Genomic DNA, 57069 nt, shown 5'->3' with positions numbered 1-57069 from the left:
TTCGGGCACGGCGCCCAGGTCGAGCTGGCCGCCGCCGACGGCCCGCCGCTCGGCGTCTTCGGCTGCTTCCACGTCAGCCAGCGCAACACCTTCACCGGCAAGCTCACCCCCGAGATGCTCCGGGACGTCCTGCGCACGGCGGCCGGGGCGGCCGGGCTGAACCCGCACGAAGAACCGGGCCCCGCGAAAAGGGGATGAGCATGACCGCCCGGCGGCGCTACGGTGCCCGGATGGGCAGGTATCCGGAGATCGAACCGTACGACCACGGCATGCTCGACGTCGGGGACGGCAACCGCCTCTACTGGGAGACCAGCGGCAACCCGGACGGCAAGCCCGCGGTGGTGCTGCACGGCGGACCCGGCTCCGGCGCCGGCGCCGGACTGCGGCGCTACTTCGACCCCGACGCCTACCGCATCGTCCTGTTCCACCAGCGCGGCGCGGGACGCTCGCTGCCATCGGCCGCCGACCCCGCCACCGACATGAGCGTCAACACGGCGCCGCACCTCATGGCGGACCTGGAGCGGCTCCGCGCACATCTGGGCATCGGGCGCTGGCTGGTGTGGGGCGTGTCCTTCGGTTCGGCGCTGGGCCTGCGGTACGCGCAGACCCATCCCGGCGTGGTGTCCGAGCTGGTGCTCACCGGCGTGGCCACCGGCTCGCCCGCCGAGGTCGACCTGCTGACGCGGGGCCTCGGCCGGATCTTCCCGGAGGCGTACGAGCGGTTCCTCGCCGAGCTGCCCGAGGACGAGCGCGACGGCAACCTGGCCGCCGCATACAACCGGCTGCTGGAGTCGCCCGACCCCGAGGTCAGGGCGCGGGCCGCGCAGGCGTGGACGGACTGGGAGACGGCGATCATCCCCGCCCCGCCCGGCTCCGTCGAACGGTTCCGCGACCCGGCGTACCGCCTGGGCTTCGCCCGCACCGTCACCCACTACTGGGGCAACGACCACTTCTTCGGCGACTTCCCCGGCGACGGGGGAGAGGAGGGCGTCGTGCTGCGCGACGCCCACCTCCTCAAGGACATCCCCGGCACGCTCGTCCAGGGCAGCCTCGACCTCGGCAATCTGCTCGGCATCGTCTGGCGGCTGCACCACGCCTGGCCCGGCAGCGAGCTGGTGATCGTCGACGACGCCGGGCACGACGCGGGCGCCGTCGGGGACGACGCCCTGATCGCGGCGACGGACCGGTACGCCCGCCGCCCGCACTGACGAGCGGACCCTGCCGGGGCCGGCGGCGGGGACGGGAACGGGAACGGGGACTCAGGGGTGCAGCACCACCTTGGTGTAGCCCTCGATCCGCTTGTCGAACTTGTCGTACGCCGACGGCGCCTGGTCCAGCGGCAGCTCGTGCGAGACCACGAAGCTGGGCTTCGCCCGGCCCTCGATGATCATGTCGCGGAGCTGCCGGTTGTAGCGCTTGACGTTGCACTGGCCGGTGCCGAGCTTCAGGCCCTTCTCGAAGAGCTTGCCGACCGCGACCATCAGCATGCCCTGCTTGGCCGCCTCGTCCGGGCCGCCCGGGTCGGACGGCACGTACAGCCCGGGGATGCCGAGCATGCCGGTGGCCCGGACCGTGCGGATCAGCGCGTTCAGCACGGTCGCCGGCTCCTCGCGGTCCGTGCCGCCGCCCGCCGAGGCCTGGTAGCCGACGGCGTCGATGCCCTTGTCGGTGCCCATGCCCTCGGTCTGCTCCTGGATCTGCTCGACCGGGTCGCCCTCCGCGAAGTTGACGGGGACGGCGCCGATCTCCTCGGCCTTCTGGAGCCGCTCGGCGACGCGGTCGACCACGAACACCTTCCGCGCGCCGCGCAGCAGCGCCGAGTAGGCGGCCATCAGGCCGACCGGTCCGGCGCCGTACACCGTGACGCTGTCGCCCGGGCGCACCTGGGCGAGTTCGCAGCCGTGGTAGCCGGTGGGGAAGATGTCCGCGAGGAGCACGAAGTCCTTCTCGTGCTCGGTGCCCGGCGGCAGCTTCAGGCAGTTGAAGTCGGCGTAGGGGACGCGCAGGTACTCCGCCTGTCCGCCCTTCCAGGGGCCCATGGCCACATAGCCGTAGGCGCCGCCCGGGAAACCGGGGTTGACGGTGAGACAGTACCCGGTGAAGCCCTCGACGCAGTTGGTGCAGAAGCCGCAGGCGACGTTGAAGGGCATGACCACGCGGTCGCCCTCCTTGACCGAGGTGACGCCCGGGCCGACCTCGGCGACGACGCCCATGTTCTCGTGGCCGAAGGTGATACCCGGCTCGGCGGCCGTACGGCCCTCGTACATGTGCAGGTCGGAACCGCAGATCGCGGTCGAGGTGACCCGTACGATCACGTCGTTCGGATGCTGGATCGACGGGTTGTCGACGTCCTCGACGGCGACCTCGAACGGTCCCTTGTACACGACGGCCTTCATGGTGCGATCTCCGTTCGGTTGGTGTTCTGCGTGGTGCGCAGCGACGCCCCTCCCGATGGCCCGCGTGACCCGTATCTCATGATTCTCCGGTCTTGTGGCCGGAGCAAGCCGGTAATATCCGACGAATATCGTGCGACGCCCACCCCGCTCCCGAGGGCGCCGCACCCGGCGATCGGATCGCCGCCCGATGCGACACCGACGAGAGGGGAAGGGCGGAAGAATGGCAGCTCAGAGGCTGGGAACACTGCTCGTGGCCGTGCCCGGGCTGTCCGGCACCACATACCCCCCGGGCACGACCGTGACCGTCCGCGGCCGCGGCGCGACCGTCGACGCGTTCGTCAACGGTGACTGGCTCCCGCTGTCCTGGTGGGAGTTCTCCGACGGTCTGCGCGAGGACATCGCCGACCGCTGACCGGCCGTTGCCGGGCTCAGTCGACCTTCACCCAGTCCAGGGTGCGCTCGACGGCCCGCTTCCAGTCCTCGTATCCCTGGCGGCGCCGGTCCTCGTCCCAGCCCGGCTCCCACCGCTTGGACTCCTGCCAGTGCGAGCGCAGCTCGTCCTGGTCGCTCCAGAAGCCCGTGGCGAGGCCCGCGGCGTACGCGGCGCCCAGCGCGGTGGTCTCCGCGACCACGGGCCGGCTGACCGGCACCCCGAGCACGTCGGCCTGGATCTGCATGCACAGGTCGTTCGCGGTGACACCGCCGTCCACCTTGAGCACGTCCAGGTGCACCCCGGAGTCCTGCTCCATCGCCTCGACCACGTCACGGCTCTGGTAGCAGATCGCCTCCAGCGCGGCCCGCGCGATGTGGCCGCCCGTGTTGTACCGGGACAGGCCGACGATGGCGCCCCGGGCGTCGGAACGCCAGTAGGGGGCGAACAGGCCCGAGAAGGCCGGCACGAAGTACATGCCGCCGTTGTCCTCCACCGACCGTGCCAGCTGCTCGCTGTCCGGGGCGCTGCCGATGATCTTCAGCTGGTCGCGCAGCCACTGCACCGCCGCGCCGGTCACGGCGATGGAGCCCTCCAGCGCGTACACCGCGGGGCTGCCGGCGAACTGGTACGCCACCGTCGTCAGCAGACCGTGCTGCGAGCGCACCAGCTCGGTGCCGGTGTTCAGCACCAGGAAGTTGCCGGTGCCGTAGGTGTTCTTCGCCTCGCCGGGGGAGAAGCAGACCTGGCCCACGGTGGCCGCGTGCTGGTCGCCGAGGACGCCGGTGATCGGCACGGCGGCGCCCAGCGGCCGGGACGTGCGGGCCTGGCCGAACGCCTCGGGGTCCGAGGAGGCGTGGATGGCCGGGAGCATCGAGCGCGGGATGCCGAAGATGCCGAGCAGCTCGTCGTCCCAGTCGAGGGTCTCCAGGTTCATCAGCATGGTGCGGCTGGCGTTGGTCACGTCCGTGGCGTGGATGCCGCCGTTGGGCCCGCCGGTGAGGTTCCACAGCACCCAGGCGTCGGTGTTGCCGAACAGGGCGTTGCCCGACTCGGCGGCTTCGCGCAGCCCGTCCACGTTGTCCAGCAGCCACTTGATCTTGCCGCCGGAGAAGTACGTGGCCGGTGGCAGCCCCGCCTTGTGGCGGATCACGTCGCCGTGGCCCTCGCGTTCGAGGGCGGCGGCGATGCTGTCCGTGCGCGTGTCCTGCCAGACGATCGCGTTGTAGTACGGACGGCCGGTGCGCGGATCCCACACGACGGTCGTCTCACGCTGGTTGGTGATGCCGATGGCCCGCAGGTCGGAGGCCGTCAGACCGCCGTCACGGAGGGCGTTCTGGATCACCGTGTTGGTGCGCTCCCAGATCTCCACCGGGTCGTGCTCGACCCAGCCGGAACGGGGCAGGATCTGCTGGTGCTCCAGCTGGTGCTTCGCCACCTCGTTACCGGCATGATCGAAGATCATGAATCGGGTGCTGGTGGTCCCCTGATCCACCGCGCCGACGAATTCGGGCATCGCTGAAACCTTTCTGAGTGACGACGGGTCCCGGGGCGTCTACGGCTCCTCGGTGGCCGGGCCTTCCTCCTGGGCCTCCATCGCCCGCGCCCTGGCGGTGATCAGCGGCTTGATCAGCAAGTCGTAGACCAGTACGCCGGCGACACCGCCGATCAGCGGACCGACGATGGGAATCCACCAGTAGCTGCTGAACCAGCCGAACGTGCCCGGGAGGGCGATGTCGCCCCAGCCCTCGAAGTACGTGAACAGCCGGGGGCCGAAATCGCGCGCGGGATTGATCGCGTATCCGGCGTTCGTCCCGAAGGTCAGACCGATGGCGACGACCACCAGACCGATGAGGAACGGGTGGAGATTCGACAGCGGCGCGACATTCTTGAGGTCGATGAGCGCGCAGATCAGGAGCAGCAGAATTCCGGTGCCCACGATCTGGTCGAGCAGCGGCCCCCACCAGGAATCCCCGAAGTATTCCGCGGGGAAGGTGGCGAAGATGGAATACGTGCCCAGTGATTCGTCGCGGGGCAGCCCCGCCTTCGCGTTCGACGCGTCGATCGCCCAGTGGTAGCAGGCGTAGACGAGCGCGGCGGCGACGAAGGCGCCACAGAGCTGGGCCAGCCAGTAGGCGGGCACCTTCTTCAGGGGGAAGTCCCTGCGCACCGTGAAGGCCAGGGTCACCGCCGGGTTGAGGTGGGCGCCGCTGATGCCGCCGGCCACGTACACGCCGAACACGACGGCGAGGCCCCAGCCCCAGGCGATGATGAGCCAGTTCGCCGGCCCGAACTCCACGAACTGCCGCCCGGAACCGGGCAGGCCGACGACGGCGACGGCGACGGATCCGACACCCAACAGAATGAGGACGAAAGTCCCCAGGAATTCGGCGATCATCTCGCCGCCGATGCCTTCGCGATAGCCGCGTCGGCGCGGAGCTGTAATGCGGTCAGCCATCAGCTCTCCTCGTACAGAAATGGCGCGGACTGTGCCTCCCCATGTGGGCAGCGTAGGTCCGCCGCCCATTCCGGGCGCGCGGAGAACGGTCTTTCCCACCAACGGCCCAATTCGGTGGGCGAAAGGGGAGGAGGCGGCTGATACTGCGGGGCTTTTCCCGGGGCCGGGAGCGGTGCGCCGGAGGCGGAAGGCGCCGTGTCCGCCCGGCCGTCACGCCGCCGAAACACGCCCGTTCCGTGCCGTCCGCGAAGTACGCCTACCGTGGGGGCATGAGTTCCGCCCCGGTCAGCGTTGCCCGAAGGAGCAGGCCCACCGACCGGACGACAGGAGCCCTGTGACCCGCACCGCCCCCGCCGTACCTCCGTGGCTCGCGCATGCCCTGCGGTCCCAGCGCGGACCGGTCTCCTGGAGCGCGGTGCTGCGCGGCGCCCTGGGCGGCGGGCCCCTGCTGCTCGCGGCCGTGGCCGCCGGGCGGCCCACCCTCGGGGTGGTCGCCGCGATCGGCGCCATGTTCGCCGGGATCAACGACCGGCCCGGCAGCCGGCGCGCCTCCGTGGCCCGGATCGGCACGCCCGCCCTCGCGGGCGCGGCCGGGCTGCTGACGGGCACCGTCGCCGGGGACCACGCGCCGGCCCTGCCGCTCACCCTGCTGCTGACCGCGCTGGGTCTGGCCGCCGGAGGGATCAGCGCGCTGGGGCCTGTGGGGTCCGCCGCCGGGACGCAGCTGCTGGTCGGCGCCGCCGTCGGGGCCGGCATGCCCCTGCCCGAGCCGGCCTGGCTGCGGGCGGTGGCGTTCGTGGCGGGCGCCGCCTGGCTGCTCCTGCTGCGGCTCGCGCTGCCCACCTCCCACTCCCTCGCCGGGGACCGCCGGTTCGAGCTGCGCTTCGACGGGGAACGGGCCGCCGTCGCCGGGGTCTACGACGCCGTCGCCGCGCTGCTCGACGCCGCCGGCTCGGACGGCGCCACCGCACGGCGGGCCGCGCTCACCGCCGCCCTCGACCAGGCGCAGGACGCGCTCGCCGGACCCCGGCTGCGCCGCCGCCCCTCTTCCGCGGCCGAACGCCGGCTGCACGTCCAGTACGCCGCGGCCCTCCCGCTCGCCGAGGCCGCGACCGCGCTGGCCTGGGCGGGGGAGCCGGTGCCGCCCCGCGCCTGTGAGGCGCCCCGCCGCCTCGCCGCCGCCGTGCGCGACGGCGCCCCCGCGGGCCCGCTCCCCGCCCCCACCCGTTCCGCGCCCGGCCTGCGCGCCCTGGACGACGCCCTGCTGCACGCCGCCGAGGCGTTCGACCGGGCCGACGGCAGGCGGCTGCACGGCCGCAGGCGCACCCGGACCGCCGCCCTGCGGACCGTCCTCGGCGCACGCGGCCGCGAGTACGGGATGCGCGTCGCCCTCTGCTTCGGCGCGAGCGCCGCCGTCGCCCAGGTCCTCCACCAGGCCCACTGGAACGGCCGGCACGAACACTGGTACTGGCTTCCCGCCACCGCCGTCTTCCTCGTCAAGCCCGACCTCGGGCCGCTGGCCTCCCGCGTGCTGTCCCGCGCCGCCGGGACCGTCCTGGGCGCCCTGCTGTTCGCCGGGCTCGCCGCCGTGCTGCCCCGGCCGGAGGGACTCGTCCTCCTCGTCACCGTCTGCGGGGCGCTGATCCCGCTCGCCACCCGGCACTTCGCCGCCCAGACCGCCGTCGTCACCGTGCTCGTGCTGGCCCTGGTGATGGCCGGGGGCGAACCTCAGGCGTCCCTCGCCCGGATCGGCGAGACCTTGCTGGCCTGCGCCATCGTGCTGGTCGTCGGACACCTGCCCACGCCCGGCCGGCGCGGCGACGCCATCCGGGCCCGGCTCGCCGAGGCGAGCGGCGCCGCCCGGGAGTACCTCGCGCATGTGCTCGAGGGATCGGCGGACCGCGAGGCCCGCTGGGCGCTGCGCCGCGAGGCCTACCGCACCCTCGCCGAGGCCCGCGCCGCCATCGCCCTCGCCGCCGCGGAACTCCCGCCCCTCGCCCGGCACGCGGACGGCGCCGACGAGATCGCCGCGGCCCTCGAACGGCTCGTCGACACCACCACCGCCTGCGCCGTCCACCTCGACGACACCGGCGGCCTCGACCCCCACCACCTCCGCCGTCTCACCGCCCTCCGCGACGAACTCGCCCGCCACGGCGCGCGCATGCGCCTGGACCTGCCGACGGCGGGCGGGGACGTACACGTGGGGGCGCGGCACAGGTAGTCGCGCGCGGGCCCGCCCGACCAGGCGCGGCCCCTCAGCCCACCCGTACCCACACCGGCGCGTGGTCCGACCCCGCGGCCCCGCGCCGTTCCCCGGGGTCGGGCCCGACGGACGGGAGCCGGGGCGGTCCGTCGGCCGGCAGGCCCGTGCCCGCCGACGTCACCCGCCGCACCAGCCGGTGGCTGAGCAGCACATGGTCGATCAGCTCCCGGCGGCCGGAGTTCACCCGCGAATAGCGTTCGGACGCCGGGATGAGCGGGGCCACGTCCCACAGCCGGAACGCGTCGCCCCGGTCCGGGCGGTCGTACCCCGGCGTGCCGATCTCGGAGCCGGGCGGCCCGAGCAGCAGCTGTGTGGTCGCCGCCTGCACCTCGTCGTTGAGGTCGCCGAGCACCGCCACGTCCCGCTCCCGCCCGTCGCCCTCCAGCAGCCGGTCCGCCAGCGCGCGCAGCGCCGCCGCCTCGGCCGCCCGCCGGTACAGCGCGTAGGCGCCGTACCGGGCCCGTTCGCCCTCGTCGCGCGGCTGGAAGCGGCCGTCCGGGTACGACAGCAGCTTCGACTTCAGATGGCAGACCGCCACCCGCAACGGCCCCCGCTCGCCGGTGACCTCCACCGCGAGGAAGCCGCGCCCGGCCTGAGAGACGGTCAGACCCGTGTCGTCCGCCTGCACCGGCAGCATCCTCGGCGGGAACGCCGCCGTGTCGGCGACCACCGTCAGCTCCGTACGGCTGAGGAAGCCCACCCGGGTGCCCCGGCTGTCGGTGTGCGAGGACAGCGCGACGTGCCAGTCGTCGTCCAGCATCCCCGCCAGATCCTCCAGCGCGCCGGGGTCGCCCACCTCCTGCACGCCGAGCAGCCCCGGATCCAGTTCCGTGATCACCGCGGCGAGCGCGGCCAGTTTCGACGCGTACGCGGCCTCGTCGCCGGGCCCGTAAGGACCGCCGGGCCGGTACAGGTTCTCCAGGTTCCAGGTGCCGAGGAGCAAGGCGGGCCCCTTTCAGCCGTGGGCGGGCTCGTGGTGAGGCCAGGGTGCGCGCCCGGCCCGCCGTGCGACAGAGCCGCGACGGGATGTCGCGGTTCGGCTCCCCCGGGGTCGGAGTCCCGTCGTACGTTGACGTGATGACGCCTTCTGCCGTGGAGAGTCCCGCCGGCCTCATCATCACCGGATGCACGGTCCTCACGCACGACGATCAAGAAGAGGCCGGCTTCCTCGAAAATGCCGCCGTCGTCGTCCGCGACGGGGTGGTCGAGGAGGTGACCGACGCCGGGGCCGTCGCCGGACGCGCGGCCGACGAGTGGATCGACGCCCGCGGGCAGGTCGCGCTGCCCGGCCTGATCAACTGTCACACCCACGCCCCGATGGCCGTCCTGCGCGGACTCGCCGAGGACCTGCCGACCGAGGCGTGGTTCAACGACGTCGTCTGGCCGGTGGAGTCCAACCTCACCGAGCGGGACGTCACCCTCGGCGCGCGGCTCGCGTGCGCGGAGATGATCCGGGCCGGCGTCACCTGCTTCGCCGACCACTATTTCCACATGGACGCGGTCGCCGAGGTGGTCGCCGCGTGCGGCATGCGCGCCCTGCTGGGGGAGGCGTACTTCTCCTCCCAGGGGCCTCAGGGCCGGGAGCGGTCCCTGGAGTTCGCTCTCCGCCACCGGGGCGCGGCCGGCGGGCGCGTCACCACCGCGCTCGCCCCGCACGCCCCCTACACCGTGAACGACGCCGACCTCGCCGCCACCGCCGAGCTGGCCCGCGCGCACGGCCTGCCCGTCCATCTGCACGCCGCCGAGAACCGCGACCAGACCGAGGCGTCCCTCGCCCGGCACGGCGTCACCCCCGTCGAGGTGCTGCACCGCACCGGCATCCTGGACACCGACGTGCTCATCGCGCACGGCACCGGCATCGTCGAGAGCGACCTGCCGCTCCTCGCACACGCGCGGGGACGTACGGCGGTGGCGACCGCGCCCCGCGGCTACCTCAAGTTCGCCTGGCCCACCACCACACCCGTACGGGCGCTGCGGGACATCGGCGTGCCGGTCGGGCTGGCCACGGACGGCGCCGCGTCCAACAACTCCCTCGACGTGTGGGAGTCGATGGCGCTCACCTCGCTGATCCAGAAGTCCACGGAGGGCGACCCGCGGTGGCTGACCTCACGTCAGGCCCTGCACCACGCCACCCTGCAGAGCGCCCGCGCGGTCGGTCTGGAGGGGAGCGTCGGCCGCATCGCGCCCGGCCACCGTGCCGACCTCGTGCTCGTCGACCTCACAGGACCGCACACGCAGCCCGTGCACGACCTCGCCGCGACCCTGGTGCACAGCGCCCGCGCCGCCGACGTCCGCACGACCGTCGTGGACGGCCGGATCCTCATGCGCGACCGGCGCCTGCTCACCATCGACGTCCCGGAGGTCGTGCGCGAACTGAACGAGCGGCTGCCCGCCCTCGTCGACCGGGGCCACGGGCGCCGCATCCAGGAGTACGACACCTGAGGAGGCGCCGGCGCACGGTGCGTGATCTGCACATACGGAAGCGGCGGCGAGAAGTGCGGCGTCGACCCATGCGTTCCGTGCGGCACGTCGGTCACCCTTCGCGACGGGACCGTCGCACGGGAGGAGCCAGTGTCGCTTCCGGAGATCGTCTCGCGCGCCGAGTGGCGCGCGGCGCGCGCCGTCGGAGGAGAGCGAAGAGCGACGGAGGGACCCAGGGGATTGCGCTACCACGACGAGTGCGACGACTGACACGGACGGTGACGGATTACTCCGAAAAGCTGAGAGCGCGCTCACACTTGGCAGTGAACGGGTGTCAACTACGTCTCAGTACCGTCACCGGACGAGGCGTTCGCCCCATGGTTGGCGTTTAACTCTACGAGTACAGCGCTACATGGAGGTGGCAGGGTGAACGGGCGAACCGTGCTCGAACGCTTTCCCGCAGGTGGACCCCGGGGCTCATGGCCCGCGGAGGAGTTCGCGCATGCGCGCCGCCTGGAGGGCCTGCCCGCCGAGGTCGTCATGGACCTCGCCACCGACATGTTCCTGGTGATCGTCCGGGGCGAGGGCGCCGGCGGTGAGGCGGTGGCGTGAGCCCGGCCGTAAGCCGCCGTGCCCGGTCGTCAGGCGGTGACGGGGCGTGACCAGACGGGGGTCGTCCCGGTGAGCCGGCACAGGGCCAGATACAGCGGTATCGGCGGCGTGTAGGGGAGCGTGCCGTCGGGGCGGTGGATCAGGCCGGGAAGGCCGGCGGCCGCGCCCGTGTCGGCGGGGGAGTCGGGGAGGACCGCGCCGGCGGCGTAGTGCGCGGGGGCGGGCCACTCCAGGGCGTAGTCCGAGTCGGACGGGACCAGCCACCACCAGTGCGCGTCATCGGCGTACACGCACCCCACGCGGGGCAGCCGGGGCAGAACCAGCGGTCCGAACCGCGCCGGCACGGCCACCGCGTCGCAGCCCATCGGGGCGGTCATGCCGTCGGGCACGGGAAGTCTGCGCGGCGCGTCCGGGGTCTGCCGCCCGCGCCGGATCCGGACCAGCGAGTCCAGACTCAGCACCCGTGTGCCGCCCGGGCCCGTCACGCGCGTCCTCCGTCCCGCTCGGCGGGTATCTTCAGGCGCTGCTCGGCGGGGTGGGCCGCGCCGCCGTCGCGGGTCTCGTCGTCGCCGTCCTCGGAGCCGTCGGCCGGACCGGGCTTGGGGCGGGCGCCCCAGCCGAGATCGTCGCGGGGCTCACCGGGGCCGGAGGCGGGGGTGGTGCGCGGGGAGCCGACGGGGCGGGAGGAGGCGGCGGTGCGGGAGGAGTCGGCGGTGCGCGGGGAGCCGGTCGCGCCGACGGGGGAGTCGGTCACGCTCGAGGTGTCGGCGGTGCGGGCGAGTTCCGCCCAGACCAGCAGACCGGGACCGTGCTCCTGGGCGCCCCACGCGCGGCACAGGGCGTCGACGAGCAGCAGTCCCCTCCCGTGCTCCTCCTCCGGCCGCTGCCGGGTGTTCGCACGCGGCCGGCCCGGCGCGCAGCCCTCGTCGCGGACGGCTATGCGCAGCAGGTCGTCGCCGTCGTGCAGCTCGCAGACGACATGGCTGCTCGCCGTGTGCACGATGGCGTTGGTGACCAGCTCGGACACGACCAGGGCCGCCGTGTCACAGGTGTCCTCGCAGACCGACCAGCCGGTCAGCCGGGCCCGTGTCAGCCGTCTCGCCTGCGCGGGGGAGCCAGGGTGAGCGGCCAGCTCGAAGCGGAACCGGCGCTCGGCGACGGCCCGGGAGGGGGCGGCGGCCGGAGCGGCGCCGAGGCCGACGGGAGCTGCTGCGGCGTCTGTTCCTAAGGGCGCGGACGGAATCACGCTTGCCACTATCGCCCCGCCGTGAACACTTGGCAAGTGTCACTCTGAAAATTGCAGAGTGCTGTGTGGCGGTCTGGACGGGCGTGGCACACTGCTCGCAACAGCACCTCGCGCGGCGCCAGTTGGGATCGCCGGAGATCGATTCGAATATGTGTTCGTGTCACCCGATCTCCGTGCCTGATCACCGGACGGCGCCGCCCGGCTGTCAGGATTTGTTCGAGGGAGGTGAAGCGTGAGCGAACCCCGGTCCGCACCGACGGTCGGGCAGGTCGTCCTCGGCCGCCGCCTGCTGGATCTGCGCGAGCGCGCGGGTCTCAAGCGGGAGGAGGCCGCCCGGATCCTGCGGGTCGCCCCCGCCACCGTGCGCCGTATGGAGATGGCGGAGGTGGCGCTGAAGATCCCCTACCTCCAGCTGCTGCTGAAGGCCTACAACGTCTCCGACGAGGAGGCCGAGGCCTTCGTCCAGCTCGCGGAGGACGCCAACAAGCCCGGCTGGTGGCAGCGCTTCCACGACATCCTGCCCGGCTGGTTCTCCATGTACGTCAGCCTGGAGGGCGCGGCCTCCCTCATCCGCAGCTACGAACCCCACTTCGTCCCCGGACTGCTCCAGACGGAGGACTACGCGCGTGGCGTACTGCGCTCCGGCGCCATAGGGCAGACCCGGCCCGAGGACATGGAGCGCCACGTCGACCTGCGCATGCGGCGCCAGGAGCTGCTCACCCGCGAGGACGCGCCCCGGCTGTGGGTCGTCATGGACGAGACCGCGCTGCGCCGCCGGGTCGGCGGCCCGGAGGTGATGCGCGCGCAGATCGACAAGCTGCTCGAGGCGTCGGCGATGCCCAACGTGACGCTGCAGATCGCGACCTTCGACAGCGGGCCCCACCCCGGCACGTACGGGCCGTTCGTGCTGTTCCGATTCGCCGTGCCCGAACTTCCGGACATGGTCTACAGCGAGTACCTGACCGGCGCCGTCTACCTGGACGCGCGCACCGAGGTGGCGACCCACCTCGAGGTCATGGACCGCATGGCGGCGCAGGCCGCCACGGCACATCGCACGAAGGAGATCCTCCGGGATCTCCGCAAGGAGCTGTGAATGGAACTCATCAGGCCACCGAAGACCCAGTCGCGTGCGCGGGCGCACGCCGGCCGGATCTACAACGGCATGCCCGCGCGGGAACTGGGCAGCGAGGGCTGGCACAAGCCCTGGAGCGGCGGCAACGGCGGCAACTGCCTCGAGGCGATGAAACTGGACGACGGCCGCATCGCCGTCCGCCAGTCCACCGACCCGGACGGTCCCGCGCTCATCTACACCTCCGCCGAGATGACGGCCTTCATCGAGGGGGCCAAGGCCGGAGAGGCGGATTTCCTGCTGTCCTGACCTCCGATTGCCGCACTACCTTTGCTTTCTTCCTTGGCACTGAATTGATCACTAACACTTGCAGACAGTTACGGAGCCCGTCATGACCGGGGAGCACCCCGTGGAGATCGACACCACCAGACCGCATCCCGCGCGGATGTACGACTGGTATCTCGGAGGCAAGGACAACTACCCGGTCGACGAGGCGATGGGCCGGCAGATGCTCGCCCTCGAGCCCAGGGTGCCGGTCATGGCGCGCGTCAACCGCGCGTTCATGCAGCGCGCCACGCGCTGGCTCGCCGGGCAGGGCGTGCGCCAGTTCCTCGACATCGGCACCGGCATCCCCACCGAGCCGAACCTGCACCAGATCGCCCAGCGCGTCGCACCGGACGCCCGCGTCGTGTACTGCGACAACGACCCCATCGTGCTGGCACACGCGGCGGCCCTGCTGCGCGGCACGGAGGAGGGCGTCACCGACTACCTCCAGGCCGACGTCCGGGAACCGGACCTGATCCTGGAGGGCGCGCGCAAGATCCTCGACTTCGACCGGCCGATCGCGCTGTCGCTCATCGCCCTGCTGCACTTCGTCCCCGACGAGGACGGCGCGCACGAGCTGGTGTCGCGGCTGGTGGACGCCCTGCCCTCGGGCAGCCACCTGGTGATCAGCCACGCCACGGCCGACTTCACCCCCGAGGAGTCGGAGGAGGCCACGGCGAAGCTCAGGGCTGCGGGCGTCAGCCTGGCGCTGCGCAGCCGCGAGGAGTTCACCCGGTTCTTCGACGGCCTCGAGCTCGTCGACCCCGGCGTCGAGGTGCCGCACCTGTGGCACCCCGAACTGGGCGACCCGGTCCCGGGCCAGGACGACGGGGTCATCCCCGGCTACGGCGCGGTGGCCCGCAAGCCGTAACGCCGTCCACCCGCACCACCCGACGCCCCTGGGCACCCGGCCGACGCCGGGACCCGGGGGCGTCGGCGTGCGGGAGTCCGGCGGGAGTCCGGCGGACGGCCGGCGCCTGCCGGGCAGGGGGGGCGGATTCCGGCCACGGGGTGGCGTGCGGTCCTGCTTGCGGGCGTGCGGGTGTGGGGCCGCCTGCCGGGGTGCGGGCGTACCCGCGCACCCCGGCCTGGGCGTACGGATGTGGGCCCAATAGCACGCGGGAGGGGGCGTCCGGACCTGACCGCGTGCGGGCGTGCGCACATGGGGGCGTCGGAGGCATGCGGCATGCCCGCGTGAGGGCGTGGGAGGGGCGGGCCCGCCCGCGGGGGAGCGTGTCAGACGGTCATGGGCCGGTCGTACGGGCCGATCGGCGCCGGCAGGTGGCTCGTGCCGCCCGTCAGATGGCGGTCGACGGCCGCCGCGACCGCCCGGCCCTCCGCGATGGCCCACACGATCAGCGACTGCCCCCGGGCGGCGTCGCCCGCCGCGAAGACGCCCGGCACGTTCGTCGCGAAGTCCGGCCCGCGCGCGATCGTCCCGCGCGGCTCCAGCTCGAGGCCGAGCTGCGCGACGATCCCGTCGCCCTGGTCCGGCCCCGAGAAGCCGAGCGCGAGCAGCACCATGTCGGCGGGCAGCGTCCGCTCCGTCCCCGGCACGGGCTTCCGCCCCGCGTCCACCTCGACCAGATGCAGCCCGCGCACACGCCCCTCCTCGTCCCCCACGAAGCGCAGCGTCGACGCGGCGAACAGCCGCGCGTCGGCATGCGCCGCGGGCGCGGTCCGCAGCGCGCCCGCCTCCTCGTGCGCCGCCGACAGCCGGTACAGCTTCGGATACGTCGGCCAGGGCTCGTTCTCCTCGTCGCGCCCGGTGCCCGGCCGGCGGTAGATGTCCAGCTGGGTGACCGACGCGGCCCGCTCCCGCACCGCCGTGCCCAGGCAGTCGGCGCCCGTGTCACCGCCGCCGACGATGACCACGTGCCGCCCCTCGGCCGACAGCGGCGACCTCTCCAGGTCGCCCTCGCAGACCCGGTTGGCCAGCGGCAGGTACTCCATCGCCTGGTGGATGCCCGCGAGTTCACGCCCCGGCACCGGCAGCTCCCGCCATGCCGTCGCCCCCGTGGCGATCACCACGGCGTCGTAACGGCTCCGCAGCTCCGCCGCGTCCACGTCCCGGCCGACCGTGGTCGACGTGCGGAACCGCGTCCCCTCGGCCCGCATCTGCTCCACGCGTCGCTCCAGATGGTGCTTCTCCATCTTGAACGCGGGGATGCCGTAGCGCATCAGCCCGCCGATCCGGTCGTCCCGCTCGTACACGGCGACCGTGTGCCCGGCCCGGGTGAGCTGCTGCGCGGCGGCCAGCCCGGTGGGGCCCGAGCCGATGACCGCGACCGTCCGCCCGGACAGCCGGTCCGGCGGGGCCGGCGTGGCGAACCCCTCCTCCCACGCCTTGTCGGCGATGGCGCACTCGACGTTCTTGATGGTGACCGCCGGCTGGTTGATGGCGAGCACACAGCCGGCCTCGCACGGTGCCGGGCACAGCCTCCCCGTGAACTCGGGGAAGTTGTTCGTGGCGTGCAGCCGCTCCGCCGCCGCCCGCCAGTCCTCCCGGGAGACCAGGTCGTTCCACTCCGGGATGAGGTTGCCCAGCGGACAGGCCTCGTGGCAGAAAGGCACCCCGCAGTCCATGCACCGGTCGGCCTGCGTACTGACGATCGGCAGCAGTCCCCCGGGTACGTACACCTCGTCCCAGTCGCGGACCCGCTCCTCCACCGGCCGGCGCGGCCACTCCTCGCGGGGCGTGGTGAGGAAACCCTTGGGATCTGCCATGGCCGTCTTCCTTGCGTGCGCGGGGGACAGGCCGTGCGTCGTCGGGCGGCACTCCTGCGCACACGATACGTCCGCCCACCCCGCCCCGCAGCGCGCCGGACACCCTCCGTACGGAGCCTCCACCGGAGAGTGAGGCCTGGCCGCCTCAGCCGGTGAGCGCGAGGAGGTACGCCAGCGCGGCGCCGGCCGAGGCGAGGGCGCGGACGTGGTTCCACCGCGTCCACCCCCGCACGTACTCCGGCCAGTACGCGGCCGCCTCCGCACCGCCCGCGTCGAGCCGGGCCAGCCGCTCGTTGCGGGGTATGTTCGCCACCACCGTCAGCCCGAACGACCCGCACAGGAACAGCGCGCCGCCCACCACCGACGCGACCGCCCCCTCGTCCGGCCACGTCACGAGCGTCACCACCGTGAGCACCGCGCTCAGCACCGTCGTGCCGAGGAACACCGCCATGAACGGCGGCCGCACCGCCGCCACGTTGACCGCCTGCATCGCGGCCACGCCCCGCGCCGGCGTGAGCGCCGCCAACCCCCTCATCACGAACGTCGAGAACGCGCAGAACACCCCGGCCACCAGCCCGGTCCCCAGGACGCCCAGCGCCGTCAGCACCGCGTACGGTCCGTCGCCCATGTCCTCACCCCCGTCACCCTCGTCCTTTGAGACCGGGACCCTTTCCCGGTCATCCGCACCACCAGTCAACGCGCCGCCGCCGCGCCGGGCCATGGCCGAGCGGCGCGCACCCATGCGCGAGCGTCCACGCTCCCCGGCCGCCCGCGGCGCCTGCCCGCCCCGGCGCTTCCGGTCCCGCCCGGGACGTGCCGCATCATGGCCGTGTGCGACTCGAAGCGATCACCTGGGACCGGCTCGTCGACCTGCTCACCGAGCGCCTGCTGGAGCTCGACACGGCAGACGGCGCTCCCTGGCCCCGAGTCGCCCTCGACGGCGCCCCGGCCGCCCGCCCGGGAGACCTCGCCGAACGGGTCGCCGAGGCGTTGCGCCTCCGAGGCCGCCCGAGCCTGGTCGTCGGCACGGAGGGCTTCCTGCGCCCCGCCTCGGTCCGGCTGGAGTACGGCCACCAGGATCTGGAGTCCTACTACAGCGGCTGGTACGACACCGGCGCCCTGTGGCGCGAGGTGTTCGACCCGCTGAGCCCCGGCGGCAGCGGGCGGGTGCTGCCCGACCTGTGGGATCCGGTCACCGACCGCGCGACCCGCAGCGCGTATGTCGAACTGCCGCCCGGCGGTGTGCTGTTGCTGCACGGCCCGCTCCTCCTCCACCACTGGTTCCCCTTCGATCTGACCGTCCACGTCCTCCTCTCACCCGGTGCACTGCGCCGCCGCACCCCCGAGGCCGAGCACTGGACCCTGCCCGCCTTCGAGCGCTACGAGCAGGAGACCGACCCGGCCGGCACCGCCGACGTGCTGGTCCGCGCCGACGACCCTCGCCACCCGGCCTGGCGCGGTTGAGAGCACGGTGACCGGCCTGGTCGGGGCCGGGAGCGCGGCGCCGTCCGCTGCGGGTGCCGTCCGCGGGCGGCCCGGCGACAATGAAGGGCGTCGGGACTCGCGGCGCGCCCCGCGCCGCGCCGGCCGTCCGGCATCGGGAGGTACCTCATGACCACCGCCGGAGACATCATGCACCGCGGCGCCCAGTGGATCCCCGCGCACGAAACCCTCGACCGAGCGGCACAGTTGATGCGCGAACTGAACGTCGGGGCGCTGCCCATCAGCGACGAGAACGAACGGCTCTGCGGCATCCTCACCGACCGTGACATCGTCGTCGGCTGCGTCGCCATGGGCCACGACCCCGCCAAGGTCACCGCGGGCGAGATGGCCAAGGGCACACCACGCTGGATCGAGTCCGACGCCGACATCGACGACGTCCTCACCGAGATGCGCACCCACCAGATCCGCCGGCTGCCCGTCATCGACGACAAGCGTCTCGTCGGCATGATCAGCGAGGCCGATCTGGCCCGGCATCTGACGGACGAGCAGATCGCCGCCTTCGCCGAGAGCGTCTACGCCCGGTCCGCCTCCGGCTGACACCGCCGCCCGCGGCCGGGGCCGGCCACGGCGGGCGTCACAGCCAGCCGCTGCGCCGGAACGCCCGGTACAGCAGCACGCACGCCACGGATATCACTCCGACGACCATGCCGTAGCCGTACCGCCAGTGCAGCTCCGGCATGTGGTCGAAGTTCATGCCGTACACCCCGCACACCATGGTCGGCACCGCGACGATCGCCGCCCATGCGGTGATCTTGCGCATGTCCTCGTTCTGGGCGACCGTGACCCGCGCCAGGTGGGCCTGGAGGATCGAGTTGATCAACTCGTCGAACGACGCTATCTGCTCCGTCGCCCGCTGCAGATGGTCCGCGACGTCACGGAAGTACGCCTGTATGTCCGGGGCGACCACCCGGCTCGGCCGGGTGGCGAGCTCCTCCAGCGGCCGGCCCAGCGGCACCACCGCCCGCTTCAGCTCCAGCAGTTCACGCTTCAGCTGGTAGATACGGCCCGGGTCGACCCGGGCGCCGTGCTCCGCGAACACCTCCGTCTCGACGAGGTCCATGTCCTCCTGGACCGAGTCGATTACGCGCAGATAGTCGTCGACGACCTGGTCCGCGACCGCGTGCAGCACCGTGGACGGGCCCTGCGCCAGCCGCACCGGGTCGGCCTCCAGCCCCTCGCGCAGCGGGCCCAGCGACCCGTGCCGGCCGTGCCGCACCGTCACCACGAAGTCCTGGCCGACGAACACCATGATCTCCCCGGTGTCCACCACCTCGCTGGTCGCGGTGAGTTCCTCGTGCTCGACGTAGCAGACGGTCTTGAGCACGGCGAACAGCGTCTCCCCGTACCGCTCCAGCTTCGGCCGCTGATGCGCCTCCACGGTGTCCTCCACCGCCAGCGGATGCAGGTCGAACAGCTCGGCGATGCCGGCGAACTCCCGGCTCGTCGGCTCGTGCAGCCCCAGCCACACGAACCCGTCCCCGCTCTCGCGGACCCGCTTGACGGCCTCGGCCACGTCCCCCGGCACGGAGACCCGGTAACCGTCCCGGTACGTCACGCAGTTGACCACCGAGGAACCCAGCGGGGACCGGGCCGGGTGGCTCAGATCCACCCGGGGGCGCCTGCGCGCCAGGCCGCGGAGCCTGCCCACGCGGCCGAGACCGGTGACCTTCCTCAGACTTCCTGCCCTGGACATGTGGCTCCCCCTCGTGGATCCCCCGTGCCGCGCTTCCTCGCCGGCCTGCCGGGCCAGTCTGCCAGCGACCGGCCGACCGCGTACGGGCCTGTGGAAACGGCAAGTTCCGTTTGGCTCCCGCCTGTGGAAAACGAGGTCCGGAGCCCGCCCGGACGTGCCTCCCCCCTCGACACCGCACCTTCCCGACCCGTATTTCAGTCCTGTACCTCAGTCCCGCACCGGCGGCCGTGCCCCCACCCGCTCCACCGCCGCGGCCCCAGCCCGGCACCCTTCCTCCGCCGCCCGCTCGGGATCCGCGCCGGCCAGCAGGGCCGCGAGGAAGGCCCCGGTGAACGCGTCACCCGCGCCGGTCGTGTCCCGGGGTGTCACCGGCACCGCGGGGACACGGGCGCACACCTCGCCGGACCGCGCCAGCAGCGCTCCCTCCGCGCCCTGCTTGACCACCACGAGCGGCACCCGCCGGCTCAGCCGCGCCGCCGCCTCGGCGACGTCCGGACACCCCGTCAGCAGGCACGCCTCGTCGCGGCTCGGCAGCAGCACGTCCACGTCCTCCACCAGCGTCAGGAAGCGGTCCGGACCAAGCTCGGCGAGAAACCCGGCCGACGCCGGGTCCACACTCACCGGCACCCCGCGCGCCTGCGCCGCCTTCAATGCCACCGCCACCAGGGCCCGGCTGCTCCCGGCGAACAGCAGATAGCCCGACAGATGCAGCCGCCCCACCCCGTCCAGCAAGGCGTCCGACCAGTCCTCGGCGCCGAGCCGCAGCGACGCGCCGCTGTCGGTGAGGAAGGTCCGCTCGGCCGCCGCGCCCTCGTCGACCAGGCACACGACCGTCCCCGTCGGCGCCTCGGCGTCCACGACCAGCCGCGGACGCACCCCGCAGGCGGCCAGCTCCCGTTCGTGCCAGACCGCCGCGTCCGCGCCCACCCGCCCCAGCAGCCGCACCTCGCACCCGCCCCGGCGCGCCGCCCAGCAGGCGACGTTCGCGCCCGCCCCGCCCGGCACCGTGCGGATCACGGCCGCCGTGTCCGTGCCCGGAGCGAGCGGACCGGCGTGGCGTGCGACCACGTCCGTGATCACGTCGCCGACGACCAGCAGCGCCCCGCCCGGCCCGGTCACTCCCCGGCGGCCCAGGCCGCCGCCACCCGGGCCGCGAGCGCCACGTTGCCGCGCACCGCCGCCAGATTGGCCTCCAGGGAGGCGCCGTCGGTGTGCCGGACCAGGTGGTCCAGCAGGAACGGCGTGACGCCCTGGCCGCTGACCCCGGCCGCCTCGCACGCCCGCAGCGCCTCGTCGAGCACCCGCGCGTGCACCTCGGGATCCAGCTGCTCGTCCTGCGGCACCGGGTTGGCGACGATCAGCGCCGACTCCGGGCCGCCGAGCGCGTCCTGCGCCCGCATCACCCCGGCCACCTCCTCCGGGGTGTCCAGCCGCCAGTCCACGGGATGCCCGGAGTCCGACAGGTAGAAGCCGGGGAAGCGGTCCGTTCCGTACCCGGCGACCGCCACGCCCAGCGTCTCCAGCCGCTGCAAGGTCGCCGGCACGTCCAGAATCGACTTCACCCCCGCGCACACCACGGTGATCCGGGTGCGCGCCAGCAGCCCCAGGTCGGCCGACTCGTCCTGGGTGACGGTCCACTCGCGGTGCACCCCGCCGAGCCCTCCGGTCGCGAAGACCCGGATGCCCGCGAGCGCCGCGAGCAGCGCGGTCGCGGAGACCGTCGTCGCGCCGCTCGCGCCCGCGGCCACCGCGAGCGGCAGGTCACGGTGGCCCAGCTTGCGGATGCCCTCCTCGTTCGCGACCCGTTCCAGCTGCTCCTTGTCCAGGCCGACCCGCGGCGTGCCGTCCAGCACCGCGATCGTCGCCGGCACCGCGCCCTCCCGTCGCACCGCGGCCTCCAGCTCGCGGGCCACCTGGAGATTGCGCGGCCGGGGCAGGCCGTGGGCGATGATCGTGGACTCCAGGGCCACGACGGGCCGGCCCGTCGCGATCGCGTCCCGTACCTCTTCCGACACCATGAGCACCACGCGCTGCCTCCCGTCCGACGTCTCTCCCTCCATCTCTGGCGGGCGGCACGCCGGGCCAAACCCTTGCGGAGCGTCACACGGCTCACGGACGCTTGGACCATGACAGCGACCCGGCTCGACCACATCGTCCTCTGGGTGAGTGACCCCATCGCCGCCGCGCACTTCTACGAGAAGGCCGTCGGCCTGGAGCCCGTCCGGCTCGCCGACTTCTCGGTCGGCGAAGCGCCGTTCCCCTCGGTGCGCGTCAGCGAGGAGACGATCCTCGACCTCATGCCGCGCTTCAAGGCGGACCGTATGACCATGCTCCCCGGGGCCGCCGAGAGCTCCGGCCACCCCGTCAACCACGTCTGCCTGTCGCTCTCCGCGGACGCCTTCGACGCCCTTCTCGACCGTCTCCAGGAGCAGGCGGTCCCGGTGTCGGACATCGCCCACGACTCCTTCGGCGCGCGCGGCCTGGCCAAGCGCAGCTTCTACTTCCGCGACCCCGACGGCAACATCTTCGAGGCGCGCCACTACGACTGAACGGCGGGCCGCGCCACCTGCCCCCACGACGGCACGGCGGTGTCAGAACAACGGCTCCGGCAGCACACCCTCCAGGGCGAGCAGCCGCCGTTTCGTCTCCAGCCCGCCGCCGAATCCGCCGATGCCGCCCCCGCTCTCCACCACCCGGTGGCAGGGCACGACCACCGGCAGCGGGTTGGCGCCCATGGCCATGCCCACGGCCTGCGCGCCGCCCGGCTGACCGACCCGGCCCGCCAGGTCGCCGTATCCCACCACCGTGCCGAACGGCACGGTGGTGGCCAGTTCGCGCAGCACCTCACGGTTGAAGCCCGAGATCAGCGACCAGTCCAGCGGCAGCTCGAAGGAGTGCCGCTCACCCGCGAAGTAGGCGTCGAGCTGGCGTATCGCCTCGGCCAGCAGGGGAGAGCCGGGCTCCTCCACGGGCTCGGTGCCGAGCCGGGACGCCAGGCGCTCCAGCGCTTTGTCACGCACCTCGTCGGTGGCGTGGAACACCACGTTGACCAGGCCTTGGCCGGTCGCGGCCAGCAGCAGCGGGCCGATGCGGCTGTCCACGACCGCCCACACGACCCGCTGCTCGTACCGCCCCTCACTGTCCATGCGCCCCACCGTACGACCCGCCACCGACAACGCGCCCCGGAACGGCGGCAAGGGGCGGGACAGCCGCGGCCGAGACCTCAGCCGCCCACCGCGTCACGCACCACGTCGGGGTTGTTGGTGATGATCCCGTCCACCCCGTAGCCGGCCACCCGCCGGGCGGCGGCCGCGTCGTTCACCGTCCAGGTGAACGTCTCCAGCCGCTTGCCGTGCGCACCCTTGAACGCGTGCACCGCGGTCACGTAGTCGGCGGTGAGCGACGCGTACGAGGGGTTGATCTGATCGGTGAAGGCCGCGTACGCCGGCAGGTCCGCGACCGGCGGCGTGCCGAGGAAGCCCGTCTTCACCGCGGGGGCCAGCTGGTGGACCGCCCGCACGCTGTCCGCGCTGAAGCTCTGCACGATCAGCCGCTGCCGCACATGCGCGCGGTCGAGCCAGCCCTCGTTGGCGAGGACCTTGAGGATGTCCCGCTCGATGCCGGGGTACAGCTGCGGGTTCTTGATCTCCAGCAGCAGCTTCTGCCGGTGCTGGTCGATCCGCCGCACGAACTGCTCCAGCGTCGGCACGCGCGCGCCCGCGTACGCCGGGTCGAACCAGCTGCCCGCGTCCAGGCGGGCTATCTCGGCGGCGGTGAAGTCCTTCACCTTCCACGGCGCACGGTCGGGGAAGACCTCCTCGACGTCGGTGGTGCGCTGGAGGCTGTCGTCGTGGACGATGACGAGCTCGCCGTCCTTGGTGCGCTGGACGTCGTTCTCCACCCACTCGGTGCCCAGGGCGGCCGCCTTGTCGACGGCCGCGAGCGTGTTCTCCGGCGCGTACCCGGAGGCGCCCCGGTGCGCGACGACCTCGGGAGCGGGCGCGGCGCCCCCGGCGGCGGCGGCCGGGGAGAGCGGGAGCAGGAGGACGGCGGCTCCCGCCAGCGCGGCGGTCGAGGCGGCGACAGCGCGTACGTGCATGTGTACTCCTCGCGTCGAACGGTCACGGTCAGAACCACTGTGACAGCAGAGGGTCAACGCGAGACGGGTGCGGGATGGCCACAGATTGAACGCCGATCCCCGAACTCCGCACACTGGTGCCACACACCTGGGGCAGGAACGTGTTTCTTTGCCGGATAGTCGTTCGACCATTCCGGTGGGGGTCATACTCTCTGCGAAACCCTGGCCGCCGCAGCGGTCCTGGGAGGGGGCGCACAACGGGGCAACGCGGGACGTACAGGGCGGAAGGGCAGCCGCGCATGCAGGGCACGGTCGACGGATTCAGTTACGGGCTGGTAACACCTCTGGTGGCCTATCTCATGGCCTGTCTCGGAGGCGCGCTCGGGCTGCGCTGCACCACCCGGGCCGGGCTGGCGCCCCGCTCCTGGCGCCCCGGCTGGCTCGCCCTCGGAGCCGCCGCCATCGGCGCCGGCGTCTGGACCATGCACTTCGTCGCGATGATGGGCTTCACCGTCAGAGGGACGCCGATCCACTACGACCGCACGATGACCTTCGCGAGCCTCGCCGTCGCCGTCGTGATGGTGGGCATAGGCATCTTCATCGTCGGCTACAAGGGCGCCACCGGGACGGCCCTGTTCACCGGGGGAACCGTCACCGGCCTCGGCATGGCGTCCATGCACTACCTCGGCATGGCCGGAATGAGTCTCGACGGACGCATCGAGTACGACACCGTCGCCGTCGCCGCCTCGGTCGTCGTCGCCATGGCCGCCGCCAGCGCCGCCCTGTGGGCGGCGGGCCGGGCCAGGGGCTTCCTGTGGAGCGTCGGTGCCAGCCTGATCATGGGGCTCGCGGTCACCGGCATGCACTACATCGGCATGGCCGCCGTCGAAGTGCACGTGCACGGCACGGCCGAACCCGCCACCGGGGAGTCCGCGGCCGCCCTGCTGGGCCCCATGATGGTCGGCCCGCTCGCCGTCCTCGTCCTCGCCGGCATCGTGGTGATCTTCGACCCCCTGGTGGTCATGGGACGGCCTCCGGCGCCCTCGGCCGACCGCCTGCCCGGGATACCCGCGCACTCCCCGGCGCACCACCCCTCGGTCCGCTCGCGGCTGCGTGCCCGCGGACCTGTCGAACACCGCTCCCGCACCCCCCAGCGCCGCTGATCCGGACCCGTTGTCAGTGGGGGGTCGTACCGTGGATGACATGCGGCCCGTTTCCCAGATCGAACGCACGGTGGCGCCCTTCGAGGTCGTCAGTCCCTACCGGCCGAGCGGCGACCAGCCCGCGGCCATCGCCGAGCTCGCCCGGCGCATCGAGGCCGGCGAGCAGGACGTCGTGCTGCTCGGCGCGACCGGCACCGGCAAGTCCGCCACCACCGCGTGGATGATCGAGAAGCTCCAGCGCCCCACCCTGGTCATGGCGCCGAACAAGACCCTCGCCGCCCAGCTGGCCAACGAGTTCCGCGAGCTCCTGCCGAACAACGCGGTCGAGTACTTCGTCTCGTACTACGACTACTACCAGCCCGAGGCGTACGTCCCGCAGTCGGACACCTACATCGAGAAGGACTCCTCGATCAACGAGGAGGTCGAGCGGCTGCGCCACTCGGCGACCAACTCGCTGCTCACCCGCCGTGACGTCGTCGTGGTCGCCTCCGTCTCCTGCATCTACGGTCTGGGCACCCCGCAGGAGTACGTGGACCGCATGGTCCCCCTGCGCGTCGGCGACGAGATCGACCGCGACGAGCTGCTGCGCCGCTTCGTGGACATCCAGTACACGCGTAACGACATGGCCTTCGCCCGCGGCACCTTCCGCGTCCGCGGCGACACCATCGAGATCTTCCCGGTCTACGAGGAGCTCGCCGTCCGCATCGAGATGTTCGGCGACGAGATCGAGGCGCTGTCCACGCTGCACCCCCTCACCGGCGAGATCATCAGCGACGACCAGCAGCTCTACGTCTTCCCCGCCTCCCACTACGTCGCGGGCCCCGAGCGGCTGGAGCGCGCGGTCAACGACATCGAGAAGGAGCTCGGCGAGCGCCTCGCGGAGCTGGAGAAGCAGGGCAAGCTCCTCGAGGCACAGCGGCTGCGCATGCGGACCACGTACGACATCGAGATGCTCCGCCAGATCGGCACCTGCTCCGGCGTGGAGAACTACTCGATGCACTTCGACGGCCGCGCGCCGGGCTCGCCGCCCAACACGCTGCTGGACTACTTCCCGGACGACTTCCTCCTCGTCATCGACGAGTCGCACGTCACCGTGCCCCAGATCGGCGCCATGTACGAGGGCGACGCTTCCCGCAAGCGCACGCTCGTCGACCACGGCTTCCGGCTCCCGTCCGCCCTGGACAACCGCCCGCTGAAGTGGGAGGAGTTCCAGGAGCGCGTCGGCCAGGCGGTGTACCTGTCGGCCACCCCGGGACAGTACGAGCTGTCCCGGTCGGACGGCTTCGTCGAGCAGATCATCCGCCCGACCGGACTCGTCGACCCCGAGGTCGTCGTCAAGCCCACCGAGGGCCAGATCGACGACCTGGTGCACGAGATCCGCACACGTGTGGAGAAGGACGAGCGCGTCCTGGTCACCACCCTCACCAAGAAGATGGCCGAGGACCTCACGGACTACTTCGTCGAACTCGGCATCCAGGTGCGCTACCTGCACAGCGACGTCGACACCCTGCGCCGGGTGGAGCTCCTGCGGGAACTGCGCAGCGGCGAGTACGACGTCCTGGTGGGCATCAACCTGCTGCGTGAGGGCCTCGACCTGCCCGAGGTGTCCCTGGTGGCGATCCTCGACGCCGACAAGGAGGGCTTCCTGCGGTCGGGCACCTCCCTGATCCAGACCATCGGCCGCGCGGCGCGCAACGTCTCCGGCCAGGTCCACATGTACGCCGACAAGATCACGCCGGCGATGGAGAAGGCCATCGACGAGACCAACCGCCGCCGCGAGAAGCAGATCGCCTACAACCAGGCCAACGGCATCGACCCGCAGCCGCTGCGCAAGAAGATCAACGACATCGTCGCGCAGATCGCCCGCGAGGACATCGACACCGAGCAGCTGCTCGGCTCGGGCTACCGCCAGGCCAAGAAGGACGGCGGCGGCACGAAGGCACCCGTGCCCGCACTCGGCGGCAAGGCGGCCAAGGCCGCGAAGAACGCCAAGGGGGCCAAGGGCAAGGCCGCCGGGTCCGTGCCCACGGACCGTCCCGCGGCCGAACTCGCCGAGCAGATCGAGGAACTCACCACGCGCATGCGGGCCGCCGCCGCCGACCTGCAGTTCGAGATCGCGGCACGGCTGCGCGACGAGGTGTCGGAGATGAAGAAGGAGCTGAGGCAGATGCAGGAGGCGGGCCTGTCCTGACCTCCGCACACGGGATGTGTTGCAAGACCGACACAAAGTGTGGACCGGGGTTCGTCGCTGTCAGTGCACCTGCGTAGGGTTCTGGTCAACCGCGGTCTTCGCGGCAACAGGGGACGTCCGAGAGGGGAATCAGCGCGTGACCGTCAACATGACCAAGGGTCAGGCCATCAGTCTGCAGAAGAACGACGGCGGCAGCCTGACCGCGGTGCGCATGGGTCTCGGCTGGCAGGCGGCCCCCCGGCGTGGCCTGTTCGGCACCCGTACCCGGGAGATCGACCTGGACGCCTCCGCCGTCCTCTTCGCCGACAAGCAGCCGGTCGACGTCGTCTTCTTCCGCCACCTGGTGAGCGACGACGGCTCCGTGCGCCACACCGGTGACAATCTCGTCGGCGGTGTCGGCCAGGGCGGCGACGACGAGGCCATCCTCGTCGACCTCTCGCGCGTCCCGGTCCACATCGACCAGATCGTCTTCACCGTGAACTCTTTCACTGGCCAGACGTTCCAGGAGGTGCAGAACGCCTTCTGTCGCCTGGTCGACGAGACCAACGGCCAGGAGCTCGCCCGCTACACGCTCGCCGGCGGCGGCCCCTACACCGCCCAGATCATGGCCAAGGTGCACCGCACCGGCGCGGGCTGGACGATGACCGCCCTCGGCAACCCGGCCAACGGCCGCACCTTCCAGGACCTGATGCCGGCCATCTTGCCCGTCCTCTGAGGCAGCCGCGGACGAACCGGCCCCCGTGCGGGGCCGGTTCGGCGCACCCGACACACCGACGCGACACAGGGGGACCAACGCGATGACGGCCGAGCTGGTGCGGGGGCAGAACCACCCGCTGTCCCAGTCCCGTCTGGAGATCCGGATCTCGGCCGGCACGCCGGTCGCGGCCGCCGCCGCACTCGGCGACGAGAACGGACGGATCCACGGCACGGAGTGGGTGGCCCACCCGGGCGCCCCCGTGCAGCACGGCCTGGAGGTGTCGCGCCAGGCGGCCGCCGACCACCGTCTTGCGGTCGACCTGGACGCCATGACCGACGCCGTCCACCGCGTCAGCGTGCTGCTCGCCCTGCCCACCGCGAACGGCGGCCCCGGGCCCGCCCGCTTCGGATCCGTGGCGGCCCCCTTCGTCGCCGTCACCGGCCTGGACGGCACCGAGGTCGCCAGCTACACCATCACCGGCTTGGACCTCGAGTCGGCCGTCGTCGCGCTGGAGCTGTACCGGCGGCAGGGCGCCTGGAAGGTGCGCGCCGTCGGCCAGGGCTACGCGGGCGGACTGGCCGAACTCTTCGCCGACCAGGGGCTGTCCGAGGCCGCGCAGCTCGCGGCCGGCATCGACGAGGCCGTCGCCAAGGGCCTCGCCCGCTCCGTCCAGGCGCCCCCGCCCCGCACCCCCGAGGGCGACCGCTCCCGTCAGGCCGCGGCCCCCGCGGTCGGCCCCGACCAGGGCGCCGCGCCGCAGGGCGCCCCCGGCCCCGTGCCGCCGGCGTACGGCGGGCAGCCGGCCGGCGGACAGGGACAGGGCGGACCGCAGCCCGCCTACGGCGGCGCGACGGACCCCCAGGCGGCCGCCGGCGGCCCCGTCAACTACAGCCACCCCGGGCGGCAGACCTCCGCCCCACCGCCGCCCCCGCCCGCGGCGCCCCCGGCGCAGCCCGGACAGCCCGCGCGGCCGGTGGCGGGCGATGCGACCGGATGGTCCATGGAGGAGCGGCTTTACAACCAGGTCTGGGGCATGTTCGAGGACCTGGCCCGGACCGCAGCCGCGTACCGCAGCGCCGTGGACTTCGCCGAGTCGCGGATGGACAAGGAGCTGGAGCAGGCGCTGTCCGACCCGCGCAGCCGCATCGGCGGCCAGGGCGACGCCGCCCGCGAGGCGGCCCGCGCGCGGTACACGCAACTCGTCGACCAGGCGCGGGCGTCCCTCGACCGGGACGTCGACCAGCTCGTCGCCGAGTCCGAGGTCGTCGAGCCCGCCCTGCCCCCGGCGTTCGCCCGCTGGGACAACCCCTGCTGGCACGCCTACCGGGTGCCCATGGAGATCCCCATGGCGCTGCGCCTGGGCGACCTCCGGCTGCCCGAGGCCGAGTCGATCCGCATACCGATGCTGCTCCGGCTGCCGCTGGAGCGCGGACTGTGGATCGACAGCGGCCGCACCGACTCCCTGGACGGGTCCTTCACCGACTCCCACGACATGCGGCGCCTGGCCATGGACACGGCGGTGGCGCACGCGGCGCGGCTGCTCGCCGTCTACCCGGCCGGCGAGTTCACGGTGCACGTCGTCGATCCGGCCGGGTCCGGCGCGCAGGCCCTGGCCCCGCTCACCCAGACCGGCGTCCTGGCCGGCCCGCCCGCGCAGGGCGCGGCCGGTGTGACGGAGGTGCTGGCCCGGCTCACCCAGCGGGTCGACCTGGTGCAGATGGCGCTGCGCGGTGGGGCGCCGGACGCGCTCCCGCCCGGCTTCGACACCTCGCAGCAGCTGCTGATCGTCAACGACTTCCCGCACGGCTTCGACGACCGCGCCGTGAACCAGCTGCGCTACCTCGTCGACGAGGGGCCGTCGGTCGGCGTCCATCTGATGATGGTCGCGGACCGCGAGGAGTCCGCGGGCTACGGCCCGCTGCTCGACCCGCTGTGGCGTTCGCTGCTGCGGCTGACCGCGGTGCCCGACGACCACCTCGCCGACCCGTGGGTGGGTCACGCCTGGACCTACGAGCCGCCGTCGGTGCCGCCGGGCAGCGAGGTGCTCCGCCAGGTCCTCACCCAGGTCGCCGAGGCCCGCCGCACCTGGAACAGGTGACCGTCCGGCCCTTGTGACCCGTCCGGGCCCTGACGCACGCTTGACCTCCGACCCGTTGACCAAGGATGCGTAAAGCCCCCCACCTGGGTGTTTGTGTCTTTCTTTACCGATCTCTTTACCTTTCCTTGGTGATTGGGTAGTCTTGGCCGCACGGAGGGGAGTACTCCCTGTCTGTGCGGCGACCCCGTCAATACGGATCAGGCCAGATCCCGGGGCGTCGGCCCGAAGGCCGTCCGGGCGCATCCCGCGCCCCCGGTCCGGGTGGAAGAGACCTCCGGCAGCGACGACGCTGACATTTGCCGTGTGACGTATCTGCCGGAGGCGCAGTGGATGTTTCCCTGACCCTGTGGGTCCTGACGATCGTGGGCCTGTGCGCCCTGATCGCCGCCGATTTCTTCATCGGCCGTAAACCGCACGACGTCTCCGTCAAGGAGGCCGGGATCTGGACCGTCGTCTGGATCGTGCTGGCCGCGCTCTTCGGGCTCGGCCTGCTGGTCTTCGAGGGCGGCCGGCCGGCGGGCGAGTTCTTCGCCGGCTACATCACCGAGAAGTCGCTGAGCGTCGACAACCTCTTCGTCTTCGTCCTGATCATGGCGAAGTTCGCCGTGCCCTCGAAGTACCAGCAGCGGGTGCTCCTCGTCGGAGTGCTCATCGCCCTGGTGCTGCGCGCGATATTCATCGCCGCGGGCGCCGCCATCATCGCCAGCTTCTCCTGGGTGTTCTACATCTTCGGCGCCTTCCTGATCTGGACCGCCTGGAAGCTGATCCAGGAGGCCCGGGCCGACCAGGAGGACGAGGAGTTCGAGGAGAACAAGCTGCTCAAGGCGGCCGAGCGCCGCTTCGGCGTGGCCGACCGTTACCACGGCACCAAGCTGTGGATCCAGCAGAACGGCAAGCGGGTCATGACCCCGATGCTCGTCGTCATGCTCGCGATCGGCACCACCGACGTCCTGTTCGCGCTGGACTCGATCCCCGCGATCTTCGGCCTGACCCAGGACCCGTACATCGTGTTCACGGCGAACGCGTTCGCGCTGATGGGTCTGCGGCAGCTGTACTTCCTCATCGGCGGACTGCTGAGGAAGCTGGTCCACCTGTCCTACGGCCTGTCGATCATCCTGGGCTTCATCGGCGTGAAGCTGGTGCTGCACGCTCTGCACGAGTCCGGGGTGCACGTCCCCGAGATCAGCATTCCGGTCTCCCTGGGCGTGATCTGCTCGGTGCTGATCGTCACCACGATCACCAGCCTTCGGGCGTCCCGTAAGCAGGCGCAGGCCGAGGCGGTCACCGGGCAGGCCGAGACGCCCGCGAAGACCGACGCCGACGTCTGACCCCGTCGACACCAGGAACACGGGCACCGGGAGCGGGGGCGGCGCATCGCCGGCCCCGCTCCCGGACCCGCGCGTTCCACCGCGCCGCCCCCGGGCGGCGCCGACCGCAACCGACCAGTACGAGGAGGGCATGCGTGACCATGGTGACCCCGAGACGATCAGGATCGCGGAGCGGAAGGGGTCGCCGCACGGCGGTGACAGCAGTTCCGGCGCCCTCTTCGGCCGCCCGGCGGTCGGCAGCCCTTGAGGTGCGGCACGGCCTCACGCCGGGGACGATCGCCGCATGACGGACCGGATCAAGTCCATGGCGGCCCGATGGACGGTCGCCGTTCCCGTGCTCGCGGTCGTGCTGCTCGCCCTGACCTGGGGAAGAGACCTGCCCGGCGTCGTCGTCGGGGTGGTGACCCTGGTCCTGGCGGGAGCCGTGCTGGCAGCCGTGCACCATGCCGAGGTGGTCGCCCACCGGGTCGGAGAGCCGTTCGGCTCCCTGGTGCTGGCGGTCGCCGTCACGGTCATCGAGGTCGCGCTGATCGTGACGCTGATGCTCGACGGCGGGGACAAGAGCGCGACGCTCGCCCGGGACACCGTGTTCGCCGCCGTGATGATCACCTGCAACGGCATCGTCGGCCTCAGCCTGCTCGTCGGCTCCCTGCGGCACAAGACCGCGGTCTTCAACTCGGAGGGCACCGGAGCCGCCCTCGCCACCGTGACCACGCTGGCGACCCTCAGCCTCGTGCTGCCGACGTTCACCACCAGCAAGCCCGGCCCGGAGTTCTCCACCGTCCAGCTCACCTTCGCGGCGGTCGCCTCGCTGAGCCTCTACGGCCTGTTCGTCGCGACCCAGACCGTGAGACACCGCGACTACTTCCTGCCCGTCGCGAAGCAGGGGGAGCCGTCCCGCCCCGAGGAGGACCACGCCGAGGCGCCCTCCACGCGCACCGCGATGATCAGCGCGGGGCTGCTGCTCCTCGCCCTGATCGGTGTCGTCGGCCTCGCCAAGGGCGTCTCACCGACGATCGAGTCGGGAGTGGAGGCGGCCGGTCTCGGCCACGGCGTGGTCGGTGTGATCATCGCCCTGCTGGTGCTGCTGCCGGAGACCATCGCCGCGGGGCGCGCCGCGCGCCGCAACCACGTGCAGACCAGCATGAACCTGGCCCTCGGCTCGGCGATGGCCAGCATCGGCCTGACCATCCCCGCCGTCGCGCTGGCGTCGCTCTGGCTGCCAGGCCCGCTCGTCCTGGGCCTCGGCAGCACCCACATGGTGCTGCTCGCCCTGACCGTGGTGGTCAGCGCCCTCACGGTGGTGCCGGGCCGGGCCACACCGCTCCAGGGAGGCGTGCACCTGGTGCTGCTCGCCGCCTATCTGGAACTGGCGATCAACCCCTGACCGCCGGGCCCTCGGGGCCGCCCGCACACAGTGGCGGCTCCGGGGGCTTCCCGAGCCTGCGTCACCGCGTGATAGACCGGGTGCGACCAGCGGTTCCGGGGAGGGACCGCACCCCGACGGACCGGAGGAAACGTGCCCCGCAACCTGGCCGACGCCCCGATCATGATCCTCAACGGCCCCAACCTGAACCTGCTCGGGCAGCGGCAGCCGGAGATCTACGGGCGTGACACGCTGGCCGACGTCGAGGCGATGTGCGCCCGCGCGGCCGCGGCGCACAACGGCACGGTGGACCTCCGCCAGTCCAACCACGAGGGCGAGCTGGTCGACTGGATCCACGAGGCGCGGCTCGACCACTGCGGCATCGTCATCAACCCGGGCGCCTACTCGCACACCTCCGTCGCGATCCTGGACGCCCTCAACGCCTGCGACGGCCTGCCCGTGATCGAGGTCCACATCTCCAACATCCACCGCCGGGAGAGCTTCCGGCACCACTCCTACGTCTCCCTGCGCGCCGACGGCGTCATCGCGGGATGCGGCGTCCAGGGGTACGTGTTCGCGGTGGAGCGGATCGCGGCGCTGGCCGGCCCGGGCCTGGCAGAGGCGTGACACCGGCCCCGCCGCCAGGTCTCGTCCGGGAGGACAACCGGCACCGCAGGGCGGCGCGACAAGGAACAGCTCCCCTGACGCGGCGCTACCGTCGTAAGGGTGACAGGAACCAGTGCCGACCGGCGATGGTCCGAATCCATGCCGGCGGCCTATGAGCGGTACCTCGTGCCGGTGGTCTTCCGGCCCTTCGCCGAGGACCTGACTGCCCGGGCGGCGGCACTCCACCCCCGGCGCATCCTCGAACTCGCCGCGGGAACTGGCGTCTTGACAGCGAACCTGCTCACAGCAGCACCCTCGGCCGAGGTGACGGCCACCGACCTGAACGAGGCCATGCTCGCTTTCGGTTCGGCCCGGGCCCCTGGCGCGATGTGGCGGCAGGCGGACGCGCAGCGGCTGCCGTTCCCGAACGGAGGCTTCGACCTGGTGGTCTGCCAGTTCGGCGTCATGTTCTTCCCCCACCGCATCCAGGCGTTCACCGAGGTCCGCCGGGTGCTCGCCCAGGGCGGCCGGTTCCTGTTCAACACCTGGGGCCCGCTCGGGAGGCACGCCTTCGAAGCCGCGCTGCGGGCCGGGCTGGAGCGGGCCTTTCCGGCCGACCCGCCACGGTTCTTCCAGACGGTTCCGCACGGCTGTGCCGACCCCGCTGTCGTGGCCGCCGATCTGGAGGCCGCCGGGTTCGCTGTCGAGGACGGGCAGGAGTTGACGCTTCAGGGCCGGGCCGAGTCGATCGCCGACCTTGCCACCGGGTACCTCACGGGGACGCCGGTGCGCGCGGCCGTCGAGGAGCGCGGCGACGGACCGGCCGTCCGGGCCACCGTCATCGAAGAGATGGCGGCCCGTCTGGGCCCGGGACCGGTCACCGCTCCGATGACGGCGTACGTCTTCCGTGCCGTGGCCTGAACGAAGGCCGCGCCCGCGCACTCCGGCCGCCGCGTCCGTCCGAGGTAACCGGCGTCGAAAAGTGCACGCCGTGCCGATCACCGGATCGCCGCCGGGCCATCGTGGTGCGGCGAGCTGGAACTACGGACGGGATACGCGGATGCCGGAATCGACCGAGACCATGAGTCGGCGCAGTCTGCTGATCGCCGGTGGCGCGGCGGCGACCACCGTCGCCACCACAGGCGGGTCCAGCGCTCTGGCCGGGGAGGAAGCTCAGCCGCAGAGCTCGCGGAGCGGTGACGACGCCGGTCGGGCGAGGATTGACGTCCACCACCATTTCACCGCTCCGGCGTGGGTCGACTGGGCCGAGCGCGAGGGCTTGGTGCGGCGGCAGGAACTGCCGTGGTGGGCACGCTGGGATGTGGACTCCGCTTTGGCGCTGATGGACCGGGTGGGTATCGCGACCGCGGTCCTCAACCCGACCATGCAGGACCGGTACCGCTCCGCCGCGCAGGCCAGGGAGGGCCTCACCGTCGTCTTCGAGGCACTGGCCGATCTGGTGGCCGCGCACCCGGGCCGTTTCGCGGTACTCGGCCCCGCCGTCCTGGACCACCCCGATGTGACCACGTGGGCTCTGCAGCACGCTTTCGACGAGCTCGGTGCCGTCGGAGTCAGCGCGAAAGCCAACTACAACGGCGTCTACCTCGGTGATCCCTCCTACGACCGCTTCCTCGCACAACTCGACGAACGCGCCACTGTCCTTTTCACCCACCCGCTCGACCTCCCGAGCGGCCCACCCGCCGTGCCCACCGTCCCCGGCATCCCGAACTTCATGTGTGATTTCCTGCTGGATTCCACGCGCGCCGCGGTGAACATGATCCGTACCAGGACACTCGACCGCTACCCGCACGTGTCGGTCGTCCTGCCACACGCCGGCGGATTCCTCCCGGCGATCGCCACCCGTATGAAGGCCTTCGGCGGCTTCTGCACCCCGCCCCTCGATGCCGCCCGGGTGCGGGATCATCTCCATCGCTTCTACTACGACACGGCGGGTCCGTCGGCCCCCTCGGGCACACTGGTGGCCACCGCCGGTGCCGACCGGATCCTCTTCGGCACCGACTGGCCGGCCGCCTCCGCCGACATCATCACCGGCTTCACGGTGCCGGCCATCGAGACCGACCCTGTCTTCACCGACCGCCAACGCCGCGGCATCAACCGTGACAACGCCCTCCGCCTCATGCCCGCGCTCAGGCGCAACCTCATGCCTGCGCCAGTAGCTGATCGTTAGGAGCGGGCGACGGGGCGACGGGGCGACGGCGATCGTCACCAGCCTCGTGCGCGCCATTCCGCGAGGTGGGGACGCTCGTCGCCGAGCGTGGTGTCGTTCCCGTGGCCCGGGTAGACCCAGGTCTCGTCCGGGAGCACGTCGAAGATCTTGGTCTCGACGTCGTGCAGCAGGCTCGCGAACGCCTCCGGGTCCTTGTGGGTGTTGCCCACACCGCCCGGGAACAGACAGTCCCCGGTGAACACATGGGGATGCCCGTGGGGGTCGTCGTAGACGAGGGCGATCGAGCCGGGGGTGTGGCCGACGAGGTGGCGGGCGGTGAGCTCGACCTGGCCGACGCGGACGACGTCGCCGTCGTCGACCAGCACGTCGGTCGGCACCGGGATGCCCTCGGCGTCGTACCGGCCCGCGTAGGTGCGGGCGCCGGTGGCGGCCACCACCTCCGCGAGCGCCTGCCAGTGGTCGCCGTGCCGGTGAGTGGTGACGACGGACGCGATGCCGTCGTCACCGATCGTGCCCAGCAGCGCGTCGGCGTCGTTCGCCGCGTCGATCAGCAGCTGCTCGTCGGTGGCCCGGCAGCGCAGCAGGTACGCGTTGTTCTCCATGGGGCCGACCGCGACCTTGGTGATCATCAGGTCCTTGAGTTCGTGCACGTCGGCCGGCCCGCCGACCGTCACCCGCCCGCTGTACGTCATGAGCGTCAGCCTAGCGCCGGAACCGGCGCCGGACAGCGCTCACAGGGGCGGGAGCTTCGGGAGGTCCCCGCCCTTCACCGTGAGGGCGCCGCCGTCCCGGCGACCGGCGAGCCAGCCGAGAAGATCGGCGGGGGTCCCCTCGACCGTGACCGGGCCGCCGTCCGCGCCGCCGCCGGTCGTCCAGCTGCGTCCGTCGGTTGCCGTCAGGGTGGTGGCGGGCACGTCCGGGTGGCCGTCGAAGCGCGCCGCGAGGAACCCGGTCTCCCGGTCGGTGAAGGCGGCCGGGAGGTCCTCCAGCTCGTAGCCGATCCCGAGGTCGACGTGGTGCAGCTCCACCTCGATCCAGCGCCGGAACGGCACCCGCGCGGCGCGGTCGGTGACGCCGTTGCGCAGTTCCACGGTGCGGGACCAGTCCGCCGGGACCTCGGCCGCCGCCTGGAAGCGCTCCGCGCTCGTCCGCAGGTCCGCGAGCTGCTCGTCCAGGGGGCGCGGGGCGCCCGCCTCGATGTCGCCGTCCCGGGCCTCGGCGGAGGCGTACATCGGGCGGCCCTCGAAGACGTTCACCAGGGCGTCCGCGTTGCGGGACAGGTGGGTCAGCACATGACCGCGGGTCCAGCCCGGCAGACGTGACGACTGGGTCACAGCCGCGTTGTCCAGGGCGCCGACCGCGCGGAGCAGCCGCTCGGTGGCGGCCTGTACAGACACCAGGTCATCAGCGTGATCAATCATGCCGCCGACCCTAACCGTGTCACACCTTCGGGTGAAGGAGGTGAACCGGACGGCAAATTCGAATGCGCGTGCTATAAGGTCGGACGCGGCGTCGGGCATGCTGGAGAGCCGGGCTTTGTTGACTATCCGTGAATCCGAACCGGCGTTGTCAGTGGCTCCCCCTAGTCTGAGAAGGACGGGGGCCCCGCCCCTGTCACTACCCTCAAGAAAGGTGCGGACCGGCGTGGCCGACCGTCTCATCGTCCGTGGAGCGCGCGAGCACAATCTCAAGAACGTCTCGCTCGACCTCCCGCGCGACTCGCTCATCGTCTTCACGGGCCTGTCGGGGTCGGGCAAGTCCTCGCTGGCCTTCGACACCATCTTCGCCGAGGGGCAGCGGCGCTACGTGGAGTCGCTCTCCTCCTACGCCCGGCAGTTCCTCGGCCAGATGGACAAGCCGGACGTCGACTTCATCGAGGGCCTCTCCCCGGCGGTCTCCATCGACCAGAAGTCCACCTCGCGCAACCCGCGCTCCACGGTCGGCACCATCACCGAGGTCTACGACTACCTGCGCCTGCTCTTCGCGCGCATCGGCAAGCCGCACTGTCCCGAGTGCGGCCGGCCGATCTCCCGCCAGTCGCCGCAGGCCATCGTCGACAAGGTCCTGGAGCTGCCGGAGGGCAGCCGCTTCCAGGTGCTCTCCCCGCTGGTGCGCGAGCGCAAGGGCGAGTTCGTCGACCTCTTCTCCGACCTCCAGACCAAGGGCTACTCCCGCGCGCGCGTGGACGGCGAGACGATCCAGCTCTCCACCCCGCCCACGCTGAAGAAGCAGGAGAAGCACACCATCGAGGTGGTCGTCGACCGCCTCACGGTGAAGGACAGCGCCAAGCGCCGCCTCACCGACTCCGTGGAGACCGCCCTCGGGCTGTCCGGCGGCATGGTCGTGCTCGACTTCGTCGACCTCCCCGAGGACGACCCCGAGCGCGAGCGCATGTACTCCGAGCACCTCTACTGCCCCTACGACGACCTGTCGTTCGAGGAGCTGGAGCCCCGCTCGTTCTCCTTCAACTCGCCCTTCGGCGCCTGCCCCGAGTGCACCGGCATCGGCACGCGCATGGAGGTCGACCCCGAGCTGATCGTCCCCGACCCGGACAAGAGCCTCGACGAGGGCGCCATCCACCCGTGGTCCCACGGCCACACCAAGGACTACTTCGACCGCCTCGTCGGCGCCCTCGCGGACGCGCTCGGCTTCCGCACGGACATCCCGTGGGCCGGCCTGCCGCAGCGCGCCAAGAAGGCCCTGCTGCACGGTCACAAGACCCAGGTCGAGGTCCGCTACCGCAACCGCTACGGGCGCGAGCGCCGCTACACCACGGCCTTCGAGGGCGCGGTGCCGTTCGTCAAGCGGCGCCACAGCGAGGCCGAGAGCGACGCCAGCCGCGAGCGCTTCGAGGGCTACATGCGCGAGGTGCCCTGCCCCTCCTGCGAGGGCACGCGCCTCAAGCCGGTCGTCCTCGCCGTCACGGTCATGGGCAAGTCCATCGCCGAGGTCTCCGCGATGTCCATCAGCGACTGCGCGGACTTCCTGGGCGAGCTGAAGCTGACCGCCCGCGACAAGAAGATCGCCGAGCGCGTCCTCAAGGAGGTCAACGAGCGGCTGCGCTTCCTGGTCGACGTCGGCCTGGACTACCTCTCGCTGAACCGCGCGGCGGGCACCCTCTCCGGCGGCGAGGCCCAGCGCATCCGCCTGGCCACCCAGATCGGCAGCGGCCTCGTCGGCGTGCTCTACGTGCTCGACGAGCCGTCCATCGGCCTGCACCAGCGGGACAACCACCGGCTGATCGAGACCCTGGTCCGGCTGCGCGACATGGGCAACACGCTGATCGTCGTGGAGCACGACGAGGACACCATCAAGGTCGCCGACTGGATCGTCGACATCGGTCCCGGCGCCGGCGAGCACGGTGGCAAGGTCGTGCACAGCGGCTCCCTCAAGGAGCTGCTCGCCAACGCCGAGTCGCAGACCGGCCAGTACCTGTCGGGCAAGAAGGCGATCCCGCTGCCCGAGATGCGGCGCCCGCACGACCCGTCGCGCCGCCTCACGGTGCGCGGCGCCCGTGAGAACAACCTGCGGGACATCGACGTGTCCTTCCCGCTGGGCGTCTTCACCGCGGTCACCGGCGTGTCCGGCTCCGGCAAGTCCACGCTGGTCAACGACATCCTGTACACGCACCTCGCCCGGGAGCTGAACGGCGCGCGCAACGTGCCCGGCCGGCACACGCGCGTCGAGGGCGACGACCTCGTCGACAAGGTCGTGCATGTCGACCAGTCGCCCATCGGCCGCACCCCGCGGTCCAACCCGGCGACGTACACGGGCGTCTTCGACCACATCCGCAGGCTCTTCGCGGAGACGACGGAGGCGAAGGTGCGCGGCTACCTGCCGGGCCGCTTCTCCTTCAACGTCAAGGGCGGCCGCTGCGAGAACTGCTCGGGCGACGGCACCATCAAGATCGAGATGAACTTCCTGCCGGACGTCTACGTCCCCTGCGAGGTCTGCCACGGCGCCCGCTACAACCGGGAGACGCTGGACGTCCACTACAAGGGCAAGTCCATCGCCGACGTGCTGAACATGCCGATCGAAGAGGCCATGCACTTCTTCGAGGCGGTCCCGGCGATCTCCCGCCACCTCAGGACGCTCAACGACGTCGGCCTCGGCTACGTCCGGCTCGGCCAGTCCGCGACCACCCTGTCCGGCGGCGAGGCGCAGCGCGTCAAGCTCGCCAGCGAACTGCAGAAGCGCTCCACCGGCCGCACGGTCTACGTCCTCGACGAGCCGACGACCGGTCTGCACTTCGAGGACATCAGCAAGCTGCTGACGGTCCTGTCCGGCCTGGTCGACAAGGGCAACACCGTGATCGTCATCGAGCACAACCTCGATGTCGTCAAGACGGCCGACTGGGTCGTCGACATGGGCCCCGAGGGCGGCGCCGGCGGCGGCCTCGTCGTCGCCGAGGGCACGCCCGAGCAGGTCGCCGGGGTGCCGGCCAGCCACACCGGCAAGTTCCTGCGGGAGATCCTCGGCGCGGAGCGGATCAGCGACGCCTCGCAGGTCCGCGCCCCGCGCAAGGCGGCCAAGAAGACGGTCGCCGCCCGGTCGACGGCGAAGAAGACCACGACCAAGACGGTCGGGACCACCGCCACGAAGACGGCCGGGAAGACCGCCGCGACGAGGACGACGCGCGGCACCAAGGCCTGACCGGCCCGCCCGCCCATCGTGTGCCGTGCCGCAGGGACGCTCCCCGCGGCACGGCACACGTGCGTCAGACGGTCTCCCGCACCTCCAGCTCATGGGCGTACGGAGGTTCCGCACCGGCGCGGGAACACGTGACCGCCGCCGCGCGCGCCGCGAAACGCAGCAGGCTCTCCCAGCCCTCGGCGCCGAGCGCGGCCACACCCTCGTCGCTCAGCGCGTCACGCGCCGACAGCCCGTGCAGCAGGGCCGCGTTCACCGTGTCGCCCGCGCCGATGGTGTCCACCACCTCGACACGCTCACCCGGCACCGCGTACTCGCCGCCGTCGCGGGTGTACGCCGTCAGCCCGTCCCCGCCCCGGGTGACCACGACCGCCGCGGGACCCGCCGCGAGCCACTCCCGCGGGGACCCGCCGAGCCACTCGGCGTCCTCCGCGGACAGCTTCAGCAGCGACACCGACGGCAGCCAGCTTTTGAACCGCGCCCGGTAGGCGTCGGCGTCCGCGATCAGCCCCGCCCGGATGTTGGGGTCGAGCGCCGTGAACACACCCCGCCCCGACGCCTCGCGCATCAGCGCCTCGTACGCGCTCGCACCCGGCTCCAGCACCAGGGAGCAGGTCCCGAAGGACACCGCGCGGGTGCCGGCGGGCAGCGCCTCGGGCTCGCTGAACAGCCGGTCCGCCGTGCCCTCCACGTAGAACGAGTAGGCCGCGGAGCCGTCGGCGCCGACCGTGGCGACGGCGAGCGTCGTCGGCTCGTCACCGCGCTGCACCGACGCCACGTCCACACCGGTCTCCCGCAGCCGGTCCAGCAGCGCCTCACCGAACGCGTCCCGCGACACCCGCGAGCAGAACACGGTGGGGGAGCCGAGGCGGCCGAGCGCCACGGCCGTGTTGAAGGGGCCGCCACCGAGCGCGGGCGTCAGCGCGGCGAGCGCACCCGCCCCCTGCGGTACCAGGTCGATCAGTGCCTCACCGGCTACGACGATCACGAGGGGGTTCCTTTCTTCAGGGCAGCCGCGTCCTCCGGGCAGCCGCAGGAGGTGCGGTGCACGAAGGTGCACGGGAGGCGTTCGGTACGGGTCGGCCGGTCGGGGTCGGCGAGACGGTCCAGCAGCATCCGGACGGCCCGGGCGCCGATGTCGCGGCTCGGCTGGGACACGGCGGTCAGACGGGGCGAGAAGAGGTCGGCCCAGGCGAAGTCGTCGAAGCAGCACAGGGCGATGTCCCCGGGCACGGACAGCCCGTGGGCCCGCAGTGCGCGCAGGGCGCCGATGGTCATGGCGTTGTTGGCGGTGATCAGCGCGGTGGGGCGCGAACCGAGGTTCAGCAGCTCGGCCGTGGCGCGTTCGGCGCCCGCGGCCTCCGAGTCGCCGTGCACCAGGATCCGCTCGTCGAACGGCAGCCCCGAGGCCGCGAGCCCGTGCCGGTAACCGGTGATCCGCTCGGCGGTCGTGCTGAGCCCGGGCAGGCCGGCCACCAGGCCGATGCGGCGGTGTCCCAGACCGGCGAGATGGGTGACCAGGCCGGCGGTCGGCTCGGTGCTCTCGGCGCAGACCTGGTCGAAGAGGGGCGGCCCGGCCTCGCCGGGCGGGCCGACCAGCCGGTCCAGGAACACGGCCGGCACCTGGTGCCGCCGCAGGTAGGCGAGAAGCCCGGCCGGCTCGGGGGAGGGCGCCACGATCATGCCCTCCACGCGGCGCTCGTGCAGCAGCTGCACGACCTTGCGCTCGCGCGCCGGGTCGTCGTGCGGATCGGCGATGAGGAGGCTGTACCCGTGCTCCAGGGCGGCCGCCTCCACGCCCTGGAGGATCTCTGTGAAGTACGGGTTGCTGATCGCCGACACCGCGAGCCCGATCGACCGGGTGCGGGCCGTGACCAGTGAGCGGGCCAGGGTGTTGGGGGTGTAGCCGAGCTCCTCCACGGCGTCCAGGACGGCCTGGCGGGTGTGGGGGAGCACGGGGCGGGTGCCGTTCAGCACGTGCGAGACGGTCGCGATGGAGACTCCGGCGCTGCGCGCCACATCCGCCATGGTCGTCATCGTCCGTCGCTCCTCCGTGCGGGTCTGTGATGTCGGGCTCGCGAGGGGACCGTATCGCATGGGAGTGGGGGTCGTAAACGCTTGCGTAAGCGTTTACGCCAACGCTTGCGCACCTTCTCGCGCAATCGCTTACGTCAGCGCTTACGCCAATGCATACGTCAGCGTTTGCGCGAACGCTTACGCAAGCCGCCCACCCCACCCCACGGCCCCACCCCACCCCACGGCCCGATCCCACCCACCCGCACCCCGCCCCACCCACCCCCGGTATCGTCCCGGTGAACACTCGTCCACCGCGCACGAACCGTGGGAGCCCGCATGTCCGCCCGACCCGCCGCGACCCGCCGGACCGTCCTGCGAGGCGCGGCCCTCACACCCGTCGCGGGGCTGGGCCTCACCGCCTGTCGGCCCGTCGGCGACGACAGGTCGGCCCCGCTGGCCGGGCCCGTCGAGCTGGGCCCGGCCAGCGAGGTCCCCGCGGGCGGCGCCAAGCTGTACCGGGACCACAACGTGGTCGTCGGGCGGGGCGAGGACGGTTCCCTCACCGCGTACAGCACCGTGTGCACGCACGCGGGGTGCCCCATCAACAAGCTGGACGGGACCAGGCTGGTCTGCCCGTGTCACGGCAGCGAGTTCGACGCCACCACCGGGAAGGTGCTGCGTGAGCCGGCCGTGGCGCCTCTGAAGCCGCTGGTCGTCGAGGTGAAGAACGGCACCCTGGTCGCACGCCGCAGCGACTGACCCGCGGCCGCGTCACCGCACCGCCCGGACAGGCCGGGATCACTCCCAGTCCCAGGCGATCCCTACGTAGCCGGCCCGCAGGCGCGGTTCCACCAGGTGCACCGAGCGGTGCCGCGGGCTGAGCGGCAGCTCCTGGCGTCCGCCGCGGGGGGCCGCGGCCGAGTGCTGGGTGAACCGGTGGCACCGCACCGGGAGCGCGGCGGAGTCGAAGCAGACCTGGAGCGCGTACTGGCCGCCGGGGGAGTCGGCGCCCCGGACGTACTCGCGGCAGACGCCGGCCGTGCCGTCCTCCACGGTGTACCGGAAGAGGAACGTGTCGCCGGCGCGCAGCCGGATGTCGAAGAGCAGCTCGGCCGCGAGGACCCCGGTGTCGTGGTGCCGGCGTATGCGGCCGATGCGGCAGTTCTCCAGGGCGCGGACGTGCATGCGCTCCGGGTCGGCGCCCGGGTCGCCGTGGTGGACGGCGACATAGCGGTCGACGCCGTCGCGATGGGCGCGCACGATGTGGTGCGACTCGCGTTCCGCCAGTTCCCGGCGGGCGCCGATGCTCACCCGCTCGTGGTGGCCCAGGGAGTGCAGCCCGCCGTCGCGCGGGGTGCCGAACTCGGCCAGCAGCTTGTCCAGGACGCCCGAGGCCTCGACGAGGGAGCGGTAGCTGCGGCCGGCGGAGCCGCGGTCCCCGGCCCGGTCGTCCGTCTCGGCGAGCAGCCGGATCAGTGACTCCTCCGGCAGCTGAAGGATCTCCTCCAGGGCCCGTACGGCGCGCAGCGACTCCGGGCGCTGCGGGCGGCGGGCGCCCTGCTGCCAGTAGCTCAAACTGGTGACGCCCACCTTCACGCCGTGGCGCGACAGATGGTGCTGCACCCGCTGCAACGGCAGTCCCCGTGCGGCGATCGCGGCGCGCAGGGCGACGTGGAACGGGCCGCCGCGCAGGGCCGAGTCCAGTTCTGCGGTGACGACGTCCGCGTGCTGTGTGGCGTGCGGCATGCAGGGGCCTTTCTGTGAAGGTCACAACGGCTGGTCAGACCGTTCGCGCGGGGCGCACCGGGGCCCGCCCCCGTCGGCACGGCGCGGTCTTCACATGCGTACGCCGTCGTTCAGCGCCCCGAGTTCCTCCGCATTGAAGCGTGTTGACCAGGTCCCGACAACCGTCTGGCGGCAAGAGCGGCGACACGAAGGGGCCGTACCGGCCGATGCGGCCGGTACGGCCCCTGTGGTCTGCGGCCCCGTGGTTCGTCGCCCGGGGCGCGTCCGAGGGTCAGGCCCCCTCGGTACGGTTCCGGTCCCGCAGGCGGGAGCCCGCGGCACCCAGGCGCTTCGCGCGCACGATGTCGGGGTCGCGCGGGTCGAGGGACTCGGGGAAGGCAGGCGTCTCGTCCGTGTACCGGCGGTACCGGGCAGGCCGTCGTGTTTTCTCGATCCGCACCTGTCGCATACGACCTCCCGACTCGCGGCCACTCGCGTGACCGCCGTCATGACCGCCTCGGGCCACCGGCCGGTGAGCCGGTGCGGACCGCCGGGCGGACCGCCACCGCGGTCCGTCCGCCGGCCCCGGTGATCGCCCGAGGCACGGACCCCCCACATTCCCGCTTACCGGCCGCCGTAACCCATCCGCCCGCATCGGACCCCACGAACCCGTCTCCCAGGCTCGCCATGCCCCCCTTCCCTACCGCCTCCGTCCCCGACCCCTGCCCCCGGCCCCCGCCCCCTCCGTCCCCGACCCCCGCCCCCCATCCCCGCCCCTCCGTGCCCGCCCCCCGATCCCCTCCCCGGTTGTCCACAGCCCCGCCCCCGGCCCCGCCGTCCTGTCGGTGTCCGCCAGTAGGGTGTGATGCATGGCCGACCCCTCCAGCTACCGCCCCAGACCGGGTGAGATCCCCGACTCGCCGGGGGTCTACCGGTTCCGCGACGAGCACCGCCGGGTGATCTACGTCGGGAAGGCGAAGAGCCTGCGCCAGCGCCTGGCGAACTACTTCCAGGACCTCGCCGGGCTGCACCCGCGCACCCGCTCGATGGTGACCACGGCCGCGTCCGTGGAGTGGACGGTGGTCTCGACCGAGGTCGAGGCGCTGCAGCTGGAGTACTCCTGGATCAAGGAGTTCGACCCCCGGTTCAACGTCAAGTACCGCGACGACAAGAGCTATCCGTACCTCGCGGTGACGATGAACGAGGAGTTTCCGCGCGTGCAGGTGATGCGCGGTCACAAGAAGAAGGGCGTACGGTACTTCGGGCCGTACGCGCACGCGTGGGCGATCCGCGACACCGTGGACCTGATGCTGCGCGTCTTCCCGGTGCGCACCTGCTCGGCGGGCGTGTTCAAGAACGCCGCCCGCACCGGCCGCCCCTGCCTGCTCGGCTACATCGGCAAGTGCTCGGCGCCCTGCGTGGAGCGGATCTCCGCCGAGGACCACCGGGAGCTGGCCGAGGAGTTCTGCGACTTCATGGCCGGGCGCACCGGCACCTATCTGCGCCGTCTGGAGAGGCAGATGGCTCAGGCCGCCGAGGAGATGGAGTACGAGCGGGCCGCGCGCCTGCGCGACGACATCGGCGCGCTGAAGAAGGCCATGGAGAAGAACGCGGTGGTGCTGGCGGACGCCACCGACGCCGACCTGATCGCGGTCGCCGAGGACGAACTGGAGGCGGCCGTCCAGATCTTCCACGTGCGCGGCGGGCGGGTGCGCGGCCAGCGCGGCTGGGTCACGGACAAGGTCGAGGAGATCACCACCGGCGCCCTCGTCGAGCACGCCCTTCAGCAGCTCTACGGCGAGGAGACCGGCGACGCCGTCCCGCGCGAGGTGCTGGTCCCCGCGCTTCCGGACCCGGTGGAGCCGGTGCAGGAGTGGCTGACCGGGCGGCGCGGCGCGAACGTCTCGCTGCGCGTCCCGCAGCGCGGCGACAAGAAGGCCCTGATGGAGACGGTCCAGCGCAACGCGCAGCAGGCGCTCGTGCTGCACAAGACCAAGCGCGCCTCCGACCTCACCACCCGCTCGCGCGCGCTGGAGGAGATCAGCGACGCCCTGGGCCTGGACAGCGCCCCGCTGCGGATCGAGTGCTACGACATCTCGCACCTCCAGGGCGACGACGTCGTGGCGTCCATGGTCGTCTTCGAGGACGGGCTGGCCCGCAAGAGCGAGTACCGCCGCTTCCAGATCAAAGGCTTCGCCGGCCAGGACGACGTGCGGTCCATGCACGAGGTGATCACCCGCCGCTTCCGCCGCTACCTGGCGGAGAAGGAGCGCACGGGGGAGTGGGCCGACGGCGAGGAACCGGGCGCCGAGCCCGGGGCGCAGGCGGACCCGGGGACGGACGGCGCGGGTCTCGCCGAGCCGCCCGCGAGCACGCTCACCGAGGACGACGGACGCCCCAAGCGATTCGCGTACCCGCCGCAGCTCGTCGTGGTGGACGGCGGCGCGCCGCAGGTCGCCGCGGCCCGGCGGGCGCTGGACGAGCTGGGCATCGACGACATCGCGGTGTGCGGTCTCGCCAAGCGGCTGGAGGAGGTGTGGCTGCCCGGCGACGACGACCCGGTGGTGCTGCCCCGGACCAGCGAGGGCCTGTACCTGCTCCAGCGCATCCGGGACGAGGCGCACCGCTTCGCGATCACCTATCAGCGCGCCAAGCGCGCCAAGCGCTTCCGCTCCAGCCCCCTGGACGACGTCCCCGGCCTCGGCGAGACCCGGAAGCAGGCGCTGATCAAGCACTTCGGTTCGTTGAAGCGGCTGCGGTCGGCGACAATCGAGCAGATCTGTGACGTTCCGGGCATAGGCCGCAAGACGGCCGAGACGATCGTCGCGGCCCTCGCCCAGGCGGTGCCCGGCGGTCCCGCCGTGAACACGGCGACGGGCGAGATCATGGATGACACGGAAGAACCCGGGCAGCAGACGGGTTCTCCGGGGGAGCCCGTGTCCACGGGCGCCCCGGACGAACGACGGGGGCAGGAGCGATGACCGAGCACGAGACAGGGCCCGGGGACCGGGCGGCACAGCAGGCGGGCGGGGCCACGGCCCGCGCCGGCGTCCGGCAGGACAACGGAGCACAGGTGAAGACGGGCAAGGACAACGGCGGGGTGCCCGAGGTCGGCATCCCCGAGCTGGTGATCATCTCCGGGATGTCCGGGGCGGGCCGGTCGACGGCCGCGAAATGCCTCGAGGACCTCGGCTGGTTCGTCGTCGACAACCTGCCGCCCGCGCTGATCCCCACCATGGTGGAGCTCGGCGCGCGCTCCCAGGGCAACGTGGCGCGGATCGCGGTCGTCGTCGACGTCCGCGGCCGGCGCTTCTTCGACAACCTGCGCGAGTCCCTCGCCGACCTCGACGCGCGCGGCGTCACCCGGCGCACGGTCTTCCTGGAGTCCTCCGACGAGGCCCTGGTGCGCCGCTTCGAGTCGGTGCGCCGCCCGCACCCGCTCCAGGGCGACGGCCGGATCGTCGACGGCATCGCCGCCGAGCGGGAGCTGCTGCGCGAGCTGCGCGGCGACGCCGACCTGGTGATCGACACCTCCGGGCTGAACGTCCACGAGCTGCGCGCGAAGATGCACGCGCAGTTCGCCGGCGAGGAGGAGCCCGAGCTGCGGGCCACCGTGATGTCCTTCGGCTTCAAGTACGGCCTCCCGGTGGACGCCGACCTGGTCGTGGACATGCGGTTCCTGCCCAACCCGCACTGGATCCCGGAGCTGCGCCCCTTCACCGGCCTCAACGAGGAGGTGGCGTCGTACGTCTTCAACCAGCCCGGCGCCAAGGAGTTCCTCGACCGGTACGCCGAGCTGCTGCGGCTGGTCGCCGCGGGCTACCGTCGTGAGGGCAAGCGCTACGTGACCATCGCGGTCGGCTGTACGGGCGGCAAGCACCGCTCGGTCGCCATGTCGGAGAAGCTCGCCGCCCGGCTCGCCGCGGAGGGCGTGGAGACGGTGGTCGTCCACCGGGACATGGGACGGGAATGACACGACGTACTCCGCGGCTGAGCCGGCTGCGCAGGGCGGTCCCCGAGGGCCGCGCCGGCCGGCCGGCCGAGACGCGCGGCGCGCGCCCGCGCCGCAGGGGCGCCCAGCCCAAGGTCGTCGCCCTCGGCGGCGGCATGGGCCTGTCCGCCTCGCTCGCCGCCCTGCGCCGGATCACCGGCGACCTCACGGCCGTGGTCACCGTCGCCGACGACGGCGGCTCCAGCGGCCGCCTGCGCGACGAACTGGGCGTGCTGCCCCCCGGCGACCTGCGCAAGGCGCTGGCCGCGCTGTGCGGGGACGACGACTGGGGCCAGACCTGGGCGCGCGTCATCCAGCACCGCTTCCAGTCCAAGGGCGACCTGCACGAGCACGCGGTCGGCAACCTGCTGATCGTCGCCCTGTGGGAGCAGCTCGGCGACCACGTCCAGGCCCTCGACCTGGTGGGGCGGCTGCTCGGCGCGCACGGCCGGGTGCTGCCCATGTCCGCCGTGCCGCTGGAGCTCCAGGCGCTGGTCAAGGGGCACGACCCGGAGCGCCCCGACGACGTCGACACCGTCCGCGGCCAGGCCACCGTCGCCCTCACCCCCGGCGAGGTGCAGTCGGTGCACCTCGTGCCGAACGACCCGCCGGCCGTGCCCGAGGCGGTCGCGGCGGTGCTGGACGCCGACTGGGTGGTGCTGGGGCCCGGCTCCTGGTTCTCCTCGGTGATCCCGCATCTGCTGGTCCCCGAGCTGCTGGACGCCCTCGTCGAGACGAAGGCGCGCCGGGTACTCTCGCTGAACCTCGCCCCGCAGCCCGGAGAAACCGAGGGCTTCTCCCCGCAGCGTCATTTGGAGGTTTTGGGGCGACACGCCCCTAAACTCGCCCTGGACGTGGTGCTGGCCGACGAGGCCGCCGTGCCCGACCGGGACTTGCTGACCGATGCCGCCGAGCGGTTCGGCGCCGCGGTCGAGCTGGCCCCCGTGGCCCGGCCCGACGGAAGCCCCCGGCACGACCCGGAGCTGTTGGCCGCCGCGTACGACCGTATTTTTCGGATGCATGGAAGGATCGGCCCATGGCGATGACGGCAGCGGTGAAGGACGAGATCAGCCGGCTCCCCGTCACCCGTACCTGCTGCAGGAAGGCGGAGGTCTCCGCCATTCTGCGGTTCGCCGGCGGCCTCCACCTGGTCAGCGGGCGCATCGTGATCGAGGCGGAGCTGGACACCGCCATGGCCGCCCGGCGGCTCAAGCGGGACATCCTGGAGATCTTCGGCCACAGCTCCGAACTGATCGTGATGGCGCCGGGCGGACTGCGCCGCGGCTCGCGGTACGTGGTGCGCGTGGTCGCGGGCGGTGACCAGCTGGCCCGTCAGACCGGCCTGGTGGACGGCCGGGGCCGTCCGATCCGCGGCCTGCCGCCGCAGGTGGTCTCGGGGGCCACCTGCGACGCCGAGGCCGCCTGGCGGGGCGCCTTCCTGGCGCACGGCTCCCTCACCGAGCCCGGCCGTTCCTCGTCCCTCGAGGTGACCTGCCCCGGCCCCGAGGCCGCGCTCGCCCTGGTCGGCGCCGCCCGCCGGCTGCACATCGCCGCCAAGGCGCGCGAGGTGCGCGGCGTGGACCGGGTGGTCGTCCGGGACGGCGACGCGATCGGCGCGCTGCTCACCCGGCTGGGCGCGCACGAGTCGGTGCTGGCCTGGGAGGAGCGCCGGATGCGCCGCGAGGTGCGCGCGACGGCGAACCGGCTGGCCAACTTCGACGACGCCAACCTGCGCCGGTCCGCCCGCGCCGCCGTCGCGGCCGGCGCCCGGGTGCAGCGCGCGCTGGAGATCCTCGGCGACGACGTGCCCGAGCACCTCGCCGCGGCCGGCCGGCTGCGCATGGAGCACAAGCAGGCCTCCCTGGAGGAGCTGGGCGCGCTCGCCGACCCGCCGCTCACCAAGGACGCGGTGGCCGGACGCATCCGCCGGCTGCTGGCCATGGCCGACAAGCGCGCCGCGGACCTCGGCATCCCGGGCACGGAGGCCAACCTCAGCGAGGAACTGGACGACAAGATCGGCGTCTGACCCGGACGCACGACCGTCTCCTGACACCTTCTGACACCTGGTCAGAACACCGGCGCCGCCGCCCACCTGGGTGACCGGCGCCGGTTTCGTGTGTCGTGGCGGCGCCCTTGACTCGATCATGTTGTGTCATGAGCCTGGCATCTGTTCGCCGCTGTGGCGGACCTCTCTCAGGGGGGCTCATGAGACGAAGAGCGAGATCGATCCTCGCCGTCGGCACGCTCCTGATCGGCGGAGCCGGCTTCGCACCTGTCGCCCAGGCACAACCCGCACCGCCCTCGCCCGGTGATCCCGGCGAGGTCAAGGTCTACCGCGCCGACGTCACACGGCAGCAGGTACCCCTGCTGCTGGCGGCGGGGCAGGACGGTCACGAACTCGGCGAGCGGGTGCCCGAACGGGGCACGGCCGCCGTCGAGGTGTACCTCACCGAGGGACAGGCCCGGACGCTGGAGAAACAGGGCGTCGACCTCACCGAGCACCGGCTCCCCGCCCGGGCGGAGGAACGCGCGGCGGACGCCGCCCAGGGCGTGTTCCGGCCGTACAGCGGCAAGGGCGGCCTCAAGGAGGAGATGCTGCGCACCGCGCAGCGCAACCCCTCCCTCACCAAGGTCGTCTCCATCGGCAAGACCGTTCAGGGCAAGGACATCCTCGCCCTGAAGCTCACCAAGCAGGCCCGCAGGACCAAGGACGGCTCCCGGCCGGCCGTCCTCTACATGGCCAACCAGCACGCCCGGGAGTGGATCACGCCGGAGATGACCCGCCGGCTGATGCACCACTACCTCGACCGGTACCGGACCGACCGGCGGATCAAGCGGATCGTCGACACCACCGAGCTGTGGTTCGTCCTCTCCGCCAACCCGGACGGCTACGACTACACCTTCGCCGACGACGCCAACCGCCTGTGGCGCAAGAACCTCCGGGACGTCGACGGCGACGGGAAGATCGGCTCCGGCGACGGCGTCGACCTCAACCGCAACTTCCCCTACAAGTGGGGTTACGACGACGAGGGCTCCTCGCCCAGCCCCTCCGGCGAGACCTACCGGGGCGCCTCCCCGGGCTCCGAGCCCGAGACCAAGGCGATCGACGCCTTCGAGAAGCGCATCGGCTTCACCTACGGCATCAACTACCACTCCGCCGCCGAGCTGCTCCTCTACGGGGTCGGCTGGCAGGTGGCCACGCCGACGCCCGACGACGTGCTGTACAAGGCGCTCGCCGGCACGCCGGACAACTCGGCGATCCCCGGCTACCACCCGCAGCTCTCCTCCGAGCTGTACACCACCAACGGCGAGGCCGACGGCCACGCGGCGAACGTCAACGGCATGGCGATGTTCACCCCGGAGATGTCGACCTGCCAGACCGCCTCCGCGTACGACCCCGACGACGCCTGGGAGCCCGGCGACTGCCGTTCGATCTTCACCTTCCCGGACGACGAGAAGCTGATCCAGCAGGAGTTCGCCAAGAACGTCCCCTTCGCGCTCTCCGTCGCCGAGACCGCCGCGCACCCCGACCGGCCGTCCTCCGCGGTCGGCCTGGAGGCACCGGACTTCACCCCGGCGGCCTTCACGACCTCCTACGCGCGCGGTGAGGACCAGGAGATCTCCGTCGTGGCCCGCAGGTCGGTGCGCGACAAGCAGATGCGGTACCGGGTCGACGGCGGCCGCACCCACAGCGTGGACCTCAGGCCCTGGCGGGGCGGCGAGCGCTACGGCGGCGAGGACGACCTGTACTTCGACGAGTACCGCGCGAAGGTCCGGCACGCCGAGCCCGGCGACCGGGTCGAGGTGTGGTTCACCGGCAGGACCCGCGGCGGCACGAAGGTCTCCGCCGAGCCCTTCACCTACACCGTGGCGCAGCGGCCCCGCGCCGACGTCCTCGTCGTGTCCGAGGAGGGCGCGAAGGCCACCGGCACGAAGGCGTACACCGACGCGCTGCGGGCGAACGGCCGGAGCGCCGCCGTCTGGGACGTGGCCGAGCGGGGCGCACCGGACGCGCTCGGCGTGCTGAGCCACTTCCGCACCGTCGTCCACCACACCGGGGCGGCCGTCCCGGGCGTCGCCACCCAGCTCCAGCTGCGGGCCTTCCTCAACGAGGGCGGCCGGCTGATCGAGGCGGGCGAGCAGGCCGGCGGCGACGTCGACCTCGGCGACGGCGTCCTGTCCGACGATTTCAGCCAGTACTACCTGGGCGCCTACTCCCGCACGGCCACCTCGGGCGCCACCGCGTTCAACGGCGCCGGACGGCTCGCCGGCACCGGCGGCCCGCTCGGCGACGCGCCCGGGAACCCGCTGGACCGGCCCGGCAGCTACGCCCTCACCTCCGACGAGCTGCCGCCCGCCACGTACCCGCAGTTCGCGAGCGCCGGGGCCGGGTCGTACAGCGGCACGGTCAATCCGTACGGGCCCTACGCGGGCTCCTTCATGGCGGCCGCCGTGCACACCGACGACGGCTACAAGCGCCTGACCCGCACCGTCGACCTCACCGGTGTCACCGCCGCCGAGCGGCCCACGCTGCGCACCCGCCTGCTGTGGGACACCGAACCGGGCTACGACCACGTCATTGTCGAGGCGCGCACCGCGGGCGGCGACGACTGGACGACCCTGCCCGAGGCGGGCGGCGCCACCCGCACCACCGTGCCGTCCGAGTGCGCGGCCGGGTTCTTCGTCGCCGGGCACCCCTGGCTGGAGCACTACCTGACCCTGGGCGACGACGGCTGCGCCGCGACTGGCACCACCGGGGCGTGGAACAGCCTCACCGGGTCCTCCGGCGGCTGGCAGCAGGTGGAGTTCGACCTCGGCGCGTACGCGGGCCGCACGGCCGAGGTGTCGATCGCCTACGTCACCGACCCGGGCAGCGGCGGCCGGGCCGTCCTCGCCGACGAGGCCTCCCTGGTCGTGGGCGGGACCGTCACGGAGACGGAGGGCTTCGAGGAGTCCCTGGGCGCCTGGCGCGTCTCCGGCCCGCCCGCGGGCAGCCCGCCCGTCCTGAAGGACTGGACCCGCGCCGGGGAGCTGTTCCGCACCTACGCGGCGGTCACCACGGAGGACACCGTGCTGCTGGGATTCGGCCTGGAGCACCTCGCCTCCGCGGCGGACCGGGCCGCACTGATGAGGAAGGCGCTGGCCGCCGTCCGCGGGTGACACCGGCGCCGGCGAGGCCGGTCACGGACGGCGGAAAAGGGTGACGGAAGACCGTCGCCCTGGGGCGGTCCGTACCCTACTGGCGGGTACGGACCGCCCTGCCGGGTATGGGACAACTCGATGTCACGGCCGGGGCCCCGGAGAGGTAGGGTCGACAGTGGTCGGGGACATCCCAAATACAGCTCGCCGGCGTCAGAGCCGGCGTACCAACGAGGAGATCGGTTCGTGACGATCCGCGTAGGCATCAACGGGTTTGGCCGCATCGGTCGGAACTACTTCCGCGCGCTCCTGGAGCAGGGCGCCGACATCGAGATCGTGGCCGTCAACGACCTGGGCGACACGGCGACCACCGCGCACCTGCTGAAGTACGACACCATCCTGGGCCGTCTCAAGCAGGAGGTCTCGCACACCGAGGACACCATCACCGTCGGCGACAAGACGATCAAGGTCCTCTCCGAGCGCAACCCCGCCGACATCCCGTGGGGCGAGCTGGGTGTCGACATCGTCATCGAGTCGACCGGCATCTTCACCAAGAAGGAAGACGCCGAGAAGCACATCACCGGCGGCGCCAAGAAGGTCGTCATCTCCGCCCCGGCGAAGGGCGAGGACATCACGCTCGTCATGGGCGTGAACCACGAGCAGTACGACGCGGCCAACCACCACGTCATCTCCAACGCCTCCTGCACCACCAACTGTGTGGCGCCCATGGCGAAGGTGCTCGACGAGAACTTCGGCATCGTCAAGGGCCTGATGACGACGGTCCACGCGTACACGAACGACCAGCGCATCCTGGACTTCCCGCACAAGGACCTGCGCCGCGCCCGCGCCGCCGCCGAGAACATCATCCCGACCACCACGGGCGCCGCGAAGGCCACCGCCCTGGTGCTGCCGCAGCTCAAGGGCAAGCTGGACGGCATGGCCATGCGCGTCCCGGTCCCGACCGGCTCGGTCACCGACCTGGTCGTGGAGCTCTCCCGCGAGGTCACCAAGGAAGAGGTCAACGCCGCCTTCCAGAAGGCCGCCGAGGGCGAGCTGAAGGGCTACCTGGAGTACACGGAGGACGCGATCGTCTCCTCCGACATCGTCAACGCCCCGGCGTCCTGCACCTTCGACTCCTCCCTGACCATGGTCCAGGAGGGCAAGAACGTGAAGGTCATCGGCTGGTACGACAACGAGTGGGGCTACAGCAACCGCCTCGTCGACCTGACGGTCTTCATCGGCAACCAGCTCTGATCGTGGAGCGGACGGCCTGATATGAGTGCAGGGCTCGGAAGGCGCGGCGACGCGCCGTCCGGGCCCTGACGCACGTATCGGAACGGTCGCCCTCTTTCGATCACGAGCGATCACGAGCGAACAGGTCGCTGAACACGTTGCTCTGACAGGGAGCCCCCTATGAAGACGATCGACGAACTCCTCTCCGAAGGCGTCGCGGGCAAGCGGGTCTTCGTCCGCGCCGACCTCAACGTGCCGCTGGACGGCACCACCATCACCGACGACGGCCGCATCCGCGCCGTGGTGCCCACCGTCAAGGCCCTCGCCGACGCGGGCGCGCGCGTGGTCGTCGCCTCGCACCTGGGCCGCCCCAAGGGCGCCCCGGACCCCGCCTTCTCGCTCGGCCCCGCCGCCGCGCGCCTCGGTGAACTCCTCGGCGCCGACGTCGCGTTCGCCACCGACACGGTCGGCGAGTCGGCCTCCTCGACCGTCGCCGGCCTCGCCGACGGCCAGGTCGCGGTCGTCGAGAACCTCCGCTTCAACGCGGGCGAGACGTCCAAGGACGACGCCGAGCGCGGCGCCTTCGCCGACCAGCTGGCGGCCCTCGCCGACGTCTACGTCGGCGACGGTTTCGGCGCGGTGCACCGCAAGCACGCCTCGGTGTTCGACCTTCCGGCCCGGCTGCCGCACTACGCCGGTCACCTCATCGCCACCGAGGTCGGCGTGCTGAAGAAGCTCACCGACGACGTCGAGCGGCCCTACGTGGTCGTCCTCGGCGGCGCCAAGGTCTCCGACAAGCTGGCCGTCATCGACCAGCTGCTCGGCAAGGCCGACCGCATCCTCATCGGCGGCGGCATGGCGTACACCTTCCTCAAGGCCCAGGGGCACGAGGTCGGCTCGTCCCTGCTCCAGGAGGACCAGATCCCGGCCGTCCAGGAGTACCTGGAGCGCGCCGAGAAGAGCGGCGTCGAGCTGGTGCTGCCGGTCGACACCCTGGTCGCCGGCGAGTTCCCCGACATGAAGGCCAAGGCGCCGGGCAACCCCGAGAACGTCGCCGCGGACGCCATCCCGGCCGGGAAGCTGGGCCTGGACATCGGCCCGGAGACCCGCAAGCTCTACGCCTCGAAGCTCGCCGACGCCGCCACCGTCTTCTGGAACGGCCCCATGGGCGTCTTCGAGCACCCCGACTACGCCGAGGGCACCAAGGCGGTCGCCCAGGCCCTCCTCGACTCCCCGGGATTCACCGTGGTCGGCGGCGGGGACTCCGCCGCCGCGGTCCGTACCCTGGGCTTCGACGAGCAGGCATTCGGCCACATCTCGACCGGCGGCGGCGCCTCCCTCGAATACCTCGAGGGCAAGACGCTCCCCGGCCTCGCAGCACTGGAGGACTGACCCTCAATGACCACCCGTACGCCGCTGATGGCGGGCAACTGGAAGATGAACCTCAACCACCTCGAGGCCATCGCCCACGTCCAGAAGCTCGCCTTCGCCCTGGCCGACAAGGACTACGACTCCGTCGAGGTCGCCGTCCTGCCGCCGTTCACCGACCTGCGCTCCGTGCAGACCCTGGTCGACGGCGACAAGCTGAAGATCAAGTACGGCGCGCAGGACATCTCGGCCCACGACGGCGGCGCCTACACCGGCGAGATCTCCGGGCCCATGCTGGCCAAGCTGAAGTGCACCTACGTCGCGGTCGGCCACTCCGAGCGCCGCCAGTACCACGCCGAGACCGACGAGGTCGTCAACACCAAGGTGAAGGCGGCCTTCAAGCACGGCATCACCCCCATCCTGTGCGTCGGCGAGGAGCTGGAGGTCCGCGAGGCGGGCAACCACGTCTCCCACACCCTCGCCCAGGTCGAGGGCGGTCTGAAGGACGTCCCGGCCGAGCAGGCCGAGACGGTCGTCATCGCCTACGAGCCGGTGTGGGCCATCGGCACCGGCAAGGTCTGCGGCGCCGAGGACGCCCAGGAGGTGTGCGCGGCGATCCGCGGCAAGCTCGCCGAGCTGTACACCCAGGAGCTGGCCGACAAGGTCCGCATCCAGTACGGCGGCTCCGTGAAGTCCGGCAACGTCGCCGAGATCATGGCACAGGCCGACATCGACGGCGCCCTGGTCGGCGGCGCCTCGCTGGACGCCGACGAGTTCGTCAAGATCGTCCGCTTCCGCGACCAGTGAGTGACCGGGGTGCGCCCGCCCGCGGGCGCACCCCCGGGACGGGAGTAGGCCGCAGGGCCGATCCGTCGTACTCTTGCGGGGTCCAGTCCGGTGCTGGACCCCGTGTCGTCCATCCGTTTCCGAGGAAGTTGGTCCAGCCGTGGTTCTGGGGTTCTCCATCGCCCTGATCGTCTTCAGCCTGCTGCTGATGCTGCTGGTGCTGATGCACAAGGGGAAGGGCGGCGGCCTCTCCGACATGTTCGGTGGTGGCATGCAGTCGTCCGTCGGCGGCTCCTCGGTCGCCGAGCGCAACCTCGACCGGATCACGGTCGTGATCGGTCTGCTCTGGTTCGCGTGCATCGTGGTGCTCGGCATCACGATGAAGATGAGCAACTGACCCGCGCGGCGCGATCCGCCCGCAATCCCCACGTAACGCCCCATGTTCGGTACGCGCAGCTGAGCGCGGCCTATCATGGGGCTTGCGTCTGGATGCGGAGACAGGTAACTCCTATCACTGGACGCGCGTTGGGCCTTACGTAGACTGAGGCGCTCGCAGCGAAGCGGTACGCCGACTCGCTTCGCGGCACCATTACGCAGGGAGTTACGACCGTGGCAAGTGGCAACGCGATCCGGGGAAGCCGGGTCGGGGCGGGGCCGATGGGCGAGGCCGAGCGCGGCGAGTCCGCGCCGCGGCTGCGCGTCTCCTTCTGGTGCTCCAACGGGCACGAGACACAGCCGAGCTTCGCGAGCGACGCACAGGTGCCCGACACCTGGGACTGCCCACGCTGCGGCTTCCCGGCCGGGCAGGACCGCGACAACCCGCCGGACCCGCCGCGCACCGAGCCCTACAAGACGCACCTCGCCTATGTGCGCGAGCGGCGCAGCGACGCGGACGGCGAGGCGATCCTCGCCGAGGCGCTCGCCAAGCTGCGCGGCGAGATCTGACGCCTGGCCGACGCCGGGCGCACCCGCCTGCCGCCGGTTCGCTCTCCGGACTCTTCCGTCCCCGTCACCGCTGATCAATTAGGTTGGGATCAGTCGGCACAGCGGGGACATCCAAGGAAGAAGGCTGAAGTCCGAGATGAACGCAGACGGCCGTAGCAGGCTCAACCAGAGGCCCGAGTGGACCGCACTGGCCCAGCACCGCGAGGAGCTCGGCGAGGTGCGGCTGCGCGAGCTGTTCGAGGCCGATCCGGACCGCGGCACCGGGTACACCCTCCGGGTCGGTGACCTGTACGTCGACTACTCCAAGCATCTGGTCACCGACGAGACGCTGCGGCTGCTGCGGGAACTGGCCGCCGCGA

The 57069-nt window shown here is 72.2% G+C and carries 51 protein-coding genes and 1 pseudogene (1 of these 52 only partly in view); 34 read left to right on the top strand and 18 right to left on the bottom strand.

The window, feature by feature from the left end:
* Positions 1-198: the final stretch of a uracil-DNA glycosylase gene (locus tag ACFOSY_RS29300; protein WP_394312589.1), read on the top strand. 543 nt of this gene lie to the left of the window's left edge; the window shows 198 of its 741 coding nt (coding positions 544-741); its start codon lies off the left edge, out of view; the stop codon is at positions 196-198.
* Between the two features lie 32 nt (positions 199-230).
* Positions 231-1208 (top strand): prolyl aminopeptidase, encoded by a 978-nt coding sequence (gene pip / locus ACFOSY_RS29295; RefSeq protein ID WP_394312587.1) that lies wholly within the window; start codon positions 231-233, stop codon positions 1206-1208.
* A gap of 51 nt (positions 1209-1259) precedes the next feature.
* Here the strand turns inward: pip and ACFOSY_RS29290 are convergent, their stop codons facing one another.
* Positions 1260-2396 (bottom strand): glutathione-independent formaldehyde dehydrogenase, encoded by a 1137-nt coding sequence (locus ACFOSY_RS29290; protein WP_394312585.1) that lies wholly within the window; start codon positions 2394-2396, stop codon positions 1260-1262.
* 220 nt (positions 2397-2616) lie between these two features.
* On the opposite strand from ACFOSY_RS29290, the gene ACFOSY_RS29285 reads away from it, so the two are divergent.
* The gene (locus tag ACFOSY_RS29285) at positions 2617-2808 is read left to right on the top strand and encodes a hypothetical protein (RefSeq protein ID WP_031018510.1); all 192 of its coding nucleotides are present in this window, start codon (positions 2617-2619) and stop codon (positions 2806-2808) included.
* Positions 2809-2824: 16 nt separating this feature from the next.
* On the opposite strand, the gene glpK is transcribed toward ACFOSY_RS29285, so the two are convergent.
* Positions 2825-4342, bottom strand: a complete 1518-nt coding sequence (gene glpK, locus ACFOSY_RS29280) for a glycerol kinase GlpK (RefSeq protein WP_394312582.1) — start codon at positions 4340-4342, stop codon at positions 2825-2827.
* 39 nt (positions 4343-4381) lie between these two features.
* Positions 4382-5224: an MIP/aquaporin family protein gene (locus ACFOSY_RS29275; protein WP_394312687.1), complete on the bottom strand. Its 843-nt coding sequence runs from the start codon at positions 5222-5224 to the stop codon at positions 4382-4384.
* A 394-nt stretch (positions 5225-5618) separates the two neighbouring features.
* Here ACFOSY_RS29275 and ACFOSY_RS29270 point away from each other — a divergent pair, with 394 nt between their 5' ends.
* The gene (locus ACFOSY_RS29270) at positions 5619-7505 is read left to right on the top strand and encodes an FUSC family protein (RefSeq protein ID WP_394312580.1); all 1887 of its coding nucleotides are present in this window, start codon (positions 5619-5621) and stop codon (positions 7503-7505) included.
* A gap of 34 nt (positions 7506-7539) precedes the next feature.
* On the opposite strand, the gene ACFOSY_RS29265 is transcribed toward ACFOSY_RS29270, so the two are convergent.
* Positions 7540-8490, bottom strand: a complete 951-nt coding sequence (locus ACFOSY_RS29265) for an endonuclease/exonuclease/phosphatase family protein (RefSeq protein ID WP_394312577.1) — start codon at positions 8488-8490, stop codon at positions 7540-7542.
* A 134-nt stretch (positions 8491-8624) separates the two neighbouring features.
* Between ACFOSY_RS29265 and ACFOSY_RS29260 the strand changes: the two genes are divergently transcribed.
* The gene (locus tag ACFOSY_RS29260; protein ID WP_394312575.1) at positions 8625-9989 is read left to right on the top strand and encodes an amidohydrolase; all 1365 of its coding nucleotides are present in this window, start codon (positions 8625-8627) and stop codon (positions 9987-9989) included.
* Between the two features lie 405 nt (positions 9990-10394).
* Positions 10395-10580, top strand: a complete 186-nt coding sequence (locus ACFOSY_RS29255; protein ID WP_019525306.1) for a hypothetical protein — start codon at positions 10395-10397, stop codon at positions 10578-10580.
* Positions 10581-10609: 29 nt separating this feature from the next.
* Here ACFOSY_RS29255 and ACFOSY_RS29250 read toward each other — a convergent pair whose 3' ends face one another.
* Both ACFOSY_RS29250 and ACFOSY_RS29245 read right to left on the bottom strand, forming a co-directional pair.
* Entirely contained in the window at positions 10610-11065 is a 456-nt protein-coding gene (locus tag ACFOSY_RS29250; RefSeq protein ID WP_394312573.1) for a hypothetical protein, read from the bottom strand.
* A complete protein-coding gene (locus tag ACFOSY_RS29245) occupies positions 11062-11835 on the bottom strand; it encodes an ATP-binding protein (protein ID WP_394312569.1) in 774 nt (257 codons plus the stop codon). Before ACFOSY_RS29245 ends, ACFOSY_RS29250 begins: the two co-directional genes overlap by 4 nt.
* Before the next feature lie 223 nt (positions 11836-12058).
* Here ACFOSY_RS29245 and ACFOSY_RS29240 point away from each other — a divergent pair, with 223 nt between their 5' ends.
* The 3 genes from ACFOSY_RS29240 (at position 12059) to ACFOSY_RS29230 (ending at position 14090) form a co-directional block, all read left to right on the top strand.
* Entirely contained in the window at positions 12059-12919 is an 861-nt protein-coding gene (locus ACFOSY_RS29240; RefSeq protein WP_394312567.1) for a helix-turn-helix domain-containing protein, read from the top strand.
* Positions 12920-13204 (top strand): DUF397 domain-containing protein, encoded by a 285-nt coding sequence (locus ACFOSY_RS29235; protein ID WP_394312565.1) that lies wholly within the window; start codon positions 12920-12922, stop codon positions 13202-13204.
* Positions 13205-13286: 82 nt separating this feature from the next.
* On the top strand, positions 13287-14090 hold the full coding sequence (locus ACFOSY_RS29230; RefSeq protein ID WP_394312563.1) for an SAM-dependent methyltransferase: 804 nt from the start codon (positions 13287-13289) through the stop codon (positions 14088-14090).
* Positions 14091-14455: 365 nt separating this feature from the next.
* On the opposite strand, the gene ACFOSY_RS29225 is transcribed toward ACFOSY_RS29230, so the two are convergent.
* Together ACFOSY_RS29225 and ACFOSY_RS29220 are read right to left on the bottom strand one after the other, a co-directional pair.
* Positions 14456-15946, bottom strand: a complete 1491-nt coding sequence (locus ACFOSY_RS29225; protein WP_394312561.1) for a glutamate synthase subunit beta — start codon at positions 15944-15946, stop codon at positions 14456-14458.
* 145 nt (positions 15947-16091) lie between these two features.
* Positions 16092-16574, bottom strand: a complete 483-nt coding sequence (locus ACFOSY_RS29220; protein ID WP_394312559.1) for an anthrone oxygenase family protein — start codon at positions 16572-16574, stop codon at positions 16092-16094.
* A 203-nt stretch (positions 16575-16777) separates the two neighbouring features.
* On the opposite strand from ACFOSY_RS29220, the gene ACFOSY_RS29215 reads away from it, so the two are divergent.
* Together ACFOSY_RS29215 and ACFOSY_RS29210 are read left to right on the top strand one after the other, a co-directional pair.
* A complete protein-coding gene (locus ACFOSY_RS29215; protein WP_394312557.1) occupies positions 16778-17410 on the top strand; it encodes a uridine kinase in 633 nt (210 codons plus the stop codon).
* 147 nt (positions 17411-17557) lie between these two features.
* Positions 17558-17986, top strand: a complete 429-nt coding sequence (locus ACFOSY_RS29210) for a CBS domain-containing protein (protein ID WP_394312554.1) — start codon at positions 17558-17560, stop codon at positions 17984-17986.
* A 37-nt stretch (positions 17987-18023) separates the two neighbouring features.
* Here ACFOSY_RS29210 and ACFOSY_RS29205 read toward each other — a convergent pair whose 3' ends face one another.
* The 3 genes from ACFOSY_RS29205 to ACFOSY_RS29195 all read right to left on the bottom strand — a co-directional run bounded on the left by ACFOSY_RS29205 (position 18024) and on the right by ACFOSY_RS29195 (position 21169).
* Positions 18024-19142: a magnesium and cobalt transport protein CorA gene (locus ACFOSY_RS29205; RefSeq protein ID WP_394312553.1), complete on the bottom strand. Its 1119-nt coding sequence runs from the start codon at positions 19140-19142 to the stop codon at positions 18024-18026.
* Positions 19143-19349: 207 nt separating this feature from the next.
* Entirely contained in the window at positions 19350-20261 is a 912-nt protein-coding gene (locus ACFOSY_RS29200) for a carbohydrate kinase family protein (protein ID WP_394312550.1), read from the bottom strand.
* Positions 20258-21169 carry a pseudouridine-5'-phosphate glycosidase gene (locus ACFOSY_RS29195; protein WP_394312543.1) on the bottom strand — a complete coding sequence of 304 codons (912 nt, stop codon included), beginning with the start codon at positions 21167-21169 and terminating at the stop codon, positions 20258-20260. The genes ACFOSY_RS29200 and ACFOSY_RS29195 overlap by 4 nt, the downstream gene beginning before the upstream one ends.
* A gap of 99 nt (positions 21170-21268) precedes the next feature.
* Between ACFOSY_RS29195 and ACFOSY_RS29190 the strand changes: the two genes are divergently transcribed.
* Positions 21269-21691 carry a VOC family protein gene (locus ACFOSY_RS29190; RefSeq protein ID WP_394312541.1) on the top strand — a complete coding sequence of 141 codons (423 nt, stop codon included), beginning with the start codon at positions 21269-21271 and terminating at the stop codon, positions 21689-21691.
* 42 nt (positions 21692-21733) lie between these two features.
* Here the strand turns inward: ACFOSY_RS29190 and ACFOSY_RS29185 are convergent, their stop codons facing one another.
* Positions 21734-22288: a methylated-DNA--[protein]-cysteine S-methyltransferase gene (locus ACFOSY_RS29185; protein ID WP_394312538.1), complete on the bottom strand. Its 555-nt coding sequence runs from the start codon at positions 22286-22288 to the stop codon at positions 21734-21736.
* Positions 22289-22365: 77 nt separating this feature from the next.
* Positions 22366-23241 (bottom strand): glycerophosphodiester phosphodiesterase, encoded by an 876-nt coding sequence (locus tag ACFOSY_RS29180; protein ID WP_394312537.1) that lies wholly within the window; start codon positions 23239-23241, stop codon positions 22366-22368.
* A gap of 278 nt (positions 23242-23519) precedes the next feature.
* Here ACFOSY_RS29180 and ACFOSY_RS29175 point away from each other — a divergent pair, with 278 nt between their 5' ends.
* From ACFOSY_RS29175 to ACFOSY_RS29135, 9 genes are all read left to right on the top strand, one after another.
* Complete coding sequence (locus ACFOSY_RS29175; protein WP_394312534.1) at positions 23520-24383, top strand: MHYT domain-containing protein; 864 nt, start codon at positions 23520-23522, stop codon at positions 24381-24383.
* Between the two features lie 40 nt (positions 24384-24423).
* Positions 24424-26574 carry an excinuclease ABC subunit UvrB gene (gene uvrB / locus ACFOSY_RS29170; RefSeq protein WP_394312531.1) on the top strand — a complete coding sequence of 717 codons (2151 nt, stop codon included), beginning with the start codon at positions 24424-24426 and terminating at the stop codon, positions 26572-26574.
* A gap of 136 nt (positions 26575-26710) precedes the next feature.
* A complete protein-coding gene (locus ACFOSY_RS29165; RefSeq protein WP_006135293.1) occupies positions 26711-27289 on the top strand; it encodes a TerD family protein in 579 nt (192 codons plus the stop codon).
* A gap of 82 nt (positions 27290-27371) precedes the next feature.
* A complete protein-coding gene (locus ACFOSY_RS29160) occupies positions 27372-29369 on the top strand; it encodes a TerD family protein (protein WP_394312526.1) in 1998 nt (665 codons plus the stop codon).
* A 326-nt stretch (positions 29370-29695) separates the two neighbouring features.
* Positions 29696-30697, top strand: a complete 1002-nt coding sequence (locus ACFOSY_RS29155; protein ID WP_394312524.1) for a TerC family protein — start codon at positions 29696-29698, stop codon at positions 30695-30697.
* 283 nt (positions 30698-30980) lie between these two features.
* Positions 30981-32084: a calcium:proton antiporter gene (locus ACFOSY_RS29150; protein WP_394312522.1), complete on the top strand. Its 1104-nt coding sequence runs from the start codon at positions 30981-30983 to the stop codon at positions 32082-32084.
* Positions 32085-32216: 132 nt separating this feature from the next.
* Positions 32217-32690 carry a type II 3-dehydroquinate dehydratase gene (gene aroQ / locus ACFOSY_RS29145; RefSeq protein ID WP_394312518.1) on the top strand — a complete coding sequence of 158 codons (474 nt, stop codon included), beginning with the start codon at positions 32217-32219 and terminating at the stop codon, positions 32688-32690.
* A gap of 138 nt (positions 32691-32828) precedes the next feature.
* On the top strand, positions 32829-33590 hold the full coding sequence (locus ACFOSY_RS29140; protein WP_394312517.1) for a class I SAM-dependent methyltransferase: 762 nt from the start codon (positions 32829-32831) through the stop codon (positions 33588-33590).
* Between the two features lie 139 nt (positions 33591-33729).
* Positions 33730-34857, top strand: coding sequence for an amidohydrolase family protein (locus ACFOSY_RS29135; RefSeq protein ID WP_394312685.1), 1128 nt, complete (start codon positions 33730-33732; stop codon positions 34855-34857).
* 35 nt (positions 34858-34892) lie between these two features.
* Here ACFOSY_RS29135 and ACFOSY_RS29130 read toward each other — a convergent pair whose 3' ends face one another.
* Positions 34893-35549 carry an MBL fold metallo-hydrolase gene (locus ACFOSY_RS29130; protein ID WP_394312515.1) on the bottom strand — a complete coding sequence of 219 codons (657 nt, stop codon included), beginning with the start codon at positions 35547-35549 and terminating at the stop codon, positions 34893-34895.
* Between the two features lie 39 nt (positions 35550-35588).
* Entirely contained in the window at positions 35589-36278 is a 690-nt protein-coding gene (locus tag ACFOSY_RS29125; protein WP_394312514.1) for a maleylpyruvate isomerase family mycothiol-dependent enzyme, read from the bottom strand.
* Between the two features lie 223 nt (positions 36279-36501).
* Here ACFOSY_RS29125 and uvrA point away from each other — a divergent pair, with 223 nt between their 5' ends.
* Complete coding sequence (gene uvrA, locus ACFOSY_RS29120) at positions 36502-39510, top strand: excinuclease ABC subunit UvrA (protein WP_394312511.1); 3009 nt, start codon at positions 36502-36504, stop codon at positions 39508-39510.
* 64 nt (positions 39511-39574) lie between these two features.
* Here the strand turns inward: uvrA and ACFOSY_RS29115 are convergent, their stop codons facing one another.
* Both ACFOSY_RS29115 and ACFOSY_RS29110 read right to left on the bottom strand, forming a co-directional pair.
* Positions 39575-40495, bottom strand: a complete 921-nt coding sequence (locus tag ACFOSY_RS29115; protein WP_394312508.1) for a carbohydrate kinase family protein — start codon at positions 40493-40495, stop codon at positions 39575-39577.
* Positions 40492-41544 carry a LacI family DNA-binding transcriptional regulator gene (locus tag ACFOSY_RS29110; protein ID WP_394312506.1) on the bottom strand — a complete coding sequence of 351 codons (1053 nt, stop codon included), beginning with the start codon at positions 41542-41544 and terminating at the stop codon, positions 40492-40494. The genes ACFOSY_RS29115 and ACFOSY_RS29110 overlap by 4 nt, the downstream gene beginning before the upstream one ends.
* 315 nt (positions 41545-41859) lie before the next feature.
* Between ACFOSY_RS29110 and ACFOSY_RS29105 the strand changes: the two genes are divergently transcribed.
* Positions 41860-42282, top strand: coding sequence for a Rieske (2Fe-2S) protein (locus ACFOSY_RS29105; protein ID WP_394312505.1), 423 nt, complete (start codon positions 41860-41862; stop codon positions 42280-42282).
* A gap of 39 nt (positions 42283-42321) precedes the next feature.
* Here ACFOSY_RS29105 and ACFOSY_RS29100 read toward each other — a convergent pair whose 3' ends face one another.
* The gene (locus ACFOSY_RS29100; RefSeq protein WP_394312502.1) at positions 42322-43269 is read right to left on the bottom strand and encodes a hypothetical protein; all 948 of its coding nucleotides are present in this window, start codon (positions 43267-43269) and stop codon (positions 42322-42324) included.
* An 848-nt stretch (positions 43270-44117) separates the two neighbouring features.
* Between ACFOSY_RS29100 and uvrC the strand changes: the two genes are divergently transcribed.
* The 11 genes and pseudogenes from uvrC to ACFOSY_RS29045 all read left to right on the top strand — a co-directional run.
* Entirely contained in the window at positions 44118-46229 is a 2112-nt protein-coding gene (gene uvrC / locus ACFOSY_RS29095; protein WP_394312500.1) for an excinuclease ABC subunit UvrC, read from the top strand.
* A complete protein-coding gene (gene rapZ / locus ACFOSY_RS29090) occupies positions 46226-47221 on the top strand; it encodes an RNase adapter RapZ (RefSeq protein ID WP_394312497.1) in 996 nt (331 codons plus the stop codon). Before uvrC ends, rapZ begins: the two co-directional genes overlap by 4 nt.
* On the top strand, positions 47218-48285 hold the full coding sequence (locus ACFOSY_RS29085; protein WP_225657243.1) for a gluconeogenesis factor YvcK family protein: 1068 nt from the start codon (positions 47218-47220) through the stop codon (positions 48283-48285). Before rapZ ends, ACFOSY_RS29085 begins: the two co-directional genes overlap by 4 nt.
* On the top strand, positions 48276-49265 hold the full coding sequence (whiA, locus tag ACFOSY_RS29080; protein ID WP_225657244.1) for a DNA-binding protein WhiA: 990 nt from the start codon (positions 48276-48278) through the stop codon (positions 49263-49265). The genes ACFOSY_RS29085 and whiA overlap by 10 nt, the downstream gene beginning before the upstream one ends.
* A 179-nt stretch (positions 49266-49444) precedes the next feature.
* Positions 49445-52399: a M14 family metallopeptidase gene (locus ACFOSY_RS29075; protein ID WP_394312490.1), complete on the top strand. Its 2955-nt coding sequence runs from the start codon at positions 49445-49447 to the stop codon at positions 52397-52399.
* 225 nt (positions 52400-52624) lie between these two features.
* Positions 52625-53632: a type I glyceraldehyde-3-phosphate dehydrogenase gene (gap, locus tag ACFOSY_RS29070; RefSeq protein WP_006135274.1), complete on the top strand. Its 1008-nt coding sequence runs from the start codon at positions 52625-52627 to the stop codon at positions 53630-53632.
* Positions 53633-53791: 159 nt separating this feature from the next.
* Positions 53792-55003: a phosphoglycerate kinase gene (locus ACFOSY_RS29065; RefSeq protein WP_394312487.1), complete on the top strand. Its 1212-nt coding sequence runs from the start codon at positions 53792-53794 to the stop codon at positions 55001-55003.
* Positions 55004-55009: 6 nt separating this feature from the next.
* The gene (gene tpiA, locus ACFOSY_RS29060) at positions 55010-55786 is read left to right on the top strand and encodes a triose-phosphate isomerase (RefSeq protein WP_006135272.1); all 777 of its coding nucleotides are present in this window, start codon (positions 55010-55012) and stop codon (positions 55784-55786) included.
* 139 nt (positions 55787-55925) lie between these two features.
* Positions 55926-56162, top strand: coding sequence for a preprotein translocase subunit SecG (gene secG / locus ACFOSY_RS29055; RefSeq protein WP_006135271.1), 237 nt, complete (start codon positions 55926-55928; stop codon positions 56160-56162).
* A gap of 212 nt (positions 56163-56374) precedes the next feature.
* Positions 56375-56710, top strand: coding sequence for an RNA polymerase-binding protein RbpA (locus tag ACFOSY_RS29050; RefSeq protein ID WP_078066843.1), 336 nt, complete (start codon positions 56375-56377; stop codon positions 56708-56710).
* Positions 56711-56846: 136 nt separating this feature from the next.
* Positions 56847-57069: pseudogene (locus ACFOSY_RS29045) on the top strand (glucose-6-phosphate isomerase); the annotation flags it as partial.

It is taken from the genome of Streptomyces lusitanus (genome assembly GCF_042647945.1).
In the GTDB taxonomy this organism is placed as follows: domain Bacteria; phylum Actinomycetota; class Actinomycetes; order Streptomycetales; family Streptomycetaceae; genus Streptomyces; species Streptomyces pseudogriseolus.
Note: the sequence above shows the minus strand (reverse complement) of the source record. Positions and strands in the feature narration are given on the sequence as shown.

Bases quoted from the DNA above. Each gene is read 5' to 3' on its own strand.
- ACFOSY_RS29125 (WP_394312514.1), bottom strand. From the start codon at position 36,278: ATGATTGATCACGCTGATGACCTGGTGTCTGTACAGGCCGCCACCGAG.
- ACFOSY_RS29235 (WP_394312565.1), top strand. From the start codon at position 12,920: ATGGAACTCATCAGGCCACCGAAGACCCAGTCGCGTGCGCGGGCGCAC.
- ACFOSY_RS29210 (WP_394312554.1), top strand. From the start codon at position 17,558: ATGACCACCGCCGGAGACATCATGCACCGCGGCGCCCAGTGGATCCCC.
- ACFOSY_RS29140 (WP_394312517.1), top strand. From the start codon at position 32,829: ATGCCGGCGGCCTATGAGCGGTACCTCGTGCCGGTGGTCTTCCGGCCC.
- ACFOSY_RS29225 (WP_394312561.1), bottom strand. From the start codon at position 15,946: ATGGCAGATCCCAAGGGTTTCCTCACCACGCCCCGCGAGGAGTGGCCG.
- ACFOSY_RS29275 (WP_394312687.1), bottom strand. From the start codon at position 5,224: ATGATCGCCGAATTCCTGGGGACTTTCGTCCTCATTCTGTTGGGTGTC.
- ACFOSY_RS29205 (WP_394312553.1), bottom strand. From the start codon at position 19,142: ATGTCCAGGGCAGGAAGTCTGAGGAAGGTCACCGGTCTCGGCCGCGTG.
- ACFOSY_RS29290 (WP_394312585.1), bottom strand. From the start codon at position 2,396: ATGAAGGCCGTCGTGTACAAGGGACCGTTCGAGGTCGCCGTCGAGGAC.
- uvrC (WP_394312500.1), top strand. From the start codon at position 44,118: ATGGCCGACCCCTCCAGCTACCGCCCCAGACCGGGTGAGATCCCCGAC.
- ACFOSY_RS29285 (WP_031018510.1), top strand. From the start codon at position 2,617: ATGGCAGCTCAGAGGCTGGGAACACTGCTCGTGGCCGTGCCCGGGCTG.
- ACFOSY_RS29175 (WP_394312534.1), top strand. From the start codon at position 23,520: ATGCAGGGCACGGTCGACGGATTCAGTTACGGGCTGGTAACACCTCTG.
- ACFOSY_RS29085 (WP_225657243.1), top strand. From the start codon at position 47,218: ATGACACGACGTACTCCGCGGCTGAGCCGGCTGCGCAGGGCGGTCCCC.
- ACFOSY_RS29100 (WP_394312502.1), bottom strand. From the start codon at position 43,269: ATGCCGCACGCCACACAGCACGCGGACGTCGTCACCGCAGAACTGGAC.
- ACFOSY_RS29160 (WP_394312526.1), top strand. From the start codon at position 27,372: ATGACGGCCGAGCTGGTGCGGGGGCAGAACCACCCGCTGTCCCAGTCC.
- ACFOSY_RS29180 (WP_394312537.1), bottom strand. From the start codon at position 23,241: ATGCACGTACGCGCTGTCGCCGCCTCGACCGCCGCGCTGGCGGGAGCC.
- ACFOSY_RS29190 (WP_394312541.1), top strand. From the start codon at position 21,269: ATGACAGCGACCCGGCTCGACCACATCGTCCTCTGGGTGAGTGACCCC.
- ACFOSY_RS29130 (WP_394312515.1), bottom strand. From the start codon at position 35,549: ATGACGTACAGCGGGCGGGTGACGGTCGGCGGGCCGGCCGACGTGCAC.
- ACFOSY_RS29105 (WP_394312505.1), top strand. From the start codon at position 41,860: ATGTCCGCCCGACCCGCCGCGACCCGCCGGACCGTCCTGCGAGGCGCG.
- ACFOSY_RS29075 (WP_394312490.1), top strand. From the start codon at position 49,445: ATGAGACGAAGAGCGAGATCGATCCTCGCCGTCGGCACGCTCCTGATC.
- ACFOSY_RS29110 (WP_394312506.1), bottom strand. From the start codon at position 41,544: ATGACGACCATGGCGGATGTGGCGCGCAGCGCCGGAGTCTCCATCGCG.
- ACFOSY_RS29260 (WP_394312575.1), top strand. From the start codon at position 8,625: ATGACGCCTTCTGCCGTGGAGAGTCCCGCCGGCCTCATCATCACCGGA.
- ACFOSY_RS29065 (WP_394312487.1), top strand. From the start codon at position 53,792: ATGAAGACGATCGACGAACTCCTCTCCGAAGGCGTCGCGGGCAAGCGG.
- uvrB (WP_394312531.1), top strand. From the start codon at position 24,424: ATGCGGCCCGTTTCCCAGATCGAACGCACGGTGGCGCCCTTCGAGGTC.
- glpK (WP_394312582.1), bottom strand. From the start codon at position 4,342: ATGCCCGAATTCGTCGGCGCGGTGGATCAGGGGACCACCAGCACCCGA.
- ACFOSY_RS29185 (WP_394312538.1), bottom strand. From the start codon at position 22,288: ATGGACAGTGAGGGGCGGTACGAGCAGCGGGTCGTGTGGGCGGTCGTG.
- rapZ (WP_394312497.1), top strand. From the start codon at position 46,226: ATGACCGAGCACGAGACAGGGCCCGGGGACCGGGCGGCACAGCAGGCG.
- ACFOSY_RS29220 (WP_394312559.1), bottom strand. From the start codon at position 16,574: ATGGGCGACGGACCGTACGCGGTGCTGACGGCGCTGGGCGTCCTGGGG.
- ACFOSY_RS29135 (WP_394312685.1), top strand. From the start codon at position 33,730: ATGCCGGAATCGACCGAGACCATGAGTCGGCGCAGTCTGCTGATCGCC.
- tpiA (WP_006135272.1), top strand. From the start codon at position 55,010: ATGACCACCCGTACGCCGCTGATGGCGGGCAACTGGAAGATGAACCTC.
- pip (WP_394312587.1), top strand. From the start codon at position 231: ATGGGCAGGTATCCGGAGATCGAACCGTACGACCACGGCATGCTCGAC.
- ACFOSY_RS29230 (WP_394312563.1), top strand. From the start codon at position 13,287: ATGACCGGGGAGCACCCCGTGGAGATCGACACCACCAGACCGCATCCC.
- whiA (WP_225657244.1), top strand. From the start codon at position 48,276: ATGGCGATGACGGCAGCGGTGAAGGACGAGATCAGCCGGCTCCCCGTC.
- ACFOSY_RS29150 (WP_394312522.1), top strand. From the start codon at position 30,981: ATGACGGACCGGATCAAGTCCATGGCGGCCCGATGGACGGTCGCCGTT.